We start from the raw sequence: 56,829 nt of genomic DNA, 5'->3' as shown, positions 1-56,829 counted from the left end.
TACACAAAGAAAATGGGCACTGATTGCAGTTGTTGGCGCCGTCGTACTCGGTGCTGCCGGATTCGGTGTCAGCACGCACTTAAAAATTGGTGACACCAATGCAGGTGCACCAGAACTTCGCGAGGACTCGCGCTACAACATCGACAATGCCTATATTGCCACCAACTACGCGGCCAGCAGCGATACCTATGTGGTAATGGTGAAGACGCCCCAATTTGAATGCGCGCTGTACAAGACACTTACCCAGGTGGATGCCTTGGAGTACCGCCTGCAGCAACTGCCTGGTGTCGAAGGCACCCAGTCACTGGCGGCCATCAGCAAGCGTGCGGCCGCGGGTTTGAGCGAGGGCAGCCTCAAGTGGTACGAAATTCCGCGCAGCCAGGATATGCTGAATGCAGTTATCACACGGGCACCGCGTGAGCTGTTCAACCAAAACTGCGATCTGCTGACGGTCTATGCCTATTTGAAGGACCACAAGGCTGATACCCTGGACCGGGTGGTTTCCACCGTTGAGGCCTTTGCCAAAGAGCAGGATTCAGAGGAGATCCACTTTCTGTCCGCAGCAGGAAATGCAGGCATTGAGGCGGCCACCAATATTGTGGTCAAGAAGGCCAACGTGCAGATGTTGATACTGGTTTATGTGGCCGTGGTGGCTCTGGCGTTTGTGACCTTCAGGTCGTGGCGCGCTGTGATCTGCGCGGTGCTGCCGCTCATGCTGACCTCCGTGTTGTGCGAGGCGTTGATGGTTTTTCTGAATATTGGAGTCAAGGTTGCCACGTTACCCGTGATCGCATTGGGTGTGGGTATTGGCGTGGACTATGCCCTGTACATCATGACGGTAACGCAGGCCGGTTTGCGCCAGGGCGATAGCCTGTCTGAGTCTTACTACAAGGCTTTATTGTTCACGGGGCGCGTTGTTGTGCTGACGGGCATCACGCTGGGAATTGCGGTGGCTACCTGGGCGTTTTCACCCATCAAGTTCCAGGCCGATATGGGTATATTGCTGGCCTTCATGTTCATCTGGAACATGCTAGGTGCACTGATTCTTCTGCCAGCTCTGGGGCACTTCCTGCTCAAGGAGAAACCTGTCTCAACAGAGGAATATGTGGATCCGATGGGACAAATGGTGTAAATCGTCACTGGTGCAAGCGGCCTTTTTCAGAAGGCCGCTTGCCAGTAACAGGGTGCTGTTCGCTGTGCTCAGGGTTTTGTTGCCCAGCACGCAGGTCTATGCCGATTCCGACCCGCAGGGGACTTCTCGGTATCTGAAAATTGCGCGTTGCATCTTCCCAATGACTTGGACACGTATATCGGATGTGGGTTGAATGCAGCAGGCCAGCACCTGACAATTTTTTTCATCATCCACCGAGACATGGTCGCGGCTCATGGGGCGCTTGGTGAATTCTCCGGAAAGAACCTTGACCTTGCACACACCACATCCACCGCCGCGGCAACCAATGGGGATGCCCATTTTTCCTGACCTGGCTAGCGCATTCAAAGCGGTCTCGGTTGCGGCGCAACGGAATGACTCACCGGTTTCACTGAGTATGACGAGGTGTGTGATCACAGGTTCCTCGTGTTTCAAATGGCTTTGAATAAGGGGCTGCGAATTCGCTCTGCGTCGGCTGCGGAGAGAAACTTCTCGGTGTAAATATCCCGCTCGAACAGCCGCCCTTGAATTAGGGTGGTGATGCAAGCATCGATCATCATGGGTGGGCCGCAAAGATAGGCTTTGTGGCCTCTGAAGTCATTGTTGAAGTGCAGCTTCAAGGCGTCATGAACAAAGCCGCGGTGGCCTTCCCAAGCACTGTCCACGGGCTCTCCTGAAAGAACCGGAACGTAGTGGAAATTTTTATGGGTGACAGCCAAGCTTTGCAGCTCTTCGTGGTAATACAGCTCGTCCCGGGTACGCTGGCCGTAGAGCAGTGTGATCGGCAAGTCGAAGTTCTCTTCCAACAGGTCCAGAATCATGCTGCGGGGGCTGGAAAGCCCCGATCCGCCAGCCATGAAGAGGAGTGGAACTTTCGCTGACTTGCGCACGAAGAATCGTCCGTAGGGGCCCGATAGATGGATGGCGTCGCCAACCTCTAGCTGCTCATGCAGATAAGCCGTCCCCACGCCACCCGGAACCATGCGCACGTTGAGTTCTACCTGTTGACCACTTGATGGTGGATTCGCCAAGGAAAATGCACGGCTGATGCCCAAGGTCGGGATGCGCAGGTTGATGTACTGCCCCGCCTGAAAAGGAAGCGCCTCATCCAGTTGTAAAAAATAGGCCTTGATAGTGGGTGACAGCGTCACGATCTTTGACACCACGCCGGAAAAGTCCCGAACCGGAATCGATTGGGCATCCGGATCATCATCAATGTCAGCTTCTATGACGACGTCGGACTGCAGGGTGGCGCAGCACGCAAGCGTCTTGCCCTCATCCTTCTCGAAGTCCATGAGGGCGAATGGAGACGCGTCTCCGTGCTCCACGTCTCCCTCCTTCACCTGGACCTTGCAAGTCGCGCACAGTCCGTGACAGCATGCGTGTGGCATCCACACGCCTGCTCGCAAGCAGGCGTCCAATATGTTCTGTCCCTCCTCTACCTCCAGGGTTCGACCGATGGGTTCAATCAGTAGTTGGTAAGCCATGGCAACTAGAACCCTACGCCAGACAGGCCATCCAGACCAGGACTTCGCAGGCGAATGGAGGCTTTATGCGTGACGCCGTTGTCTGCAAGGGATTTGTCCAGCGCGGGCCTCAGTGGTTGCCCCGAGAGCGTCCACGTGACAGTGGCCCAATCGATCTTTTCAAAATCAGGATGTTGGCCATAGATCGTAGGCAGAACTTTCTCAATCAACGCGCCAAATGGCATCTGGGGCGGAACCGGAATGCACACCGGGGTTGCAAACATCAGATGTTTGTCCCAACCAATATTGAGCAACTGGTTGCCGTGAAACTTGTCAACCGTATCTTTCATCTCGCCGTGGTAGTCGGGGCGAATTGCTGTAACACTCATGTCATTCTCCTTAGGCGCTCTTTAGTTCTGGTGATGTGTCGGGGGTGGACGGCGAATGCATATTGGCAGGCCGCTTGGTCCACAGCTCCCAATTCACGGCGTCGATATGACCGGCGAAGTCTCCGCCATCCACACCGGGATTGATACCCATGTATTTGAGCGCCTCGACCAGCGGATTGAAGTCAGGGGCGCCCGGATTGACGCCTGCGTTGAAGTAGTTGCCCTGGTAGATCTGGTGCACAGGAAGGTGTGCGTGCACATACTTTTCGGGTTCCTTGCAAAAGATATCTTTGCAGCCGTCCGAGCAAAAGTGGAACTTGTCGCCCAGGTAGGATTCTTCGCGGTAGCAAATCTCAGTCGGGTCATCCGCCTCGGTAAACAACAGCGGCCATTGGCAGGTCTGACAGAGTTGTGGCAGGGTAGCGTTCACAAAGGGTTTGCCTTGGCGTTCAAGTTCGGCCCAGTGTTCGTAACGTGGGCGGTAGTACTTGTCAAAGGTGTCCGGATATTTCAGGGACATCCAATCCATCTCTTCTGGCGATGGCAGCCAGACGGGGAAACCAGCAGCATGGCGGAATTGGTAAAAGGTGCTCCAGAGCTGATGGCTCACATGGCCCTTTTCCTTGACGGTCACTTCCCAGTGCTTGGGCATGCGAATGCCATAGCGCGCCAGATCAGCAAACAACGCACCACCGTTTTGTTCGAAGTAAATGTCCCATGCTTCACTCCACGACATGACGCGCTTGGGCAGCATGTAGTCCATCATGGCGGCGATCAGGGTGAGCAGACGGTAGCCACGCCAAAACCACTTGTCGATCCAGCCTTGCACGATAGGCACGTTGGCAGGGTCTTGCTCCAACAGGAACTTGATGACCTCGATCCCCAGGGTCATGTGCCGCGCCTCATCGGACTGCGCAGAGAATCCAAAAGATACGGTGGACATGTCGCCGTTGTAGGCCGCACCTGACATCCAAGGCATGAAGACCAGATTGGTCAACACGTACTCAAACGAGAAGCAAATGGCGATGATGTATTCGAAGGGGCCGCTGGTAATCGCATCCTCGAAAAAAGATTTTGGAATCGACAGGTACCAGGCTCGATCGAACTGATGAGGAAATTCGGCCATGCCGGCAAAGTACTTGTTGTAATGGCTTAGCGCATGGATCTGGGTTTGCGCATGACGCAGCTCATCAATGGCTTGCATTTGCGCGGCAATGCGGGTGCCCACGCCGGGAAACTCGCGCCCCACAATATTGAAGCCACGGTGCGCCGAATATTCCAGGCCGATCACCCCGTTGATGAACAGTTTGAGTGCCTGCAGGTAGCGGGCATCGCTGACATTGAATTGGCCGTTGTTTTGCTGGAACGCATCAATGATGGCGTAGAGCTTGCGTTCCTTCTCGCCTTGATACTTCCAGTATGCATCCATGGTCAGACGAAACGGGTCTTCCCACTTGTCCCAGTCGTGGATTTTGATGCCTTCAAACTTGACGGCAGGGAACAGGGTGTCTTCTGTCTGGTAGCTGGGCTTCCAGCCCAGATCACGGGTCAGCAGGACGTAGTTCTCTTTGAGGGAGAGTTTTTTGGTAGGTGTTTGGGGTGTGGTCATTGCAGACTTTCTAGAGGTTTATGCAGCGTTCCACTGCAAAATAAATTCGTCTTCAGTCTCATCCAGCGAGCCGGACAGAGAGATCAGGTTGATTTGCAGCTCACGCAAGTCAAAATCGCGCCCCAGGCGTTCCTCGACAGATTCACGCTTCACGACCAGTCGGCCGGGCGCGTCAATCTTCACCATGGCGGGGTATTCATGCGCCACTGCAAGTGGGTTGTCTGCAAGAATGGCCTCCACAATGGGCAGGGTGTCGTTGTTGGCCTGCAGGGCGATGAATACGGGTTGGGTGCTGGCGTTCACAATGCGGCTCCTTGGTCCAGAAGACCTAGCTTTACCAAGCGGGCGCCCAACCTGGCGTTGACTTCAGCCAGCGCGTCGCTGCCTGAAGGACCCATGATGTCTTGTGCTAGCGGTGAAAGGGCCAACACCAATGCAGCACGCCATTGGTTCACCCATCGCTGCACTATTTCGCGGTTGGCATCGCTCTCGGCAAGCACGGGTTTCAGCACAGCGTCCACCCACTTGTTGGACTCCTCATGCCAGCGCGTCAGATAGTCCAAAACCGTTGACAGGCCCGGGCCATGTTCGGCCGAAAACTTGCTGTCGAACTGGTTGAAGAACAGGGCATAGACCAAGCTGTCGGAAACCAGTGCCTGGGCTACGATGACTTCAAACCAATCACGGCGAGCCATCATGTTTTCCACTTCGCGGCGCAAGGGTTGCCAATTCGAGTGATCGGTCCAATAGCGTTTGGCCTCAACCAAAGACACCCCCGAATTTCCATCCACCAACAGCCCGATACGTGAGATGTGCTGCGCCATACCCAGGCGGTCCATGGTGGCCATGCTGGCGGCCTGTGTGATGGCGGTTCCCCAGCCATAGGCAGAGACCAGACAAAGGTTTGTGTTGGCACCCCATTCAAAGTGACGCAGAGGCACGAGCGCAAACACAATGGCCTTGCGTGCTGCGTCTGGCAAGGAGCGCAGCAATTCCCGCTTCTCGGCAAACTCTATTTGTCGGTCCACCGCATCTTGCTGCTTGGCCCTGGCAATGGTCCAGCTTCCGTAGTAGTACTGGCGTGGATCTTTCAGTGCGTACCAGTCTTGCATTTTAACTGCGGTGCGGCGCTTGTCGTACAGGTCCCGCTCCGGGTCCCACAGCGGCTTGTAGTGGTAGTTGACTTCGGACTGGATGTCGTAGGTCCCCTCCTGATAGCGAGATGCAGCCTTGTCGCCAAAGCGTCTGGCAATGTGGCCATAGGTGTTGCGCAAGGGCTTGACCGCCTGCACACGAATTTCAACTGTCATGGGTGTTTCCTCTTGTGGTTTATGGGGGATGCAGACCGGGCTCAGTCCTGCTGGCCAGGCAGGCCGTAGCGCCATTTCGCTTGTTCCGCGTCAATCTGCGCCCCTTGTTCGGCAGTCAAGAATTGCACGCGATTGGTGGCGCAAAATTCTTTGAAGGCCAGAACCGGAAGAATCAAATCGACTGAGAGTTCGGGGTCGCCGATGGCGAAATCAAACTCGACAAATCCGTCATCCCGCGTTTGCCTCTCGCGCACAAATCGCGGTAACTCACTGCGCAAACGTGAAAAATTTAGAACCGTCAATTCTTGTCTCCTGATGTGTCGCGGTGCGGACGTCAACGTGTATGAAGGCGCTCATCTGAAGCGCGCAGAATTTGCTTTGCGCATCGTCATTTGCGAGGACCGTGCCACGCTTGAATAACCTAGGGAAAACACCGAGAAATAGCGATGAAAATTACCAGATATGAGCGCTTATGTGAACGGCTGAAGTGGTTCTTCATATGTTGTTGGTTCATCTGTATCTTTTGATGCATTGTTCAGATAGCATTCCATGCGACAAGTGTCTTATTTGAAACAGAACGCAATGACGGAACCGCATAAAAAGTCGAACAAAAATGATGACTACGCGTCTCTCTCAGACCTGGCATCTCGTATCCATTTCAGCGCGAAGGAAGGGCGCATCTGGCTGGATGACCAGCGCATGGTCTTGCTTCATGCTTCCGCTTTGGGGGTGCTGCGGCGTGAGCTGATTGATTCGCTGGGAATAGACAAGGCGCGTGGATTGATTTCTCGGATTGGCTACAACTCGGGCTCACATGATGCAGACTTGGCACGCAAGTTGAAGGGCTCTGCAAAGCCCAGTGATGCGATCCTTGTTGGTCCACGGCTGCACATGTTGGAAGGCGTCGCGCGGGTCGAACCGGTACGCCTTGAAGCGGATGTAGAGCGTGGACTCTTTTCCGGTGAGTTTAATTGGCATGGTTCGGTCGAAGCGGAGGAACACATTCACACCTATGGAATAGGTGCCGGCACTGCGTGCTGGCAGCAAGTGGCCTACGCGTCAGGCTTTGTCAGTCGCTTCATGGGTCGCCCGGTGATGTTTCGTGAAATGCAGTGCATGGCTCATGGCGCGCCGCATTGTGTGATTGTTGGCAAGCCGGTGGAAGAGTGGGGTGAGGCGGAGGTAGACCTTCGCGCTTTGCGGGCCGATAGTTTGACCAGTGGGCTAAGCGTTGCGAATCGCCCGGCTAGCGCGCAATCTCCTCAATCTCTGCTTGACGACGTGGATGTCGTTGGTGTCTCCGCTGGCTTCAACGCGGTTTGTCATATGGTGCGAAGAGCGGCGAAAACCCAGGCGACCGTGCTCTTTTTGGGAGAAAGCGGTGTGGGCAAGGAAGTCTTGGCACGCAGCCTGCACAGAATCGGGCCGCGGGGCCAGGGGCCGTTTATTGCGCTTAATTGTGCAGCCCTCCCCGAAGAGTTGATTGAGTCGGAGCTTTTTGGCGTGGAGAAAGGAGCCTATACCGGTGCGCTGTCGAGCCGACCGGGGCGCTTTGAGCGCGCGGATGGCGGCACTTTGTTCCTGGATGAAATAGGAATTTTGAGTTGGCCAGCCCAGGGTAAGTTGCTGCGGGCCTTGCAAGAACGGGAAGTAGAGCGCGTCGGTGGAACCAAGCCGTGTAAAGTGAACGTGCGTGTGGTTGCTGCCACCAACCTGGACTTGCGCGAGGCGGTCAAGGCTGGGACGTTCAGAGAAGATCTGTTCTACCGGCTGAACGTCTTGCCGGTGCACGTACCTCCCTTGAGGGAGCGCCGTGAAGACATACCCGTTTTTATGAATTACTTTTTGCGCAAGTTCAACCAACGCGATGGGCGTAGCGTGTCGGGCTTCACAGGGCGGGCGATTGACGCGCTGTTGGCCTACCACTGGCCTGGCAATATTCGAGAGCTTGAAAACCTGGTGGAGCGCGGAGTGGTTCTGGCGTCGGATGACGGGGCAATTGACATTACTCACTTGTTTGTAGGGGGGGAGGCGTTGGAGGGTGATTGGCTGACACTGAACCGGGACGGGTCTCTGCGCGCCAGCAGTCTGTCGCAGCAGGAAGCAGGCACACCGCACACGACGGAGGATTTGGGGCAGCGTGTCGTGATGATGCTGGGTGAGTCAAAAGATGCTGGCATTACACCGCTCGATGAAGTCGAGTCGGCGCTGATCACCAGTGCCATGAAGAGAACAGACGGCAATCAGTCTGCAGCCGCACGTCTTCTGGGTCTCAGCCGAGCGCAGTTGATCTATCGACTCAAAGTGCTTAGCCGCAGAGATGAAGATGCGCACAGAGACACTGGAACAGAACTTGCATGAAGTGTGCTTGGCTGTAAATATAAAAATATTCAACCTATCGATTAACTAAAGCCGTGGGTTGGCTCACTCACCTGTCTTGGATACAAATACATGGATCTTCGCCACCTCAAATATTTTTTGGCTGTTGCCGAAGAATTAAATATTGGAAAGGCAGCAGCCCGGCTGCATATTTCCCAACCACCACTCACCCGAAATATACGGGCACTGGAGAACGAGTTTGGCGTTGATCTTTTTGTGCGAACCGCCAAGGGCGTGGAGCTTACTCAGGCCGGTGCGATGTTCAAGGAAGAGGCTGCTAATATTCGCATGCTGTTGGAGGCTGCCATTGACCGCGTACAACGCGCGGGCGAAGGCAAGCTCGGCAGAATTGATATCGCCATATTTGGCTCGGCGATTTACGACATTATTCCCAAGCTGCTTCAAGCCTTCAAGAGCAAGCTTCCCGGTGTCAATATCGTTTTGCACACCATGAACAAGAGTGAGCAGATAGAGGCGCTGCGGCAGCGGAGGATCACGGTGGGCTTCAATCGCATGACCTCGCCGGAGCCGGATATTGGCCGAGAGCTGGTGGCTACAGAGAGGCTATTCATCGTTCTGCCAGAAGGTCACCCGCTGAGCAAATTAGCGGCTATTCCCTTTCGGGCCCTGGGAGAGCACCCGCTGGTTTTATTTCCCAATGTAGGACGCCCTAACTTCATAGACCGCGTGTTGGAACTTTGCAAGCAGCAGGGGTTTGAGCCTAGCATCTCGCAAGAGGTGGGCGATGCCGTCACGGGTATTGCGCTGGTTGCCCGAGGTTTTGGCATCACACTGATTCCTGAGTCAGCCGCTAACGTCGTACGGGTTGAGGGAACTGTCTACAGGCCCTTGGCCGACGCGCCCCAGGCGGTGGTTGACCTGAGTTGTCTGTACCGGGCCAGCGATCAGTCGCCGTTGTTGCAATCCTTTTTAACGGTGGTGCGGGACTACCGGGCTACTACCTCTGTTGCTTAAGGGCGCAAAGGCTGCAGTTGCGCGTCAAAGTCATTGAGCTTGGGAAAGGACATGGGTTGCAATGTGTCCAGTTCATCCAGTGTTTTGGTGAACTGGTGCAAATAAGTTTCACGCGCAGCTTGGCTAACGTAAGGCACATGCCATGCGACAAAAGGCGGGAAAACGGTCATGCCGGTATACGCCAATGTGCCCTGCAACAAGGGTCGTAGCATGTCGTTGAGCGGCCCATGGATGCCGCCTTTCGATAGCATGTGTTCCTGGCCGCCAATGGTGGTTGATAGCAGTACACGTTTACCCAAGAGGCCGCCACGGTCATAGAAGCGCTTGCCTCCATACACCAGGCCAGATACCAGCACGCGGTCTATCCAACCTTTCAATATGGCAGGTGTAGAAAACCAGAATATGGGGAAATTCAAGATCAGCAGGTCACACCACAACAGCTTGGCTAATTCATTGCGCACATCGACGGGCAGGCTGTCGGTTTCATTCGCATGGCGCTGTTCCAGTGCGTACACCAGGTAGTCCGGTTGTTTGCGGTTCTCAAAGTCAGCGGCAGCGGCAACCGGGTTGAAGCCTGTGGCATAGAGGTCAGAGACGCGGACCTCATGGCCTAACGATCGGAGGTGATAGGACGCGGTGGAACACAGGGCCGAAGAAAATGACTTGGGTTCCGGATGGGCGTGGACAATAAATACATTCATGGGATATGGTGTCTAGGCAGGGGCTGTGGTGAGCGAAGGCGCGGCGCTGGCCTGCCTGCTCTGAATTTCGGCCAAGCGCATCTGGCTGGCGGGCACGCCGCCAATCGACCAGTATTGCGGTGGTATGGGCCAGCAGCCACCGCGAACATTGACGCGCTCCGAGCCCAGGATATTCGCCACCAGATGGGTAAAGCCTTCCAACAACTGGTGGCATTCATCGACAGGGCGTCCCTCCAGCACCAGGAAGTGAAAGTAGGGCGCATCCACCGGGCTTGTTGCCACCAGTTTGCCGCCCACGGCAGCATGGCTGGGGCTGTGGAGGTGTGCGAACACACGCACACGGTCTATGGGGCTCTTCAACACATCAGCATACATCTGACTGGCAGAGGTCAGCAGTTCGGCTATCTGCGCATCGGTGTGAATTTTCTCGACCAGATGAAATTCTAGTATCGGCATTGCTTCAACCTTATGGTGTTGTCGTTCAGGAAATACCCTTGCGCCTGCCTGCATCCATGAAGAGGGTGCTGCCTGCAAGTGCATCCGCTTCAGGGGCCAGAATCGTGGAAATGGCCCAGGCCACTTGCTCTGGTGTGGTAAATGCGCCAATGGCAGACTCTGTTCGCATGATGTCCAGCACCTGGTCCGGCGTCAGGCCATCTCTGAGCGCACGGTCATTGGCAACGCGTCGCAGGCGCTCGGTATCTGCCGGGCCGGGGGCAATGAGGTGGGAGGTCACACCCCGCGCCCCATAGGCCCACGAAAGCTGGCGCACCAGATTGGTCAATGCTGCATTGGCCACCCCTGCCGTACAGGCATAGGCACTCGGCTCGAAACCGTAATGTCCTCCAATGGCCACCAACCGGGAGCCGCGAATCAGATGAGCGTCCACGGCACGGACCAGTCGGAGCATGCCGCCCACCTTGATGTTGACCGCATCCACCACGGCGTCGGTCGGTGCAGTCAAGACACCCCCAGCCGTGGCAACACCGGCACCTTGGACCACCATGCGCACGGGGGCATCCAGGCAGGCGCGGATGGCATCGATGGCGGAGTCATTTCCAATATTTGCCACACAGGGCCGTACGTCATTGGAAAAGGCCGCCAATTCCTTCAGCGTCTGGTCCGTACGCGCAACGGCGACCACCTTTAAACCGGCCGCGAGCAACTTCTTTGTGATAACCGTGCCCATGGCACCGGTGCTACCAATGACCACCGCAATTTCTTTTGTACTCATGAAGTCAATGTCCCAATCCAGCGGCGTGGGCCTTCAATAGTCCGCGCTCTTTGGCCATGGTCATCGCCGTGTCTTCGATCATGTCCTCCTGGCCGCCAATCATCTTCTTGCGACCCAGTTCCACCAGGATGTCGCGCGCAGGCACACCGAAGCGTTTTTCGGCACGCTTGGCATGCAGAAGGAAGGTGGAGTAAACCCCGGCAAAGCCCAGCGTGAGCGACTCGCGGTCAACCCGCACCAAGTGATCCATCATCGGAACAATGATGTCCTCAGCCACATCCATCAGCGAAAAGAGGTCCACACCGGTTTCAATGCCCATGCGGTCACACACTGCGAGAAAAACCTCCAGGGGTGTATTGCCTGCACCGGCACCAAGCCCTGCCACCGAGCCGTCAATGCGGCTCGCGCCGGCTTCAATGGCCGCAATGGAGTTGGCAATACCCATGCCCAGGTTGTGATGGCCGTGAAAGCCGATTTCCGTTTCTGGCTTCAGCACTTCACGCAGCGCGCTGACCCTGGCTTTGACGTCGTCAGGCAGCATGTAGCCCGCAGAGTCGGTGACGTATATGGTCTGAGCCCCGTAGGACTCCATCAGCTTGCCCTGCTGGGCCAAGTTGACCGGATTGTTCAGGTGGGCCATCATCAGAAAGCCCGTGGTGTCCATGCCCAGTTTGCGCGCATAGGCAATATGCTGTGGCGAGGTGTCCGCCTCGGTGCAATGGGTGGCGACATGCACGCTGCGTGCACCGCAATCGTATGCAGACTGCAATTCCCGCATGGTGCCCAGGCCTGGTATCAGCAAGACAGAAATTTTTGCCTGCTTCATCTTGGGGACAACAGCCAGTAAATATTCTTCATTGCTCGCCAACGCAAAGCCATGCTGCAGGGAGTTGCCGCCCAAGCCACCTCCATGGGTCACCTGAATCAGAGGCACTCCGGCTGCATCCATTGCGCTGGCAACTTTCACCATCTGTTCAATCGAAATTTGCTCACGTTTGGCATGCATGCCGTCGCGCAGGCACATGTCATGCAGCAAGACCTTGCGGCCTTTAAGGTTGGAATCACTCATTACACGGTCTCCATGGCTTTAAGCTGAATTTTTCCTGAAATTATTTCTTCTGCAAACATCTCGGCGGTCCGGCATGCCGCCGCCGTCATGATGTCCAGATTGCCTGCATATTTAGGCAGATAGTCACCAAGCCCCATGACCTCCATGAATACGGTGACGCGTTTGCCCTCAAAGACGGGGCCATTCACCAGGCGGTAGCCGGGGACGTACTTTTGCACTTCCTTGATCATCTGCAACACCGACTCGATGATGGCTTTTTGCTGCGGCTCGTCTTCGGTCAGGCAGTTGATGGTGTTGCGCATAATCACCGGTGGATCGGCCGGGTTGATGATGGCCAGTGCCTTGCCTTTCTTGGCACCACCAACTTGCACTATCGCATTGGACGTAGTGAAGGTGAACTCGTCCAGATTGGCGCGGGTTCCCGGGCCTACCGATTTGGAGGAAAGGCTGGCCACAATTTCGGCATAGCCCACGGATTGGATGCGTGATACAGCGTTCACAATCGGTATGGTGGCCTGGCCGGCGCAGGAAATCATGTTGACATTCATCTCGCACTTGTCGGCGTGTTGGCGCAAGTTCACTGGCGGCACGCACAGCGGTCCAATGGCGGCCGGTGTCAGGTCGATCATCATCACGCCTAGCGCATTGAGCTTGCGCGAGTTTTCGGCGTGCACATAGGCGGAGGTGGCGTCAAAAGCGATTTGAATGCCGTCTTCCAGGACGTGGGGCAAGAGGCCATCCACACCCAGGGCGGTGGTCTTCAGGCCCATGCTGCGGGCGCGTTCCAAGCCTTCGGAATTCTCGTCAATGCCGACCATCCAGACCGGCTCCAGAACCTTGCTACGCTGGATTTTGTAAATCAGATCTGTACCGATATTGCCGGAGCCAATCAGGGCACATTTTATTTTTTTCATGTTGTCTTTCTCGTAATTTAGGATATTGGTTTCTTTTCGGCACGTTCGCCAGCGGTCACTCCCGCTACAGCAAAGTCTTCCAGACCATGTTCGGTGATCAGGATGCGAACGGTGTCCTTGCTGACGCCCAGCGCAGTGGCTGCGGCTTCTGCCACGGCGGAAACGACACGGCGTTTTTGCTCGACCGTACGGCCGGTCATGAGATGCATCTCAATGATGGGCATATCTTTCTCCTCCTATTTCTTTGCACTGTCTTTGCTTGCGCGTTGCCTGGCAGGCAGGTTGTTAGCCAAAACGCACGGACACACTTCCGAGTTCCTGGTAGCGCGCTGATATGTGGTCGCCGGGCTTGACGGCCACGGCTTCGGTGATGCCGCCGCTCATCACAAAGCTGCCGGCGGGCAGGTCTTCGCCGAGCTCGTGCAGTACCTTGACCAGCAGCGCAATGGCATCGGCCGGGTTCCCCATCACCGCAGCGGAGGCCCCCATGGTGACAACTTCGCCATTTTTCTCCATGACAACACCCAGTGTGCTCAGATCGATTTCGTGGGCGTAGCGCGCTCGACCTCCGGCCACATAGCGTGCCGAAGATCCGTTGTCGGCCACCACGCTGGGCAGGTCAAACTTGAAGCCCGAGAAACGCGAGTCAATCACTTCAATGGCGGGCAGTACGAAGTCGGTGGCAGCCAGCACCTCGTCGCGTGTGACCTTGGCTCCGGCCAGACGTTCCTTGGTTACAAACGCCACTTCGCACTCCACGCGCGGATGCACCAGGTCACTGGTTTGCACCACCGAGTTTTCGGGCCTGGCCATGTCCGCCAATAAGAAGCCGATGGAGGGCACATGCACGCCCATTTGAATCATCTTTGCCTTGGAGGTCAGGCCGGCCTTCCAGCCCACTTGGCGCCGCCCCTGTGCAACCCATCGGTTGCGCAGTTCAATTTGCACCGCATAGCCATCGGCCAGGTTCATGCCGGGAAAATCGTCGGTGAGCTTGGGGATGGCGCAGGCATTCAGTTGGGCCGTTTCGATCCGGTCGGTCAGCAGCAAGATGTTGTCGCGGGTCAAGGTGGGGTTCATACAGCGCTCTTTCCATGGAAATGGGCGCGGCACATGCCGAGTCCGCCCACATGGCAAACCAGTTCGTCACCGTCGGTGACAGGAACCAGTGAAGATTGGGACCCAGAGAGAATGATCTCGCCTGCGCGGAAAGGAAGACCCAGGCGGCCGAGTGTGTTGGCCAGCCAAACCACGGCGTTCACCGGAGAGCCTTGAACCGCCACGCCCACGCTGGTGGAGTGGAGTTCACCGTTTTTTTGCAAAACCATACCAGCCATGGTGATGTCCAGTTTGCGTGGATCGCCTTTGGCATCGCCCAGGATGAAGACACCGCAAGAGGCGTTGTCGGCCACCGTGTCCTGAATCTTGATCTGCCAATCCTGTATGCGTGAATCTACAATTTCAAAACAGGGCGTGACATAGTCCGTCGCACGGATCACGTCGCTGGCCGTGATGCCAGGACCGACCAGATCGTGTTTCAACACAAACGCCAGTTCAGCTTCTGCCTTGGGTTGTATCAGGCGGCCCAGATCAACGCCTTGGGCCTCGGTGCACAGCATGCCGGAGGTCAGTTGTCCAAAGTCAGGTTCGTACACACCCAGGAAGTCCTGGATGGGCTTGCTGGTCACGCCAATTTTCTTGCCGATGATGGACTCGCCCGCGTCGATTCGGCGGTTGACCATGCGGGACTGAATGGCGTAGGCGTTTTCAATGGTGATGCCAGGTACGCTTTCCAGCAAAGGGCGCACCACACGCCGCGCCAGCCAGGCCTCATAGAGCAGATCTCCATAGGCTTCGATTTTTTGTTGATCCATGTTGCCTCTTAAAACTTGATACAAATGTTGCGCGTATCGGTATAGAACTCCAGGGAGTGGACGCCACCTTCCCTTCCAATGCCGGACTGCTTGGAGCCGCCAAAGGGGGTGCGCAGGTCGCGCAGGAACCAGCTGTTCACCCAGGTAATGCCCACGTCGACGGCATGGGCCACGCGGTGGGCGCGTCCGAGGTCATTGGTCCAGATGGTGGTGGACAAGCCGTATCGGTTGGCGTTTGCCAGGCTGACGACTTCCGTTTCGGTATCGAAGGGGCGGATGTGGCAGCAGGGGCCGAAAATCTCTTCCTGCACCACCGATGCGCTCTCTGGCAGGTCGGTCCAAATGGTGGGTTGCACCCAGAAGCCGCTTTGCAGCGCGGTAGGCATATCGGGTACACCACCGCCAGTTACCAGGGTGGCCCCTTCGGCGATGGCCTTGGCGTAGTAAGACAGCACCTTTTGCCTGTGCTCTTGGCTGATGAGTGGGCCGTAGTTGGCACCTGGGTCGTTGGGACGTCCGTATTGGACCGTTTCGCATTTCTTTTTGAGGGCCGCGACAAACGGCTCAAAAATGGAGCGCTCCACATAGACGCGTTCGGTGCCCAGACAAACCTGGCCGGTGTTCATGAAGGAGGAGCGGAAGATTCCTTCGACTGCATCATCAAAGTTGCAGTCCGAGAAGACGATTCCGGCATTTTTTCCGCCTAATTCAAAAGACACATCACGGATGCCATTGGCCGCCGCTTTCATGATGGCCGTGCCGGTGCGCGTCTCACCTGTGAAGGTGATGGCGTCGACGCCTTCATGTTGGGTGATGAATTCACCGGCTGCATTCGGTCCGAATCCGTGCACGACGTTGTACACACCGGGCGGGATGCCAACTGAATTCATGACTTCACCGAGCAAGGTCGCGGTTCGGGGGGTCTCTTCCGAGGGCTTCACGATGACGGTGTTGCCGCAGGCCAGCGCCGGGCCCACTTTCCAGGTCATGAGCAGAAAAGGTGCATTCCAGGGACTGATGACACCGATCACGCCTTTGGGTTTGCGCACGGCGTAGTTCAATGCGCCCCGTCCGTCCGGCGTATCCATCTGGAAGGACTCGGTGGGCACGTTCTTGACAATGTCGGCAAATACCTTGAAATTGGCCGCACCGCGTGGCACAAAAGCGTGGGCAATGACATGGTGGGGTTGGCCGGTATCGGCTTCCTCGGCCGCCACAAACTCATCAAAGCGCTGGGTGATGCCGTCGGCCACGGCATGCAGCATGGCCACACGCTTCTCAACGCTCATGCGGCCCCATTCACCCTGGAGTGCACCCCGCGCAGCGATGACGGCGGCATCGACCTCAGACAGTCCGCCCTCGGCAACCGTGCCCAGCAAGCTGTTGTCCAGTGGAGAGCGTTTTTCGAACGTTTTACCGCTGGTGGATGGGACAAACTGACCGTTGATGAAATGAAGTATCTCCTGCATAGCTTGCTCTCTTGGTTTGAATAGGTAGTTTTTTCAATGCGCCACGGTAGTTTAGGAATCGCTGCTTGTGCGGTCCAATACCTTCGGTTGGTATCACTCATACCACGATGGTATGAATCACTCGGCGTACAAGCGCGGGAATGTCCGCTGCGCAAATAGACAAGACGCCAACCCGCCTGAATCGCTATACTGTGTATTTGTACAGTAAAAATCAGTGATTTCTCATGGCTGCCCGCCCCTTGCTCCATCCCGCTGCCGACTTTGGTGACGCCGTCTGGCGCGCCGATGAGCTGGGCAGCGCCATGGGGACGACGGTGGCCACGGGCCACCCCGCGCTGGACGCGCAGTTGCCGGGTGGTGGCTGGCCGGTGGGCGGCATCAGTGAAATTTTGCAACTGCACAGTGGCCTGCAGGAGTGGCGCCTGCTCTTGCCCGCCTTGCGCCAGGTACAACGCGGGCCGGTGCTGCTGGTGGGCGCGCCCCATGTGCCGTTTGGCCCGGGCTTGGGCGGGCAGGGTTTTGATGCCCAACGCCTGCTGTGGGTCAAGGCGTCTTTGGCCAACGAGCGCCTGTGGGCGGCCGAGCAGGCCCTGCGCTGTGCCGATGTGGCCGCCGTGCTGGCCTGGCTGCCGCAGGCGCGGCTCGACCAACTGCGCCGCCTCCAAATTGCCGCGGCGGCGCACAACAAATTGTTGTTCGTGATGCGGCCCGCGCAGGCGCAAGGGGAGTCGTCGCCCGCCGTGCTGCGCCTCCTGATCTCGGGTTCGGCAGGGGCTGACAGCACGCTCGATGCCTTGCAGGTGCAGGTGCTCAAGCGGCGCGGCCCGCCGCTGGCGCACGTCCTGCAGTTGCCAGCCCGCCCGGCACGGCTGGCCACCTTGCTGGCCTTGAGTGCGGAGCAGGGCGCGTCTGCGCAAGGCGTTCAACCAGGAGGGCGTGATGCACTGGATTGCCTTGCAGCCGCAGCCTGAAGAGGCCGACGCCGCCTTGACCGCCCCCCAGCTCGCCGACCCCCTGGGGGCGCTGGGCTGGTGGGCCTTGCAGTTCACCCCCAAGGTGGCGCGGCTCGAAGACGCCTTGCTCATGGAAGTGTCGGCCAGCGAGCGCCTGCTGGGCGGGCGCCAAGCGATGCTGCGCCATATATTTACATCAAACAAGCCGGTAGCCTCCGTCCACTGTGCGCAGGCAGCTACATCTTTGATAGCGCTTGCCCGCCTGCAACTGACCAAGTCTGTGCCGCGCAAGCCGAATGAATTGCCGCTGTCCACGTTGGCCGCCGCCCGCGCGCACCTGCCCACGCTGGCGCGCATGGGCTGCACTTGCTGGGGCCAGTTGCGCGCGCTGCCGCGTGGCGGCGTGGCACGGCGTTTTGGTGCGCCCCTGCTGGATGCGTTGGACCGCGCCTACGGCGACAAGCCCGAGTTGTACCCCTGGCTGGAACTGCCCGACGTCTTTTTTGCCAAGCTCGAACTGGCCGCGCGTGTCGACAACGCCCCGGCCCTGATGTTTGGGGCGCGCCGCCTGCTGGCGCAACTGCACGTGTGGCTGCAGGCCCGCCAGCGCGGCATTCTGGCGCTGGAGCTGGGCTGGAAGATGGATGTGCGCCGCCAAGACGCCGCCCAGGGCCACCTGGTGCTGCGCACCGCCGAGCCCACGTTGGACATGAGCCATTTGCAGCGCCTGCTGGCCGAGCATCTGGCGCGTGTCACGCTGCACGCACCGGCCTTGTACCTGCACCTGCGCTCGCTGGAAACCGCCGCCCTGTCCGGCGCCACGGCCAGCCTGCTGCCTGACGACGTGCGCCAGGGCGACAGCCTGCACCATTTGCTGGAGCGACTGAGTGCCCGGCTGGGCGCCGACCACGTGCTGCACGCCGTGCCCTGCGCCGACCACCGCCCCGAGCGCATGCAGGTGTGGCAGCCCGCATCAAGAACGGCATCTTCCACTTCATTTGAACGTGCTATTAATTCAATAGCTACTCCCGCACGTCCTGCCTTGGCTAGAGGCCTAAAAGGCATAAAAAAACAAGAAAAGACCGATGTCCTGTACCCCACCTGGCTGCTGCCGCAAGCCCTGAAGCTGCCGGTGCGCCAGCACGTGCCGCAGTGTGAGGGACCCCTCACCCTGCTGGCCGGCCCGCAGCGGCTGGAGGCCGGGTGGTGGGGTGTGGCCCAGGACGATGGCGAGTGCGCCCTGCGCGACTACTTTCTGGCGCGCAGCGAGCAGATGGGGCTGCTGTGGATTTATCGCGAACGGCTAGGCGGGCAGGGTGGAGCGCAACGCCTGGCGGGCGCGCGGTCGGACTGGTATTTGCATGGGGTGTTTGCGTAGGGCGTTTGTCTGTCATACCAAGGCCAGCACCACTGACCCTATCGCGGTGACTGCGCCCAACGCCAGCACCCAGGATCGAATTCGCGTGGGCAGAACGATGGACAGCATGATCATCGCGAACCCGAAAAAAAAGACGCCGTTCCAGATGGCGGGCCAACCCTCCGAGATCACGATACTGCCTTGGCGTGTCTTGCCGACAGACCGCTCCTGCAGGATGATGAAGACGCCGAATGCAGCTACTGCAAAGGAGAGGCAGCCAATCAAAATCACTTCGCTCAGACGCGGTTTCCTGGGTTCTTGTTTGGTCGGTTTCATGGTGCGTCAGCGTTTGGCTGAGGTGAGGATCAATTTAACCAATTCTGACTGTACTTCGTCGTCGTGTCCGACCAAAACGTGGCCGCCGGTGTTGTACCCGATGAACCGGGCGCCTTGGATCTGGCTGGCGGTGTACTGCGCACCGTCGAACGTGCCATAACCGTCATCACGTGCGCTGATGATGAGAGTGGGGGCGCGAATCAGCTCCAGGGAGTAGCGAGTGCTGACGTTGGCCAGTTGTGAGTCAGCCTCCAGACCCAAGGCCCGAACTGACACAGGCAGGATGTTGTCGGCCATCGCATAAACCCGCGCGCGTTCTTGTGGGCTGGCGACCTTCACCTGATCGGGGGGCGTAGCCTGAACGATGCGGAGGATCTGGTCGCGCGCCACCTCAAGGCCCGCCCAAAACAGGAAGTCAGAGCTGATCAGCCGCATCAATACTTTCCCGACCCAGGGCGACAGCGGTGAGGCCACCTCGGCCTGTGTGCTGGGCTTATAGGCAATGGGCACGATTAACGCGAGTGCGCTGACACGGTCCGCATGGCGGATGGCCATTTGCATCGCCGACAAGGCGCCCGCCGAGCCGCCAATGACTCCCGCCTTCTGAATGCCCAGCGCGTCAAGCAGGCACGCGTGCGCATCTGCCTGGGCCGCAGCTGATGTCTCCGTTGGCATCGGCGTGCCCAGATAACCGAAGCGGGACATGGCGATGACCCGTATGCCGTGGCGCACCAGAGGAGCCGCGAAGGCCATGCCCTGGTCGTGCCCGCCGCCGCTGCCGTGAACCATGAGCACGGGTGTGCCGGCGCCCGCCTCTTGATACTCAATGGGGCCGCAGCGGGTTTGGGCCACCACCGCGCCCTGGGCGGCACGGACCTTCGCTTGCGCGATGTCACGGGTGAATTGCCACCAGACCAACCCGGCCGCGATCAAGGCGGCGACGGCGATGCTGATGGTGAGGGGGGTGGTTTTTTTCATCAGAGTTGAGGATTTGTCTGTGGGTGGTTCTGGTGTCAAGTCATCTTATGAAGCCGACCCCGTGCGCTGTTGACCCAACGCAACACAAGTCGCCAGATGGCAAATGCTGGAACCTCACCCCATGGTTGGGATGATTTCTTTATACTGTACGAATAAACAGTTATTTGTCAAAACCAGTGATCCGAAGCTTCATTGCCGAGGTCAGTGGTGACCGAACCTCATGGAGCCCTTAGCCCTTTTCGCCCCTTTGCCCGACTACGCCGAACTGCATTGCCTCAGCAACTTCAGCTTCCAGCGCGGCGCCTCGCACCCGGAAGAGCTGGTGGCGCGTGCCGCGGCGCTGGGCTACACGGCGCTGGCCATCACGGACGAGTGCTCGGTCGCCGGGTTGGTGCGCGCGCATGTTGAGGCCAAAAAGCGGGGGCTGAAATTGCTGCCGGGGGCCGAGTTTGCGGTGGAGGGCGCCACCCTCATCGCCTTGCCGCATGACCTGGCGGGCTGGGGTGACCTGTGTGAGTTCATCACCTGTGCACGCATGGCCGCGCCCAAAGGCCAGTACCGGTTGACGTGGGCTGACGCGCCCTGGCATCTGCTGGCAGGGTGTGAGGTGTTGCTGGTCTTGCCATCTGCTATCAATATGGAAGCTGCTTGCGCACTGTCCATCAGGGCTAGAGGCTTATTTAGTATAAATTTGTGGTTGTGCGTGAGCTTGCTGCTGGGGCCGGACGATGCGCTGCAGTTGCACCAACGCACGCAGGTGGCCGCCCTCACTGGTGTGCCGCTGGTGGCCACCGGCCAGGTGCACCTGCATGTGCGCTCGCGCAAGCCGCTGCAAGACGTGCTCACCGCCGTGCGCCTGGGGACGACGGTGAATGCGTGCGGTTTTGCGTTGCAAATCAATGCCGAAGCCCACCTGCGTTCGCGCGAGCGCCTGGGCCGGATTTACCCGCCTGCGCTGCTGGCCAACACCCTCACCATCGCCGCGCGCTGCAACTTCAGCCTGGACGAGTTGCGTTACCAGTACCCGATGGAAACCGTCTTGCCCGGCCTGAATCCCGCGCAAACACTGCGCCAGTTCACGCTTGAAGGCGCACACACACGCTACCCGCAGGGTATGCCGCCCACCGTCGAGAAACAGGTGGACCACGAGCTGGCGCTGATTGCCGAGCTGCAGTTCGAGATGTATTTCCTGACCGTGCACGACATCGTGCGTTTTGCGCGCAGCCGGCACATCCTGTGCCAGGGGCGCGGCTCGGCCGCCAACTCGGCGGTGTGCTACTGCCTGGGCGTGACCGAGGTGGACCCGGCGCATTCCAACCTGTTGTTCGAGCGCTTCATCAGCCGCGCCCGCAACGAGCCGCCCGACATTGACGTGGACTTTGAGCACGACCGGCGCGAAGAAGTCATCCAGTACATCTACCAAAAATACGGCCGCGAGCGCGCGGCCATTGCAGCCACTGTCATCAGCTACCGCCCGCGCAGCGCCTTGCGCGACGTCGGTCGGGCGCTGGGCATTGGCGAGGCCCTCATCACCGCCATGGCCAAGGAGCACCCCGGCATGTACAGCCGCGAGTTGCTGGCCGAGCGGCTGCAATCCGCGCTGGACCATCTGGGTCCTGCGGATGACAAACCGGGCACCGCGGTGCTGGACCTCTGGCTCGATTTGAGCCGCCAGCTGCTGGGTTTTCCACGCCACCTGAGCCAGCACGTGGGTGGCTTTGTGCTTACCCAAGGCAAGCTCACGCGCCTGGTGCCGGTTGAAAATGCCGCCATGCCGAACCGCTCCATCATCCAGTGGGACAAGGACGACCTGGACGCCATGGGCCTGCTCAAGGTCGATGTGTTGGCCCTGGGCATGCTCAGTGCCCTTCGCCGCTGCCTCGATCTGGTCGGCCAGCAGCGCGGCACTGTTCTGCGCATGCAGGACATTCCACCCGACGATGAGGCCACGTTTGACATGATCTGCCAGGCCGACACCGTGGGCGTGTTCCAGATCGAGAGCCGGGCGCAAATGTCGATGCTGCCGCGCCTCAAGCCACGCTGTTTTTACGACCTGGTGGTGGAGGTGGCCATCGTGCGCCCCGGCCCCATCCAGGGCGGCATGGTCCACCCCTACCTGCAAAACCGGCTGCACCCGGCACAGGTGGTGTACCCGTATCCGGCGCTGCGCCAGGCGCTGGAGCGCACGCTGGGGGTGCCGATTTTTCAGGAACAGGTGATGCAGATCGCCATGATTGCCGCTGACTTTACCGGCGATGAGGCCGACGACCTGCGCCGCTCCATGGCTGCCTGGAAGCGCAAAGGCGGCGTGCACAAGTTTCACGACCGGCTGGTGGACCGCATGGTGCTGAATGGTTATGACGCCACCTTTGCCGAAAACATCTTCAAGCAGATCGAAGGCTTTGGCGAGTACGGATTTCCGGAGAGCCACGCCGCCAGCTTTGCCCAATTGACTTACGTGAGCTGCTGGCTCAAACGTCACGAACCCGCCTGCTTTCTGGCCGCCTTGCTCAACTCGCAGCCCATGGGCTTTTACCCACCGTCCCAACTGGTGCAAGACGCCCAGCGGCACGGCGTTGAAGTGCGGGCCGTGGATGTGATGCACAGCACATGGGACTGCACGCTGGAGGGGGCTGCGGTGCGTTTGGGTCTTTGCCTGGTGGACGGCCTGAGCCCAGCCGCTGCAGAACGCCTCACCATCGCCCGCGCCGCCGCCCGCTTCACCAGCACCGAAGACCTCGCGCTGCGTGCCGTGCTGGATCAGGCGGACCTCAACGCCCTGGCCGCAGCCGACGCCCTGGCCGCCCTGTCGGGCCACCGCCGCCAGCAGGTGTGGGATGCCGCTGCCCTGCAAGCGGCGCCCCCGTTGTTGAAAAGCGTGCCGGTGATGGAAGCGTTGTTGTTGCTACCCGCCGCCAGCGAGGGCGAAGAAGTGGTATTTGATTACGCCGCTACGGGACTCACTTTGCGCCGCCACCCCTTGTCGTTGCTGCGGGAGCAGCTATCAAAAATGAAGCTGCTCACGGCCACCCAACTGCGCGACTTGCCCAGCGGACGGCTGGTCCGCGCCTGCGGGCTGGTCACCATGCGCCAGCAACCCCAAACCGCCAAGGGCGTGGTGTTCGTCACCCTCGAAGACGAGACCGGTTCGGTGAATGTGATCGTCTGGAAAAGCCTGCGCGAGCGCCAGCGCAACGAACTGCTCAAGTCACGCCTGCTGGCGGTCTACGGCATGTGGCAACGCGACGAGGAGAGCGGGGGCGAGGTGCGCCACCTGATTGCCGGCCACCTGCGCGATCTGACGCCCTTGCTGGGGGGACTGGCCACGCAGAGCCGGGAGTTTCATTGAGGGCCCGCCCGCGTTTTCAACGCACCGGCAGGACAAGGGCTGCTATGTTTTTGACGGCCTGCGCCAGGGGCACGTTGGCCCCGCTGAGTTCAATATCGGGATGCTCGGGGGCTTCATACGGGCTGCCCACGCCCGTCATGTTCGGCAACAGCCCGCTGCGGGCTTTTTTATAAAGCCCTTTGACGTCGCGCTGCTCACACACCGCCAGCGAGGTGCTGACATACACCTCGATGAAATTTTCTGTCCCAATGAGTTCTCTCGCCATGTCGCGTTCTTTGCGAAAGGGCGAGATAAAGGCCGTCATCACGATCAACCCGGCATCCATCATCAGTTTGGCGACCTCGGCAATGCGGCGGATGTTTTCCACGCGGTCCGCGTCGTTAAAGCCCAAGTCCCGATTCAGGCCCTGGCGGACGTTGTCGCCGTCCAGAAGGTAGGTGCGCAGGCCTTTTTGATGAAGTTCGACCTCCAGCGCGTTAGCCATCGTTGATTTACCCGCACCCGAGAGCCCCGTGAACCAGACAACACTGCCTTTGTGACCATTGAGCTTCTCGCGCGCAGGGCGGCTCACCGACAGGGCTTGTGTGTGCAAATCGGTTGAAGGATTAAAACTGTACTGGTTCATTCCTGCCACGCCAATGATTTGTCTTTGGCAGCGGCGCAAGCAATGGTGTCATTCATAGCTGATATTTTTTGCCTGTCACAACAACCAAACGACTGCAAAACGCACTGTAAATAGTTCATCAAAAATTACGGCAGGGCGAAGTTGCGTTACTCGTGCGCCCTTTCATCTTAAGTGGATTTCCGAACGCTACACGCCAAATTCGCTCGTCGATTTTTTTTACACTTTAAATCAAAACTTCACATGAATCCAACCTAAAAGCTATTTTTCGGGACCTAAGTCATTGATTTTTATATCAGGTTAAAAATTCTCTAACAAACGGCTCGTTTTTTGCTTGGATTTATTTTATCGGCTCCCGGTAAGTAAGTTCTTAATAGTGTCAATTTTTTAATGAAGGAGAAGAAATGAGTGCTCAAAAATTCAAAATTGCCGCCATTGCGGCCGGGGTTGCAGTAGCCCTGCTTGGGACTTCAGCGCAAGCATCGCATTTCCGCGGTGGCGCTTTGGTCGGTTCGGTTACAGCTAGCGGATTGATTACTGTAAATGCGACTACATTTTGGCGTCCTACAGCTGTTGATGCTGTGAACAGCATAAGTACGTTTTCAAAGGTCGGCTCCAGCGTCCTCGATACGTCCGACACGCGCTTCACCAAGGTGAGCGAGGTGTTCTCCCGCCAACTGACAGGTGCTGGCCTCTACACCTTCAGTGCGAGCAACTGCTGCCGTGTTTCAGGTCCAATCAACAGTTCTTCCAATACCTGGACTTTGAATTCAGGCATCTTCTGGAATGGCACTACTGCCAATACCCCGATTCTGTTCAACTTCTCCAATGTTCAGCCTGAAGTTGTGCGTGGAACTGCCTACAACGATAATTTGGATGCAATTGCTGGTGCGGGTCTGACGTTATCGTACGATCAAGTTCTCAACGCCGGCATTTCTTCTCAACCTCCCGGATTCACAATCGACCCTCTGACGGGCGCATTGAGCATTCCAATTGGATCCACAACACTGGCCAACTATCCTGACAACACCTCGAATGCGGGTGCTGACGCGGCATTTAGCGGAAACATCAAAGCTTCTGATGGAAGCTCTGTAGAGTTTGAGTGGCTATTTGATGCGGTAGCAACTGCTGGCAATTTGGCTCCCAGTGTGAACGATGTCATCATCAACGCCTTGGTCGGTTCTACTGTTTCCATAGTTGCAACAGCTGTTGACGACGGACTTCCAACCAACACCTTGACTTGGACTGATATTGGTCTACTGAACCCGTTGGGGACTTGCAGCAATGCACCGACTTTCAATGCCGCGTCACAGGCCTTTGCATGGAACACAGCCGGATGCGCGGTAGGTTCCTATCTCTACCAAGTTGCAGCGTCAGACGGTCAAAAGTCTGATAACGGAACAATCACCGTCAACCTGTCGAACCCGAACGGCAATGCTGTTCCTGAACCTGATAGCTTGTATCTGCTCGGCTTGGCTATTTTGGGACTTGGTGTGGTTTCGCGTCGCCGTAAATCATAATATTTTCCGCCTTGACCTGATAATAAGCTCCCCTGTCAGGGGAGCTTTTTTTTGCTTCAAAATTATTCACTTACTCTCATCATTTCCAAAACGTATGACTGACGTTTCACCAAAAAGAAATGACCAATGTCCCTGCGGCAGTGGAAAAAAATACAAGCATTGTTGCCATGTGTTGGCTGTGTCTGTCAAATCAGTTGACTCTCCTGCGTCGACAGCGGCCAACGCAAGTCATGCGCTCATTCTTCTACAGCAAGGGAAACTTTCGCAAGCCAAAAAACTGCTCACTGATTTGATTCGAATTGAACCCAATAACGCGATGCACCCCTATTTGCTGGGGTGGGTTGCAATGCAAAATGGGAGGCATGCAGATGCAGCTGCCGCTATGCGCAGGGCAATAGACTTGGGCCTTGTTGATCCAGCCACTTTTTATCATTTTGGGTGCGCCCTTGCAGCATTGGCTCAGTACACAGAGGCTGCCACCGCATTTGAACAATCGTTGGCTTTGAAACCGGATTTCTTGCCCGCCCGGAGCAATTTGGCGAACTGCCTTTTTGAGCAAAGAGCATTCAATCAAGCGGAGCGGCACTACCGCCTTACGCTGGAGAGCGATCCCTACAATCTCGTTGCGTGCCATAACCTTGCGCAAATTTTTTATCTTACGCAGCGCATTGATGAGGCGATTGAGTATTTTCAGTTGGCGACCATCGCTGCGCCTGCTGTCGCTGAGCTGTGGGCCAGTTTGGCCACCATGCAGGAATCGGACAATCGGTTGGATGCGGCTGAATCCTCGGCCCGGAAGGCTCTGAGATGCGACCCTCATAATTTGACCGCTTCTGTTGCCCTTGCGCGAGTGTTGCGTCGGCGGGATCAGCCCGCGAATGCGTTAGACGTGCTCACGGCACACAATATTCAAGCCAATGCGAATAAATCAGCCGTTGCCTATTGGGCGGAACAAGGTCAAGTGTTGGAGATGCTTGGTCGATATCGCGAATCATTCGACGCCTATGCGAAAAGTAAGACGCTTCTTGCGGGCTTAAGCCTGCACCAGTATGACCACAGTGCTGCGCAGCAAGTGCTCCGCTCGGAGCGTTCGCTGATAACGCCCGACAGATTGACTGCGTGGTCATTCCGACCGCAGTTGGTTACTCCGACGCCCTTGTTTATTGTCGGCTTTCCTCGCTCGGGGACAACCCTCTTGGAGCAGATGCTTGGGTGCCATTCCCTTGTTGTTCCCTGTGGTGAATTGGACACATCAATTGAGCGAGAGGCCAGTCGTCCAGGCTATCCGCAGGACCTGGTTGAGTTGGATGACTTGAGTCGCAATGAACGTTTGCTGAAATTGCGAGAAAGCTATCTTGATGTATCCCGCAGTCACGTCGGGCAGGCACAGGGAATCAAATACGCCACTGACAAAATGCCACTCAATTTGATGCGAATAGGACTGATACGGGTATTGTTTCCTGAGGCGCAAATTGTCCATGTCATTCGTCATCCGCTAGACGCTGTGGTTTCGGCGTATTTCACGCCATTTCAATTTGGCAACGAGTGGTCCCACAGGATAATTGATACGGCTCAAATGTTCGTGGACTCCTGGAGACACGCGCAAACAATGAGCAAACTGCCTGGAGTGAATTTTTTGCAAATCCGGTATGAAGACTTGATCTCCAACCCGGAATCGGTTCTGAGGCATCTTCTTGGCGCCTTGCAGCTTGATTGGGAGCCTGAGTGCCTCAACTTCAATCAAAGTAAACGCATTGCGCGGACTGCAAGTTATGCTCAAGTGAATCGAGCGGTTTACCAGACCTCAAAAAGACGTTATCGAAATTTTCTGGATTTCATCGATAGAGAAGCATTGGATGTGTTGATGCCTGTTATCACGGATGCTGGTTATGAGTTTTAGATGTCGGATGCCTGTTGAGTTCAGTGGCGTTTTGATGACTAGCGATTTGCCGAACTGAGCTTTCAGTCTGCTTAAAAAATTAAAGGATTAATTCATGTCACGCATGTCACTCACTTGTTTGATCACTCTTGCATTTTTTGCTGCAACGCCTGCTGAAGTGGCCGCTTTTCCAATTACCCAGAGTGACGCGCCCCAGGTTCTTGGAAATCCGTTAGATCCTTGGAGTGATTCTTCGATTTTGTCTGAAGCGGTGAAGCTGTTAAACCAGGGCAAACGAACCGAAGCAAAGGCCAAGTTGGCGCAATTCCTCAAGGAGTACCCGAATGATGCTCGTGGTCCCGAGCTAGCTGGCATTCTTTTGTTGGAGGATAAAAACTACACAATTGCAGCACTTTCTTTTGAGCGTTCTCTTAAATTGAATCCCCGTAACCCGGGTGTAATGGCAAAACTAGGTGTGTCGCTTCTGCTTCAGGAAAAGCTTCAGCAGGGGGAGGCTAAGCTGAACGTTGCAATAGCCATGCTTGACGGGGAGCCTTTGGCCAGGCGGTATCTTGGATGGTTGGAGGAAAAGCGAGGGAATTTGAAAGCGGCTAGCGTTCATTACTTGGCTGCTATCAAGGGCAACGGACTGCCTGTCAACTCACTGACTGAAACACATCTTGCTCTGAGCCGCATTTACAGCGCTACCGATCGAAATCAAGACGTCGTGCGCCTCATGGCGCCACTTGTGTCTAAAGCGGGTGCTGGCCCGCTGGGCCCAGCGGCAAAAATGCAACTCGCACTTGCTTATATCAAGCTTGGCCGTGACGAAGCAGATCCCTTGATCCATAGCCTCGAGCACAGTCTAAAGTCGGACAATCCAGATTTTAGGTATCTGATGGCAAATGCAAAATTCGATACCGATCCTGAGGGTGCTCGAAATATTTTGCAAGCCCTTGTTAAGTCAGATCCCGTCTATTCCGGTCGTGCGGGGTTAATGATTGCGCGCAGTTATGCCGTACAAGGTAAAACTGCGCTTGCTTTGAAAGAATTGGAAAGCCTTGCCGCAATAGCTCCAAAAAGCGAATTGCCTGGCGTTTTGACTGCATTGATTGCCGTCAATGTTTCGGCGGGTAAGGCTGCGGATGCGGGGAAGGTCATGGACGGTTATTTCAAAAAGTACCCTGATAACCCAGACGTAGCGTATTTGTTGGCGGAGACCCGACTTCATATGGGAGATCCAGCCGGAGCACAAACTTTGTTGCAACAGCTGGTAGTCAAAACACCTAAGAATGCACAGGTTTTTTCACTGCTAGGTCAAATTGAGCGATCTCAAAAAGCTTTTCCGCTTGCTGAGCAGCACTTGAAAAAAGCTACTTTGCTGGATTCTGGTTCTGTCAACTCGTGGATAAATCTAGCGGGCGTTTATATGAGCCTAAATGATCGGACGAGAGCAGAGAATACCCTTAAGACGGGGCTTGGGGTGAATCCTGGAAATGCTCAACTTCAATATGAATTGGCCGGTTTTTATGATTCCTTAGGAAATCGAAAAGAGGCGTTGACCTTGTACAAGACTATTCTTGACGCCAATCCAGCCTATATTCCAGCATTGAGTGGCATGACTCTTGGTTTGGCTGAGAGCGGTGATTTGGTACGTGCCAAACAATATGCTGAGAAGGCTTACAAAGTCGGACAGCGAGATCCCGTCTTTCAGGACGCCTATGGATGGACGTTAGTGCTAAATAAGGAGCTTGAAAAAGGACTGCCAATGTTGGAGCAGGCTTCTCGTGGAATGCCGGATGACGCTGTAACTTTGTATCACTTAGGTGCTGCCCTACTGCTTGCTGGCAAGACGGATGATGGAAAACATGCACTCCAGCGCTCACTTGCCGCGAACCCCCCCGAAAATGTGCGCGGGAAAGTCCAAGCCCTTTTAAAATAGAGGTGTTGTAAATCAATTTCGCGAATGCGCAAAGTGAGCGTCTTGCGTGTGACTTGTCTGCTATTGGTTGCTGAAAATTAAAATCAAGTATTTTTAGTGCAGAGGCTTTCTGATTGGCGACTTTGACTTTGGTGCAGACATGAAGAAAATCATCCCAATTTGAGTCCTACAATTTTTTCTCAATTGATCGTATATAGGCTTGTTGCGGGCTTGATTTTCTGCTTCGTTGTGGTCGTTGTGGACGCACTTGGTCGACCCTACATGCCGCGAATAGCCTTTGCCATCAGGCAAATTGACCATGGCTTATCAGCAAAGCCGATATTGAGCGTTATCCGCCAAGGTCACATTCCCATGCCGCCCAATACCCCGGCTGCTCACGCCAGCAGCCTGTTGGCCATGCTGCCGGGGCATCCAGCCGCACTGATGGCTTTTTGGTTTGCCGGCACGGTCGAAAGTGCCCCCGACGTCCAAATTGCCGCTTCGCAATTTGACCGTGCCACGCAGCAGTGGAGCGAGGCGCGCTTTGTGGTGAACCGGCACGCGATAGGCCAGCAACTGGGTTTTGGTGTCCGGCGACTAGGCAACCCGGTGGCCTGGCTGGATGGCGGGGGCAAGGTTCATTTGTTTGTGGTGGCGACGGGTCTGGGTGGCTGGGCAGCGGCGCGCATTGTGCATTTGCGCCAAAGCAATGAGGGCACCGACTTCTCGGCACTGTCGTTTGATGTGGTGCGCGTGCTGCCCTTGTCGTGGTTGTGGAACACCAGCTTTCTGGTGCGAACTGCGCCGCTTGCCCTGGCGGACGGCGGCATGGTGCTGCCAGTACATTTCGAACTGGGGATCAAGTACCCGGTGGCCTTGCGGTTTGACGCCGAGGGTGAATTCAAGGGCATGGCCCGGATCTCCAGCCGCAAGCACCTGCTACAGCCCACTTTGTTGATGTCCAGCGAGTCGCGCTGGCTGGCCCTGATGCGTGACCAGCGTCCTGAGGGTCGGGTGGCGGTGGCGCAAACAGTGGACGGCGGGCAGACCTGGGCGGACCTGCCCGATTTGGCCCTGCATAACCCGGATTCTTCGATTGCAGGCCTGGCGCTGGCCTCCGGGCGTATGTTCCTGGCCCACAATTCCTCGCCTTATTCACGTTTGGCACTCGATCTGAGCAGTTCAGCAGACGGCCAAACCTGGTCCTTGGACCAGGCGCTGGCTCACGGCTCAGGCCAGGATGAATTCTCGTACCCGGCCATGGTCTGGGCAGAGAGCAGCTTGTGGGTGAGTTACACCGACAAACGCCAACGCATTGCATGGCAGCGGTTTTCTGTGGCCGCGAGCCCCAACTGAGATCTTCAAACCCGATGGATATGAATTCGTTGTTGAGCAACTTTCTCGCAACCAACAACCCCTTGTGGCCCAACCCTCTGGCTACGCGTGTCGCTTTGCAGGTGATCTGGGCCCTTGTGCTGGGTAGCGGGGCAGGGCTGTTGGCATACAAACTTGTGCGGTCTTACCGGCTGGCTGTGGTTTTATGCGTGATGGTTTGGACATTGGTGCCTGGCAGTCTTTCTCCCGCCTACTGGCTGGGCCTGGCATTTCAAACCCCCAGCCTGGTGAGTGGTGTCATGGGCCTGGTTTATCTGTTCACCCTCTTGCGCCGCGAGCCTGTGCGAGGCCTTGCCATAAGCGCAGGGGAGAGGGGCATCTTGCAGGTCTTGACGATCTGCGCCGTGGTGCTGGGCTGGGTGCTGTTGCTGGACACGCTGGCCTGGCTGCCCGTTTCGGTTTACGCGTGGGGTTTTGGCACGGCGTCATTTGCCCTCGTGACCGTGTTCATCGTGTTGTTGTGGACGCTGTCCGGGGGACAGGCAGCGCACCGTTCCGCGCGCCTGAGTGCCCCCGCCATGGTATTGGCTGTCTTAGCCTTGTTTGTACTGACACGTTTACCCACCGGCAATGTATGGGACGCCTTGCTGGACCCGTGGTTATGGGTTGCTCTGCAGGTGTCGTGGCTTTTCAGGGCTGTGCGTTGGGTGAAGGCGGCTTGGCGCCGGTCACCACCCATTCGCGCCTGAATAACCACGTTTGTGGATACCACAGGTTGGCGAGTGTGATTTCGCCGCTCCGGTGGCGTCCTTTGACTTCCCAGCGCGAGCCGATCACGGTGCACGCGGGGGCACAAGGCGGTGCCTGTTCGGACGGCTCAGCCTGCCACCACACCACCGCATCGTAAGTTGACAACAAACGCGTCAGTTCAGCGGCCATCAAACCCGGTTGGGCGTGTGTCTTGTCGTCAAGGTCGTAGGCTTCAAAGCGGTTGCCCGGCAGCAAAAACTGGAAGCGCTCAAATTGCCCGTTGAACCCGTTGGGTACCGCAACACGTGCACCGCGCAGGGCGGCAACCGTTGACAACTCATAGTGGCCGGATGCGCCGTTCAGGGGCATGGTGGTGAAACTGAAGCAGGCGTAAACCGCCAGCGTCGCCGCCAGAGTGCAGGCCTGGGTCCAGCCTGGTTTGCATAAACCGGCCGAGACGATGCCAAGACTGATGGCAACAGCAAGCATTGTCACGCCCAACGCAAGGCTGCTCCCCATGCCCACCTCATGGGCGGCCCAGGCGATGCGCCCCAGTACACCGATAAAAATACCGCACAACAGCAAGGACAGCACAAACCATCCCCGTGCAATACGCTCCCACAAAAGCGCCATCATCATGGCCAGCGCAGGCATGGCGGGAATGACGTAACGGGCCGACCGCTGGCTGGGCAGCGTGAAGACGATGAGCCATACCGCCAGCCAGACCAGCAAAACCACCATGTAGGGTGACAGTTTGCGGACGGCGCCAGCTTGCCCCAGGCGTTGGCGAAGCGTCTTCAGCCCGACCCAGATCAGACCCAGGGCGACAAACGCCAGCAGACCCGCGTTCTGCACATAGGCGAGCAACTGCGCCCACATGCTGAAGCCACCGCCCCGCAATGCGGTCTGCCAGTAGCCCGCACTGTTGTTCATCTTTCCGGCGTTCTCACCGATGACAAACTCTTGCCACACGGCCGCCGGATCCGGGTCCAGCACAAACCACAGGGCAAAAATGCCCAGTGCCATCACGGCACTCAACGTCACTTTGCCTGTGGTTTGAATCACCACCCGCCAGTTCAACACGGGCGAACTCAGCAACTGCGCGCACCACAGCGTGGCGGCTGCGGGCGCAATCAGCGCGAAGGATTTGTAGGCGAGCCCCAGGCCCAGCGCCACACCAAACCCGGCGTGGGTTAGCCAGCTCAGGCTGGCCACGGGCGATGCCGCAGGGGCCCGCAGCCGCTGCCACAGCAGCACGAACAGGGGCAGGTTGAGCCAGAAGGTTTCTGGCGCGCTGGTCAGGTAGGTGCGGCCAAACCGGAAGGTGCAAAAGAACGCCAGGTACACGCAGGCGGCCAAACAGGCAGTGCGCAGGTTGCCCGTTATTTGTCGCACCGTCCAGCCTACCGCGCCAGCAATCAGCAGCGTATAGATCAGGCTGGGCAGCCGCAAGGCGCCCAGGCTCCAGTGGTTTCCCCAGTCGCCCGCCACCATCGCCTGCCAGAACAGCAGGGGCGGTTTGGTGTTGCGCATGTGGTCCAGTTCGGACACCAGCGGCAACCAGTGGCCGGAAGCGGCCGTCAGACGGGCAATGTGGGTGTAAACCAACTCGTCGCCGTTGGTGGGCGCGTACTGGCCACCCAATTCGAACACGTAGACAAACACGGCCTGGAGCAGCATGGCCAGCCAGGCCCATGTGGAGGTGTTCAACCGGTTGTGTTGCAGCGGGTCCAGCGAGCGAGAGGTCATGCCTTATTTTTCCGGGCGATGGCGAAAGGTCCAGCGGTCATTGGCCAGAAAGTTGCTCACGCTGGCCAGCAGAATGGCCAGCACTGTGGCCAGCAGGTAGGGCACAAAATGCGCCAGCCACAGGGCCAGCCCGTATTGCAGGGCAATCCCCAGCCAGGAGGCCATTGCGTACTGGCCCAGTTGGGCCAGCAAATTGCGCAGGGTGATGGCTTGCTCCTGCTCGGTGGAGGTGGCGTGCAGCCGGTCTGACCAGGTCCACAGCCGGTTCCAGGTGAAGTTGTTGACGGTGGAGACGGCAATGCCCACGGCCATGGACGCATAGAGTCGGGTGCGATCCGGTTCGATGAAGCGAAACAGGTGCTCCTGAAAACTGTACAGCACCACCAGGTTGATCACCGTGCCACTGGCGCCCACCAAGCCAAAGCGCACATAGCGAAAGCTGTGCAACCAGTCGATCAGCGCCCAGAGGCGCTCGCGTGATGTGGGTCGGGACAGGGGCATGAATGGGGCCTGTCAGGGCTTCAAAACCTGCAAGGCATCGGCCAGCACCGGGTCGGCGGCAAGGCGTTTGAGGCATTGGTTGTCGCCATCGCAAAAAGTCTCGCGGTGGTTGTAGGCGCTGAGGCAGGGGGAGCAGGCCATGCCCGATTCGAGCACGGTGGCGCGGGGCCCGAGTGGGCCGTACAGCCGACCGGTTTCCGGGCCAAAAAACACCATGGTCCGAATGGGCGTGAGGCTGGCAAAGTGGCCGGGGCCGCCGTCGTTGGTGATCAGCAAATCGGCACCATGAAACAGCATCAGCAGTTCACGGATGCTGCGGGTGTAGCCCGTCAGGTCCACACAGAATTCACTCTGGATCTGGGTCAACAAGTCCTTGGCCAACTGGGCGTCGTCACGCAAGCCAATCAGGCCCACGGCATGTCCGGCCCGGCACAGGCCACGCGCCACCTGGGCATAGTGTGCAGCGGGCCAGGCGCGCTCGGGCAGCAGGCCACCACCGGCATACAGCAGCACAATTTTGCGCCCCTGCAGTGTTGGATGGTCCGTGAACATTTTGCTGCGGTAGGCTTGCAGCTCGGCGGCTTCAAACGGCACCGACAGTTGCGTGTCCACCGGCATTTCGCGAATGGGCGCAGCCTTGTTGCGCGGCATGCCATTCGCTTCCAGCGCATCGACCAGCGATAAAAATTGCTTGCTGATGTGCTGGTACGGGTTGTAGGGAATGGCCTTGTTGATGAAGCTGCCGCGGTACAAGCCTTCTTGCGTGTGCGGCGTGAAGCCGACACGCACCGGCGCACCGCTCATGTACGACATCAGGCTGCTGATGCGGGAAAACAGTTCGCAGTCGATCACGGCATCCAGCGGCAGCCGGCGCAGTGCCATGCTGACGCGCCAGATATCCCCCAACAAACCGAGCCCTGCGCTGTCGTCCAGCGAATGCAGGTGTTCGGCTTGGGCCAGCCCCAGCAGTTTGGCCACTTCCTGGTTTTTCTTGAGTTGCAGCACATGCAGCGTGGCGCCGGGGTAACGCTGGCGCAGCGCCGCAAACATGGGGCCAGCCAGCACCACACTGCCCATTTCGGACAACAGGATTACCAGGATGTGGCGGGGCTCACGGCTCAAGGTGGCAGCGGGCCGTCCGGCCATCATGAGTTTGGCCCACACAGACACGACAGCGCACAGGGCCTGGCCCATCCAGCGGTCTATCCAGCGTTGTGTCTGTAGTTTCATGCGTTGAGGTCTGCCTGTGGAGTCAGCTTACAGGCCGGCGGCTGAACGCAGTGCTTGCGCCTTGTCGGTCCGCTCCCACGAGAACTCAGGCTCTTCACGGCCAAAGTGGCCGTAAGCTGCGGTCTTCTCATAAATCGGGCGCAGCAAGTCCAGCATCTGGATGATGCCTTTGGGGCGCAGGTCAAAGTGCTCATGCACCAGTGCCGCGATCTTGTCGTCGGAGATCACGCCGGTGCCTTCGGTGTACACCGTCACGTTCATGGGTTTGGCCACACCAATGGCATAGGCCACCTGAATCTGGCACTGACGCGCGAGGCCAGCCGCCACGATGTTCTTGGCCACATAACGGGCTGCGTACGCGGCGGAGCGGTCCACTTTTGTGGGATCTTTGCCGCTGAAGGCGCCGCCGCCGTGCGGGCAGGCGCCGCCGTAGGTGTCCACAATGATCTTGCGCCCGGTCAGGCCACAGTCACCTTGCGGTCCCCCAATGACGAAACGCCCGGTGGGGTTGATCAGGTACTTGGTGTCAGCCGTCAGCCATTCCCTGGGCAACACGGGTTTGATGATGTCTTCAATCACCGCCTCAATGAAGGCGGGTTTCATCTTGGTACCGTCGCTCATTTCGGGGCTGTGCTGACTGGAGAGCACCACGGTGTCAATGCTGTGGGGTTTACCGTCCACATAGCGCATGGTGATCTGGCTCTTGGCGTCAGGCCGCAGGAAGGGCAGGCGGCCATCTTTGCGCAACTGGGCCTGGCGCTCGACCAGGCGGTGGGCATAGTAGATGGGCGCGGGCATCAGCTCGGGTGTTTCGTTGCAGGCGTAGCCAAACATCAGGCCCTGGTCACCAGCACCGGTGTTGAGATGGTCATCGCTGGCATGGTCCACGCCCTGGGCGATGTCATTGCTTTGTTTGTCGTAGGCCACCAGCACGGCGCAACCCTTGTAGTCGATGCCGTACTCGGTGTTGTCGTAGCCAATGCGCTTGATGGTGTCACGCGCTACCTGGATGTAGTCCACATGCGCGTTGGTCGTGATTTCACCGGCCAGCACCACCAGACCGGTGTTGCACAAGGTTTCAGCGGCCACGCGGGACTTGGGGTCTTGCTTGAAGATCGCGTCCAGGATGGCATCGGAAATCTGGTCGGCCACCTTGTCGGGGTGACCTTCAGAGACGGACTCGGAGGTAAAGAGAAAATCGTTCGCCATATTAAAAAGCTCCAATCAGCAGCAGTTGCAACAAGTTCAAGACCGCGTTGCTTGGGCTGGGAGGCTTCGGCGAACGCTTTAGCAGATTCGTCAAATTTGACAAGGCACAATGGCGGCTCTTGCGAACCGCCCTGTGTGTCGCCCTGCAAGTAGTTCCATAACTCAGCGACTCTTTGATTTTATCCCAGTGATGATCACACTTTTCAAAATGATGTCTGCACTGCCGCTGTGGTTGGCGCATGGCGTGGGTGCGGGCTTGGGATGGCTGGTGTTCCTGGCCTCCGGGGTATACCGCCGGCGCTTCCTGGCGAATGCCCGGCAAGCCGGGCTGGGCTGGCGCCAGTGGTTCGGGGCTGTTGCCCAAAGCGGCAAGCTGGTGGCCGAATTGCCACGCCTGTGGCTGGGGCGGCCCGTGCCGGTGGCGTGGGATGGCGCCCGGTTTGTGGACGACGCACTGGCGCAGGGGCGCGGTGTCGTGTTTTTGACGCCGCATCTGGGATGTTTTGAGATCACCGCCCAAGCCTATGCCCAGCGCTACGGGCAGGGGCGTCATCCCATCACCGTGTTGTTTCGTCCGTCGCGTCAGCCGTGGCTGCGCGACTTGGTCAGCCAGGCACGCACACGCCCCGGCCTCAACACGGCGCCGACCACACTGGCCGGTGTCAAACAGATGATCAAGGCCCTGAAGCAGGGGCAATGTCTGGGCCTGTTGCCAGACCAGGTGCCTCCGCTGGGCATGGGCCTGTGGGTGCCATTTTTTGGTCGCGACGCCTACACCATGACGCTCTCAGTGCGACTGGCCCAGCAAACCGGTGCGACCGTGCTGATGGCTTGGGGCGAGCGTTTGTCCTGGGGCCGAGGCTACCGGGTGCATGTGCGGCCCTTGTTGACCGCACTGCCCTCTGAGGGCGAGCAGGCGCTGGCAGTCATCAACCGGGCCCTGCAAGAGTTGATCCAGGTCTGCCCCCAGCAATACTTGTGGGGCTACGCGCGCTACAAGCAGCCGCGGCAGGAACTGTGATGTTCAGCCGTCTTGGGATTTATGTCATGCATGTCATGGGGCGTTTGCCGCTGGCATGGGTGCGTGCATTGGGCTGGGCGTTGGGCTGGACACTGTATGCGCTGGCGGTGCCGCGACGACGCGTGGCCCAGACCAATTTGCGCCTGTGTTTTCCGGATCGGACCGAACCTCAGATCAGGGCACTGACGATTTGCACCTTTGTGCATTTCGCGCAGGCCTGGATGGACCGGGGCTGGCTCTGGCACGGGTCTGAGGCCATCAACCGCAAGCGATTGACCCTGACTGGTGCCCTCCATGAACTGCAGGGCAGTGACCCGGTGGTGATCTTTGCACCCCATTTTGTCGGGCTGGATGCCGGTTGGACAGCTTTGACGCAACAACTCCCACGCCACTTCACCACTATTTACACCGACCAGGCCAACAAGGTGCTGGACGGGTGGATTTTGGCGGGGCGCCAGCGGTTTGGTCATCCCCGTTTGTTCGGGCGGGTCGATGGGGTCAAGACCATCGTGGCGGCACTGAGGGCTGGCGACCCGCTGTATTTGTTGCCTGACATGAATTTTGGCCCGGAAGAGTCGGTGTTTGTTCGGTTTTACGGCGTGCCCGCGGCCACCGTGCCCTCGCTGTCGCGTTTTGCCAAGCTGGGCCGTGCCAAGGTGGTGCCGGTGATCACCCGCATGACCGCCCGGGGTTATGAAGTTGAAGTCATGCCCGCCTGGGCTGGATTTCCCACCGACGATGTGGGGACCGATACCGCCTTGATGAACCTTCGCCTGCAGTCGTTCATTGACACCATGCCGGACCAGTATTTTTGGGTCCATAAGCGCTTTAAAGATCGACCGTCGGGTGTCCCGGGTGTTTATTGAAAATATTGACGATATTGGCCTCTAGCCCAGGAAGGGTGTGCGGTAGTAGCTATCTAATTGGTAGCATATTCGCTCGACAGAAATGTAGCGATCCATTGGGCCAGTAACGCCGGGTGTTCATGCACCACCCAGTGGCTGGCATCGGGCACGGTCCGGACAGTCAGGTGCGTCACATACTGGCCCAAGCCTTCAATCAGGACCGGTGGCAGCGCGATGTCGTCCAGGGCCCAAATGACCAGCGTGGGCAAACTCACGGTCAGCATGTTGAGCGGCAGGTCGATGTTGGCCGCAGCCGGGTCTTCGGGTCGCGGCGGGCGCAAAGGGGAGGCGCGGTAGAGGTTGCACCCGCCAGTCAGGCCTGCTGTCCAGACCTCCCGGTACTGTGCCTTGACCTTGTCGGTCAGCCAATCGGGATCCTGCGTGCCTTTGGGGGTCCGGGTCAGGAATTCCCAGAGTCGTCGGAAGTCGTCTTCTGCCAGGCGTTGCTCGGCATCCGGACGAATGAGAAAGTTCATGTACGCGCTGGCTGCCTGTTGGGCCGGGTTGCCTTTGAGTTCCCGCAAAAAAGTCCCGGGATGCGGCGAGTTGATGATGACCAGCTTTTGGGTCAGTTCGGGCAACTGGTTGGCCAGGTTCCAGGCCACCGCGCCGCCCCAGTCATGGGCGACCAGTGCGGCCAGTGGACCGCCTTGCGTCTCCATGGCAATCAGCGCGGCGATGTCCTGAATCAGGTGTTTGGGTCGGTAGGCGCTCACCTCGGTCGGTGCGCTGGATTTCTCGAACCCGCGCAGATTGGGCGCCACGCAGCGGTAGCCCCCGTTTTCCGGGCGTGCAAAGTGTTCGAGGAGCACGTCCCACACAAAAGCCGCCTCCGGGAAGCCGTGCAGAAACAGGAGTACTGGGCGCCCGCGCTCGCCGCTGGCCCGGCAACTCAGGGTGATGCCGTGGGGCAGTGGCTGTGCAAAAGTTTCGATCATCGCGGTCCGCCCTTGTGAATTCAAACGGGCCGAGATTACGATGATGCCCCGGTTGCCACAGTCGCCTCTGGGACCGCGGCGTTGTGGCCAGAGGGTTAGCTCTGGGCGGGCTCCGCGTCCGGGTGCGCCCATTGCCACAGCAGGGTGGCGACTTCATCAATACCCTGGCGCTTGGGTGCCGAGAAAAGCCGGACTTCGCCACCGCCGGCTTGCAGCTTCATGATGGACAGCGCCTTGGTTTGCTCGGCGCGGTTCAGTTTGTCAGCTTTCGTCAAGACCACCAGAAATTTCAGGCCTTCTTCAACGCGGGGGCGCACCACGTCGAGCAAGATTTCGTCCAGCTCGGTCAGACCATGGCGTGGGTCGCACATGAGCACGATGCCTTTGAGATTTTCACGCGTGACCAGGTAATTGGCCATCACCTGTTGCCAGCGAATCTTGTCGGCCTTGGGCACAGCGGCATAGCCGTAACCGGGCAAGTCGGTCAGCACCGCATCGGTCACGCCCTGCTTGCCCAGGGCAAACAGGTTGATGTGCTGGGTGCGTCCCGGTCTTTTCGATGCAAAAGCGAGCTGCTTTTGCTGTGTCAAGGTATTGATGCAGGTGGATTTTCCCGCATTGGATCGGCCCACAAAAGCAATTTCGGGCACGTCCATGGCGGGCAAAAAATGCAGTTGAGGTGCGGTGGTCAGGAATTTGGCCGTGTGAAGCCAGCCCAGCGCGATGTTGGCCGCGGTCTTGGGTGCGGTGTCCGGCGACGGCGTTTTGGGGGCCGAAGCCAGGGGTTTTGAGTTGGTAGTCATGTATTAAAGCGGGAAGACCCGTACCAGCATTGTAGAATCATGCAGTTTTGCTCACCTGACTCGACACCTCCATATATGAAGTTGCTTGCCTCTTTTCTGATTGCTGCCTCACTGGCTGCCCCCACTTTTTCGACCTTGGCTGAAGAAGCCAAGCCTGCTGCGGCTCACGCCGAGGCCAAGGCGGAGCCCGTGAAAGCGGTGAAGCCGGATCTGGTCAAGGGCGAGGCCAGTTTCGGTGTCGCCTGCGCCGCCTGCCACGCGGCCGACGGCAACTCCAGCATTCCGGTGAACCCCAAACTGGCTCAGCAGCACCCGGAGTATCTGGTCAAGCAGTTGCAGGAATTCAAGTCTGGCAAACGCGCCAACGCGGTCATGTCGGGCATGGTTGCCGGACTGAGCGACGCCGACATGAAAAACATCTCATATTGGTTGACTTCCAAGACCGCCAAGACCGGTTTTGCAAAAGACAAAGACCTGGTGGCTTTGGGTGAGCGCATTTACCGCGGTGGCATTGCCGATCGCCAGGTGCCCGCCTGTGCTGGTTGCCACAGCCCCAATGGTGCGGGTATCCCGGCTCAATATCCCCGCTTGAGTGGTCAGCATGCTGACTATGCCGTTGTACAGTTAACCGCTTTCCGTGATGGTGCGCGCAAGAACAGCGTGCAAATGTCCGAAGTTGCGGCCAAGCTCAATGACCGCGAAATCAGGGCCGTCGCTGACTATGTGGCGGGGCTGCGCTAAGCCGTCATGTTGCTGGTGAATGCGTTTGGTTTTACATTGAACTAATTGCAGACTCCCAACCCTAACGGGGCAGGTCCATGTTGAAGTGGCCTGCCTTTTTTTTTGAGTTAACGACAATTTCGAAATGACAGTCTCCACCCAAGGTCTAGAACTCAAATCCGGTTCCCGCGTCACTCGCGCAGCGGTGGAGTTGCTGTCATCAATGCGGTTTTCCATCTCTTTGTTGACCGTCATCTGCATTGCTTCCGTGATTGGCACCGTGCTCAAACAAAATGAGCCAGCCAACAATTACGTCAACCAGTTTGGACCGTTCTGGTCACAGGTTTTCGGTGCCGTCAGTCTGTATTCGGTCTACAGCGCCTGGTGGTTCTTGTTGATCCTCGCGTTCCTGGTCATCAGTACCTCGCTGTGCATTGCACGCAACACCCCCAAAATTTTCACAGATCTCAGAACTTACAAAGAGAATATTCGTGAACAAAGCCTGAAGGCTTTTGGGCATCGGGCTCAAGCTGATTTGAATGAAACTCCCGAACAGGCGGCCCAACGCATTGGCCACATGCTGGTGGGCGGTGGCTGGAAAGTGAAGCTGCAACAACGCGACAAAGAGGGCGCAATCGGGTGGATGGTGGCGGCCAAGGCGGGCGCCGTGAATAAAATTGGCTACATCGCCGCGCACAGCGCGATTGTCCTGGTCTGCCTGGGCGGCTTGCTGGACGGTGACCTGATCGTCCGGGCCCAGATGTGGTTCAACGGAAAGACGGTTTACAACGGCGGCGGCATGATGGCTGACGTCAAGCCCGAGCACCGTTTGAGCGAGCGCAACCCGACGTTTCGGGCGAATCTTGTGGTGGCCGAGGGCACGCAGTCCAGTACAGCGGTGCTCAACCAGTCCAACGGCATCCTCTTGCAGGAGTTGCCATTTGCGGTTGAGCTGAAGAAGTTTGTTGTGGAGTACTACTCTACCGGTATGCCCAAGCTGTTTGCTAGCGATATTGTCATTCACGATATCCATACAGGTGAAAAAATACCGGCCCGTGTCGAGGTGAACCATCCCGCCAACTACAAAGGGGTGGAGATTTACCAGTCGAGCTTTGATGACGGGGGTTCCAAGGTCAAGCTCAAGGCCTTGCCCATGAATGCAGCGACCAAGCCGTTTGAGATTGAAGGGGTGATTGGCAGTTCATCCCAGTTGAGCAATGGCAATGACAAGCTCACGCTGGAGTACACCGGCTTGCGGGTCATCAACGTTGAAAACTTTGCGGGCAATGGGGTCACGGCAGTGGATGTGCGCAAGGTGGATTTGCGGGAGTCGATTGATTCCCGCCTGGGTGCCGCGAACAAGGCAGACGCCAAGAAGGAGTTGCGCAATGTCGGCCCCAGCATCACCTACAAATTGCGTGATGCGTCAGGGCAGGCGCGAGAGTTTCACAATTACATGTTGCCCGTGGACATGGGGGATGGTGCCCCGGTTTTCCTGATGGGCCTACGCGACTCGCCAGCGGAGGTCTTTCGCTATCTTCGAGTCCCGGCCGATGAGCAGGGTTCGACCGACGAGTTCTTCCGGCTGCGCGCTGCCTTGATGGACGCTGGCGTGCGTGATTTGGCGGTGAAACGCTATGTGTCACATGCCGTGGATGCCAGCCGTCCGGATTTGATCAAACCCCTGACCGTGTCTGCCGCGCGCGCCCTGGCCCTCTTTTCAGGTGCGGAGCCAGGCAAAGACGGTAAGACCACGGGCGGTTTGCAGGCCGTGGCCGATTTCCTGGAAACCAATGTGCCGGAAGGCGAGCGGGCCAAAGCGGGCGATGTGCTGATTCGGATTTTGAACGGCGTCCTGTATGAAATGGCCCAGATTACGCGCGAGCGCGCCGGGATGAAACCTTTCGAGCCCAATGACAAGACGCAGGCGTTCATGACGCAGTCGGTGCTGGCACTGAGCGATGCGCAGGTTTATCCTTCGCCCATGGTGATGCAGCTGGCGGACTTCACGCAAGTGCAGGCCAGCGTCTTCCAGGTGGCCCGGGCGCCCGGCAAAAACATCGTGTACCTGGGCTGTGCCTTGTTGATTTTTGGCGTTTTTGCAATGCTCTATATCCGCGAGCGGCGGCTCTGGGTCTGGCTTGCGCCACGTGACGGTGGCGACAAGTCCGCCGCCACGATGGCGCTGTCAAGCAACCGCAAAACGATGGATGGCGATCGCGAATTTGAGCAGCTGAAATTCAAGCTGATTGGAATCAAGGAAGAATGACATGAACACCGCTTCAACAACTTACAGCACCACCTTGACCCTGAATGAGGGTTATTTTGCCAAGCGCAACTGGTTTGACTGGCTGTTTGCCGTCATCGTGGTGGTGGCCGGGCTCTACACCTTCTCGCGTTACAACGCGGCGATGGATGTGTATGAAAAAGGCATTTTGTTGGGCGCCATACCCAGCGCGATCATGCTGGCCTGGTTTTGGCGTCCACTGCGCGTGCTGATGCTGGCGGTGGCGGGATTCTCCCTGCTGGGCATCGTGTCTTACCAGGGCAGCCTGGCGAGCGCCGACAGCGTGTTCTGGCTCAAATACTTTTTGTCGAGCCAGTCGGCCATCCTGTGGATGAGCATGCTGTTCTTCATGAGCACCATTTTTTACTGGATTGGCATGTTCGCACCGGGGCAGGGTGACGCGATGTCGCTGGTGGCTTCGCGCCTCTTGTGGGTGGCGGTTGGCATGGCCTTGATCGGCACCATGGTTCGCTGGTACGAAGGCTATTTGCTGGGCGCCGATGTGGGTCACATTCCCGTGAGCAATTTGTATGAAGTGTTCGTGCTTTTCTGCTGGATGACGGCGGCGTTCTACCTGTACTTTGAGGCGCAGTACAAAACCCGGGCATTGGGGGCTTTTGTCATGCTGGTGGTTAGCGCGGCGGTGGGTTTTCTGCTCTGGTACACCTTGGTGCGCGGCGCGCATGAGATCCAGCCGCTGGTTCCCGCGCTCAAAAGCTGGTGGATGAAGCTGCATGTACCTGCCAATTTCATCGGTTACGGTACGTTTGCCCTGGCCGCCATGGTGGCATTCGCTTATCTGATCAAGCAACAGGCTGGCGAGACGCGCTGGTACAAGCTGGCGCCCTTGTGGCTGCTGGGCATCGTGCTGTGTTTTGAGCCCATTGTGTTTCGCAAATCTGCGGTCGGTGGCATGAGTGACTACTGGGCGGTGTACTTTGGTATCTCGGCCCTGATCGTGGGTGGCATTCTGTTCGGGCGGCGCCAAATCGCTTCAAAACTGCCTTCGTTTGAAATTCTCGACGACGTGATGTACAAGTCCATTGCGGTGGGCTTTGCCTTTTTCACGATTGCCACGGTGCTGGGCGCCCTGTGGGCGGCCGAAGCCTGGGGTGGCTACTGGAGTTGGGACCCGAAAGAAACCTGGGCTCTGATTGTGTGGCTCAACTATGCCGCCTGGCTGCACATGCGCTTGATGAAGGGCCTGCGCGGCACGGTCGCCGCCTGGTGGGCGTTGTCGGGGCTGGCCGTCACAACCTTCGCTTTTATCGGCGTCAACATGTTCCTGAGTGGCTTGCACAGCTACGGAACGCTCTGATTCAATCCGGTCGTGGGGAATTGCATTGTGGTTTTGTAAGAAGAGGTCTCCATCCCCGACCAAGCTTTAAACGAGGACTGCACCATGCTGATCAAGAACCATCGCGATGGCTTTTCCCATCCGGTTTCCAGTGAAATCACCGCCCAAGGTGTCTACGAAGGGCGTCGTAATCTCATCAAGCTGATGGCCAGCGGCGTGGCAGGCACCGCCATGGCGTCTTGGGCCATGCGCGAGGCACATGCACAAAATGCCGCGGTGACGCCCCGTCCCGGAAAACTGGCAGCCTTGGGCAGTGTCAAATCCAGCCTGCCCGGCGCCATCACCATGGAAAAGCTGACGGACTACAAGGACGCCAGTACCTACAACAATTACTACGAGTTCGGCACCGACAAGTCGGACCCGGCGCAAAACGCCCACACCCTGAAGACCAGTCCGTGGACGGTTGAGATCGAAGGGCTGGTGAAGAAACCCGCCAAGTACAACCTGGAAGACCTGCTCAAGCTCAGTGCGCAGGAGGAGCGTATCTACCGGCTGCGCTGCGTCGAGGGTTGGTCCATGGTGATTCCGTGGGTGGGCTACTCGTTGAGCGAGTTGATCAAACGGGTCGAACCACTAGGCAGCGCGAAATACGTTGAATTCGTCACGCTGGCCGATCCCAAAACCATGCCTTTTGTCGGTTCCCGCGTGCTGGAATGGCCCTATGTGGAGGGACTGCGCATGGACGAGGCGATGAATCCGCTCACCTTGCTCAGCTTCGGCATGTATGGCGAGGTGTTGCCCAACCAGAGCGGTGCGCCGGTGCGACTCGTGGTGCCCTGGAAGTATGGGTTCAAGAGCGGCAAGAGCCTGGTCAAAATCCGTTTCACCGACAAACAACCTGCCACGGCGTGGAACAAGGCGGCGGCCAGCGAATACGGCTTCTACTCCAACGTCAATCCCGCGGTGGATCATCCGCGCTGGAGTCAGTCCACCGAGCGTCGTATTGGGGAAGACGGCTTGTTTGCCAAAAAGCGCAAGACGCTCATGTTCAATGGCTACGAAGCGCAGGTTGGCCAGCTGTACGCGGGCATGGACCTGAAAAAGCTTTTCTGATGGTTGCCCTCGCCCGGCCGCGTGCGCAGTGGGGGGTGAAGACTCTGCTGATGCACCGTGCGGCCAAACCCGTGGTTTTTGGCTTGGCGCTGCTGCCATTTGTCTGGCTGGTGTACGCGGCCATTGGCAACCATTTGGGGGCCAACCCGGCTGAAGCGCTGGTGCGTGCCACGGGCGACTGGACGCTGCGGTTTTTGTGCATGGTGCTGGCCGTCACGCCGCTGCGCGTGATCACCGGCACACCGGCCCTGGCGCGGTTTCGACGCATGCTGGGCTTGTTCATGTATTTTTATGTGGTGTTGCACTTGCTGAGCTACAGCTGGTTCGACATGGGTTTTGAGGTGGCGGACATTGCCAAAGACATTGCCAAGCGGCCCTTCATCCTGGTGGGTTTTTCCGCCTTTGTGCTGCTGACGCCGCTGGCCCTGACGTCATTCAACCGAGCCATCAAGGCCCTGGGCGCCAAACGCTGGCAGCTTCTGCACAAGCTGGTGTATGGGGTGGCCGGGTTGGCGCTGTTGCATTTCTTCTGGATGCGCGCAGGCAAAAACAATTTTGCCGAGGTCTTTGTCTACGCCGCCATTCTGGGCACCCTGCTGGGCTGGCGTTTGGTGCAGTATTTAAAGAAAAAGAGGCTGTAGCCCAGGCGGGTTGTGCTGTAGTAGCTATAAAAAATATAGCAAAATATGTCCGAAATTCATCAGAAAAAAACCGGATGGGTCATGCCTGAGGGCGCCGTCAGGCATGACCCATCCCTGTGCTTAAGCGTTGGGCATTTGTCCGACCAAGCTCTCCTGGCGCATCTGGTCCGTCATCGTTTCCCGCTGCCGAATGACATGGCTTTGTGCGCCATCGACCAAAATCTCGGGCGCACGCCCCCGTGAGTTGTAGTTGCTGGCCATGCTCATGCAGTAAGCGCCTGCGGACATCACCGCCAGCAAGTCACCTTGCCGTACCGCCAAGGCGCGGTCGTGGCCAATCCAGTCACCGCTTTCGCACACGGGACCGACCACGTCGTAAGTCGTTGTGGCACCAGCGCGTGACGCCAGTGGCACGATTTGATGAAAGGCCTGGTACATGGCAGGGCGGGGCAGGTCGTTCATCGCCGCGTCGATGATGCAGAAGTTTTTTTGCTCGCCGGGCTTCAGGTAGAGCACCTCGGTCAGACACACCCCTGCGTTGCCGACCAGGGAGCGGCCAGGTTCGATCATCAGTTGTCGATCGCCATAACCACGGGTGTCCAGTCGGGCCAGCATCTTTTTCCAGAGATCGTCAGCAGAAGGCGGCGTGTCGTCGTTGTAATTGATGCCCAGCCCGCCTCCGAAATCAATGTGATGCAGTGGCACGCCTGCCGCTTCAATGGCCTGCACCAAGTCCAGCATGCGGTCCACGGCGTCCAGGTAGGGCTCGACTTCGGTGATCTGCGACCCGATATGGCAGTCGATACCGACAACGCGTACGCCCGCCAGTTCGGCGGCGCGCAGGTAGGTCTGAACGACACGGTCATGGGCCACACCAAACTTGCTGCCTTTGAGCCCGGTGGAAATGTAGGGGTGGGTTTTGGGGTCGACGTTGGGGTTGACGCGAATGCTGACAGGCGCTTTCACGCCCAGGGACAAGGCGACTTCACTCAGGACTTCAAGTTCAGCCTCGCTCTCGACATTGAAGCAGCCAATGCCTGCCTCCAATGCACGACGCATTTCCAGGCGTGTTTTCCCCACTCCCGAGAAGATGATCTTGCTGGCCTGGCCGCCCGCCGCCATGACGCGGTCCATGTCACCGGCAGAAACGATGTCAAAACCGCAGCCCGCTTCGGCAAACACCTGAATCACGCCCAAGGCGGGATTGGCCTTCATGGCATAACAGATTTGAACCTGGCGTCCGGCAAACCCCCGCTGGTAGGCGGCAAGTGCCGACAACATCGCGCCCTTGGAATACACAAACAGCGGCGTGCCATGCGTTTGGGCCAGGTCACTCAAGCGCACCTCCTCTGTGAACAGTTCATTGCCCCGGTAAGCAATATGAGGTTGGCCGGGAAGATTTTGGGGTGTCATTGGGGCGCGGGTGAAGTTGCCGAAGCAGGGGGGCTGGATAAAGGGGGCGCTACAGGCTTTGTGGCTATGCCAGACCTTGATGGCAGTAGCGTTTCTGGCAAGGTGGCGCGATGGGCGGCGGCCGCTTCCGTGGGCAAATACAGGGAACCTTGTTGGCCGCAGCCTGACAAGCTCACCGCACTGACGCCAAGGACAAGCGGACTGACTAAAATTCTGGTGAAAAGCAACATGGTGAAATTGTAATGACCGACTCAGAATTCATGGATCACGCAGAAACCCTCCTCAAAGCCGTGGAGGCTGGCTGTGACCGAATCAACGACGAGGACCTCGCTGACATCGACAACCAGCGCACGGGCGGTATGGTGACACTGGTTTTTTCAAACCACAGCCAGATCGTTATCAACCTGCAAAAGCCCTTGCATGAAATATGGCTGGCGGCCAAGTCCGGCGGCTACCACTATACATTTGATAGCAAACAGTGGATGGATACCAAAGGCCAGGGCGAGTTTTTTGCCAATCTTTCAAAATTCGCAAGCGAACAAGCCGGTTGCCAACTCGCGTTTTCGGCCTGACTGGGAGTTAGGCCCCTGCCACCGTGCTGTGGGCGCCTGCCGTGGCAGCGCTCTGATCAGTTCTTGAACAAATCAATGATTTGTTTCTTCTCGTCCGCCTCGGGCAGGGGTTCGGCACCCGGCGACGCATCGCCGGCCGGTCTGCTTTCAAGCCCCAAGCTTCTAATGCCTGCGCCCCGAACGTATTCATCGTAGAACCACTCGCCGCCTGAGTTCACAACCCCTTCGGGCGCAGTGGGTTCCATCACCGGGACGCCCTTCAAGGCCTGTTCCATGAAACGAATCCAGATGGGCAGGCTCAAGCCACCGCCGGTTTCCCTGTCGCCCAGTTTGCGGGGGGTGTCATAACCAATCCAGGTGACCGCCGCCAGAGTCGGCTGGAAGCCGGCAAACCAGGCATCCATGGAGTCGTTGGTGGTGCCGGTCTTTCCGTACAAGTCAGGCCGTTTCAGGATCGCCTGAGCGGATGCCGCCGTACCTGTACGGGTGACCTCCTGCAGGAGACTGTCCATGATGAAGGCGTTCCGGGCATCAATCGCACGAAATGACTCATCCAGCGCAGGCGGAATGGTTTCAACCAGAATTTTGCCCTTTTGCTCAGTCACTTTGCTGATCAGCCAGGGGTTGATCCGATAACCGCCATTGGCAAACACCGAGTAGGCAGACGCCATCTGCATCGGCGTGACCGAACCGGCACCCAAGGCCATCGTCAGGTAGGCCGGATGTTTGTCAGCCTCAAAGCCGAAGTGAGTGATCCATTCCTGTGCTTTTTGTGCGCCGACGGACTGCAAAATGCGAATGGAGATCATGTTTTTCGACTTGGCCAGCCCCCGGCGCATCGTCATCGGTCCCTCGAATTTGCCATCGTAGTTCTTGGGTTCCCAGGGCTGTCCACCCGTCACGCCAGCCTCAAAAAACAGCGGCGCATCATTGATGACTGTGGCCGGCGTAAATCCTTTTTCCAGCGCTGCGGAGTAGATGAACGGCTTGAAGCTGGAGCCCGGCTGACGCCAGGCCTGCGTCACGTGATTGAATTTATTCTTCTCAAAATCAAAGCCGCCCACGAGTGCCTTGATGGCACCATCCCGCGGATCGAGCGCCACGAACGCACCTTCCACCTCCGGCAACTGGGTGATTTCCCATGTGTTTTTAGGTGTTTTGGCGACGCGAATGACGGCGCCGCGCCGGATCTTGATGTTGGGAGCCGCCTTGTCAGACAGACCCGACTGGGCTGGTTTGAGGCCATCACCAGTGATCTCGATGGTCTCCCCGTTCTGGCGTATGGCCGTGACCTTTTTGCTGTCAGCGTCCAACACGACGGCGGCCATGATGTCGCCGTTGTCCGGATGCTCGCCCAACGCGTCGTCAATGGCATCTTCCATCTCCTGGACTGTGGACGGCAAGGTCACAAAACTCTCGGGTCCCCGGTAAATCTGGCGCCGTTCAAAATCCATGATGCCGCGTCGCAATGATTTGTACGCCGCTTCCTGGTCCGCGGCCCTGAGCGTGGTGTACACATTGAGGCCACGAATATAGGTTTCATCACCGTACTGGGCAAACATGAGTTGACGCACCGTCTCGGCTACATACTCGGCGTGAACCTTGGTGTTGTCAGAGTTCGATTTGACCTGCAGTTCTACTTTTTTCGCTATTTCCGCCTCGCTTGCTGTGATGAACCCGTTTTCCTGCATGCGTTCAATGATGTACAGCTGACGGGACCTGGCCCGCTTTGGATTGCTAATGGGGTTGTACGCTGAAGGGGCCTTGGGCAGGCCGGCGAGCATTGCCGCTTCTGCAATGGAGATGTTCTTGAGCGGTTTCCCGAAATAGGCCTCCGACGCGGCCGCAAAACCATAGGCGCGATTTCCCAGAAAAATCTGGTTCATGTAGATCTCGAGAATCTGGTCCTTGGTCAGCGTGTGTTCCAGCTTGAACGTCAGCAGAATTTCGTAAATCTTGCGGGTGTACGTTTTTTCGGACGACAGGTACACGTTGCGCGCCACCTGCATGGTGATGGTGGAGGCCCCCTGACTTTTGATTCGTCCCAGGTTGGCCAGTGCAGCCCGTAGAACACCCTTGTAGTCGACACCACCATGCTCGTAGAAGCGCGAGTCCTCGATGGCCAGCACGGCGTCGGTCATCACCTTCGGAATCTCCTTGATGGGCGTCATTTGTCGACGCTCCTCACCAAACTCACCAATCAGATTGCCCTCGGCTGTGAACACCCGCAAAGGCAGTTTGGGCCGGTAATCCTGCAATGCCGATACGTCCGGCAAATTTGGAAATGCGACCGCCAGTGCGATCCCGATGATGATCAGTACTGACACGATTCCTGCCACCAATAGTCCCGCCGCCCACAGCGCGATGCGCAGTAGCCAATGGAGTGATGAGCTGGGGGTAGTAGGCTGATTGCTAGCAGAATTCGGAGATTTTGATGGCATAAAAACTTCGTTGGATCACCGCGTTATTATAATTTTGATGATTCGGCGCACTAGTATCCTCTATCGACATGTTTCACTTCATCTGTGTCTTTTTGTGTCGAAATGCTTGAGACAATGCAACGCAGAACGTCTGCTTTAGACAACGGTCGTATTTTTAGCGGGTTGAAAAAACCTTTCGATACAACGAGCTTGCTGATAGCATTGAAGTGAATTCTTAAGTTTCGCTGATCCTCGATTGGCCTGTTTCAGGGGATAGTTTTGATCTCTTTGGGGTCGTTGTTTAGCCGTCAACCCGCGCCTATGCTGGGTTTGGACATCAGTTCTTCCAGTGTCAAATTGGTCGAGTTAGGTCACGACAAGGCTGGTAATTTGGTGCTTGAGCGCTGTGCGATCGAGCTGCTTGAGCGCGGGTGGATCACGGACGGCAATATCGAAAAATTTGATGAAGTGGCTGACGCCGTCCGTCGATTGGTCAAGAAGAGTGGAGCCAAGACCAGGAATGTGGCCATGGCGTTGCCGCCTTCGGCCGTCATTACAAAGAAAATCATCCTGCCCGGCGGCATGTCTGACCAGGAGTTGGAGCTTCAGGTCGAGACCGAGGCCAATCAATACATCCCCTTTCCTTTGGACGAGGTGAGCCTCGACTTCTGTGTTGTTGGGCCCAGTGCATCTTCTGCCGGTGATATTGAGGTGCTTATTGCCGCATCCCGCCGTGAAAAGGTTCAGGACATTCAGGGCTTGGCAGAGGCAGCCGGTCTGAATCCCGTGATTGTTGATGTGGAGTCTTATGCCTCTCGCCTGGCCACGGCGCGCCTCATTGAAAATCTGCCCAACAAAGGCGTAGGCAGCATTGTTGCCCTGTTTGAAGTTGGGGCCTTGACCACCAGCATGCAAGTCATACGCAACGACGAAGTCCTGTATGACCGCGATCAGGCCTTTGGTGGGGCTCAACTGACGCAGTTGATCGTTCGTCAATACGGGTTCTCGCTGGAAGAGGCGGAGAGCAAGAAACGAAGTGGTGAGTTGCCGGATGATTACGAAGCCAGCGTTTTGAAGCCTTTTGTGGAAAGCATGGTGCAGGAAATTGGGCGTGCCTTGCAGTTTTTCTTTACCAGTACGCCTCACAACAAGGTAGATTTTGTGATGTTGGCAGGTGGTTCTGCCGCATTGCCAGGTTTGACGGCCGCTGTTACCCAACACACTACCTTTTCCTGCACTTTGGTCAATCCTTTTGAGGGGATGACAATGGGCGATGGTGTTCGGCTGAAGAAAATGACGCGCGAGGCACCGTCCTACCTCACCTCCTGTGGACTGGCGTTGCGGAGGTTCATGCAGTGATTTTGATCAACCTGCTTCCTCACCGTGAGGTTGCGCGTAAGCGGCGCCGGGATATTTTTAACGTGAGTTTGGGGGCATCGGCCCTTGTAGGTGGTTTGATTGCCGGCATGGTCTTTCTTTGGTATCAGGGGCAGATTGCTGATCAGCAGGGAAAAAACCAACTCCTTCAGAGTGAAATCAAGCGGTTTGATGACCAAATCAAAGACATTGCAGGGCTAGAGGCTGAGATCGCCGCTCTGCGCGCACGCCAGCAGGCGGTAGAAGACCTTCAGGCCGACCGAAACATGCCTGTGCATTTGTTGACAGAGATCGTCAAACAACTTCCCGATGGCGTATACATCGCCAGCATGAAGCAAGAGAACCAGAGTGTGGCGTTGCAGGGCGTTGCCCAGTCGAACGAACGGGTGTCCGAGCTGCTTCGCAATTTGGGTAACAATTCCCCGTGGTTCTCCAAGCCGGAGCTCGTGGAGATCATTGCGGGTTCCGTCGCTTTGACGCCTCGGGAGCAGCGGCGCGTTTCCAACTTCACCATTCGTGTGCACTTGGTTCGTGCCAGCGAAGCCGAAAAAGCGCAAGCCGCAGCCAGTACGCCAGCTCCCGGTTCAGCGCCAAGCTCAATGGCAGTGACCCCCATGGTTGCTGCCTCAACTCCTGTATCAAAGTAGGAGTACGGCACCATGGCACGCAAACTATCAATGGATTTTGATTTTCCCGCATTGCAGGAAAAGCTGCTTGGGCAGTTCCGCAACCTCGATCCGAAAGATCCGTCACTGTGGCCTGCGATTCCGCGCAACTTGCTTTTTATTGCGGTGTCCACCGTTGTCGTTGTGGCACTTTGGTTCTTGTGGCTCAGTACTTCACAAGAAGAGCTTGAGATCGAACAGGCGAAAGAAGTGACGTTGCGCGCAGAGTACACGGTCAAATTGGGCAAGGCAGTCAACCTTGAAGCGCTGAAGAAGCAACGTGAACAGGTTCAGCAATACGTGACGCAATTGGAGAAACAATTGCCAAGCAAAGCCGAGATGGATGCGTTGCTGTCTGACATCAACCAGGCGGGCTTGGGGCGCAGTCTTCAGTTTGACCTGTTTCGCCCAGGGCAAGTCAGTGTTAAAGACTACTACGCTGAACTTCCGATCGCCGTGAAAGTGACAGGCCGTTACCACGACATTGGCGCTTTTGCCTCTGATATCGCCAATCTCTCCCGCATCGTGACGCTGAATAATCTGGCAATCCTGCCATCGAAGGATGGTGTTTTGGCGATGGAAGCCACGGCCAAGACATTTCGCTATCTTGACTTGGATGAAGTTGCGGCGCAGCAAAAAGCGGCCGTGTCGAAGGGAGTCAAGAAATGATTTTTTCTTGCAGATTGTTCATGATCGTTGTTGCGCTGGCGCTTGCCGGATGTGGGGCGTCGACAGAAGATGAGTTGCGTCAATGGATGACGGAGCAAAAGAGCCAGACCAAGCCGCGGATTACACCGATTTCTGAACCCAAACAGTTCAAGCCGGAAAGTTACAGTCAAGTCACCGCGATCGAGCCCTTTAGCATTCAAAAGTTGACCCAGGCGCTAAAACGGGAATCCACTCAGGCTGCATCCAATGGTGCATTGATTGCCCCTGAGTTGGCTCGCCGGAAAGAGGCTCTTGAGTCGTTCCCGCTGGACAGCATGTCGCTGGTCGGTAGTTTGTCCAAAGCGGGGCAGCCTGTGGCCTTGGTGAAAGTCGAAAACTTGCTGTACCAAGTCCGACCTGGCAACTATCTCGGTCAGAACTACGGTCGGGTGACCAAAATTAACGAGACAGAAGTCATGCTGCGTGAAATTGTGCAGGACGCTGTGGGCGAGTGGATTGAACGCACAGCTACTTTGCAGCTGCAAGAGAGGTCGAAATGAATAATCAGAACTATAGGTTGGTGACGCGAATGTGGCAACGTGTCTGTATGGTTGCGGTACTCGCGCTTGGGTCTGTTTCGTCCCATGCGCAGGAGCCTGTCGCCATTGAGTCCGTGTCCGGGTCAATTCAGGGGGGTGTTGAGATTGTCAAAATCGACCTGACACAGCCGCTGAACGCGATCCCAACCGGGTTTTCGATCCAGTCACCAGCCCGAATCGCGCTTGATTTTCCGGGTATTTCAAATGCGATGGGGCGTTCCACGGTCGAAATCAATCAAGGTAATTTAAGGTCGGTCAGCGTGGTGCAGGCGGGGGATCGCACGCGGGTTGTGTTGAATCTCAAGCAGTCTACGCCCTACAAAGCCCAATTGCAGGGTAAATCATTGCTGGTTATTTTGGACGCGGTTGTTGCGACAGCCCCTCTTGCCGCCGCGCCACAGGTTTTTTCTGAAAATCGTGCTAGAGACACCCTGCCACTCAAAGACCTTGATTTCCGTCGTGGAGTCGAAAACTCCGGGCGTGTAGTCGTGTCCTTGCCCAACAACCAAGTCGGTGTGGACATTCGCCAGCAGGGGCAAACTCTGGTTGTTGAGTTCATGAAATCTTCGCTGCCTGAGGGATTGCGTCGCCGTCTGGACGTGTCTGATTTTGGAACCCCGGTGCAGACGATTACATCGTTCCAAACTGGCGATCGCGTCCGTATGGTCATTGAGCCCAAGGGTCAATGGGTCCATAGCGCTTACCAGAGTGACGACCAATTTGTGGTGGAGGTCAAACCGCTCAAAGTAGATCCAGCCAAGCTGACACAAGGGCCCGGTTACACAGGGCAAAAACTGTCACTCAATTTCCAGAACATTGAAGTTCGGTCATTGCTGCAGGTCATCGCTGACTTTACGAATTTCAACATCATCACTTCTGACTCTGTCACCGGCTCGGTGACCCTGCGTCTGCAGGATGTGCCCTGGGATCAGGCGCTTGACATTATTTTGCAGTCCAAGGGTTTGGGCATGCGCAAAACCGGTAACGTGCTCTGGATCGCGCCAAAAGACGAAATCAACGCCAAGGAAAAACTGGAGCTGGAGTCGATCGCAGCCCTTCAAAACCTGGAGCCTTTGCGTACCCAGTCCTTTCAGATGAACTACACCAAGGCATCTGAAGTCGCGGCGCAGTTGACGGCAACGGGTGGCGGTACAGGTGGTAACAGCTCCCGTTTGCTGAGCCCTCGTGGCAGCACGATTTCTGAGGCCCGCACCAACCAGTTGTTTGTGACTGATATTGCAAGCAAACTGGAGCAGGTTCAGCAACTGATTGCCAAGCTGGATATCCCCGTGCGCCAGGTGTTGATTGAAGCGCGTATTGTTGAGGCTTCGGACACCTTTGGAAAATCATTGGGCGTCAAGCTGGGTGGCAATGACCTGCGTGCTCAAAACGGCGGCACGGGTGGTTATACATTGGGGGGCGGCAACAGCATTGCTTTTGGTTCAAGCTATTCCAATGCAGTCGCAAGCAGTGGCGCAGGCGGCACGAATGACCTCACGAGCAACTTCGTGAACTTGCCCGCAGTGGGGCAAAACGGCTATAACCCCGCGACTTTTGCGTTGTCTATCTTCAGTTCAGCCGCCAATCGATTCCTGAACCTCGAGTTGTCAGCGCTTGAGGCCGACGGCAAAGGCAAGGTGGTGTCCAGCCCCCGAGTGGTGACCGCAGACCAAATCAAGGCGCTGATTGAGCAGGGTACCGAGTTGCCCTATCAGGTGGCCTCTGCCAGCGGAGCGACATCGATCGCGTTCCGTAAAGCGAATTTGAAACTTGAAGTGACACCTCAAATCACGCCGGAGGGCAACATCATTCTGGCGCTGGATGTCAACAAAGACACGGTGGGCCAGTCAACGGCGGCTGGCTTTGCAATCAATACAAAACACATTCAGACCCAGGTGCTGGTTGAAAACGGCGGAACCGTGGTCATTGGTGGTATTTTTGAATTGACCGAGAGCGATAGTGAAACCAAAGTACCTTTGCTCGGTGATTTGCCCGGCGTCGGTAATCTGTTCAAGAGCCGCTCCAAGATTTCAAACAAGCAGGAAATGCTGGTTTTTATTACACCTAAAGTGGTTGCAGACAAGGCGTCGCGCTGACACTTGACGATAAAGAAAAAAGAACTTGAGGAATAGGGATATGAATTTTCTGAAATATGTATTGAGTTTGGCGGTGGTGGCCGGTTTGACGGCTTGTGGTGGTGGTGGTGGAAGCGGGGGGACCTCATCGGGAAGCTCTTCGACGGGATCCGGCTCGTCCGGATCGACAACAACAGCAAAGCCTACGATGGCGCTGACGGTAGTCGATGCTGCTGGAGTTGAAGTGACCAGCCATAGTCTGTCTCAGACACAAGCGCAATATTTGAAAATTGTCGTCAAAAACGCGGCTGGTGCAGTCGTCCCTTACACACGGGTCACCGTCACGCTTGACTCGACGAAAGCAGTTTTGGTGCCCAGCAGCGGCGCTCAGTTGACAGACAGTTCTGGTGTTGTGTTGATGCGAATTACACCCGCCGACGTCAGTTCATCCGGACCGGTTCTGGCCACTGCGGCTGCATTGGTAGACACGATTGCGTTGACCCAGACCTACGAAGTTCAAATCACGCCAGGAACCGTCGGGCTTTCCGTGCTGACGGTTTCACCGACCAGTGTTCAAAAAGGGCAATCGATCAATGTCAGTGTTGATGTCACAGTCAACGGATTGGCTGCGACATCCAATTCGGTGGCAGTGAATTTCACCAGTTTGTGCGGGACAGCTTCGCCAGCTTCAGCGCTAGTGGACTCCAACGGTCGCGCATCTGCAGTTGTTCAGACCACTAGTACTGGCAGTTGCAGTGTTTCCGCATCGGCAAGTGGACTCACGCAGAGTGCTGCGTTTACCGTGACGGCTCCCCCGGTAACGGGTCTTCAGTTCGTTAGTGCAACTCCCAATTTGCTTTATCAAGCGGGGTCTGCTGGGGTGAACACTTCCATCGTCAAATTCAAAGTGATCGATTCTGTGGGCGCTGGCGTTCCGGGCATCAATGTAAACGCTACGTTGACGAATACAGATGGGGGCATCAACTTTTGTGGATCGCCGTCCACAGGTGCCTCATCTACAGATGGAAGTATTAGCTTCTCGGTCTGCGCTGGCACCTTGCCTGCTTCGGTCCAAGTCAGGGCAGAGCTCGCGAGCAATACGACGAT

At 57.3% G+C, this 56,829-nt stretch carries 53 protein-coding genes (2 of these 53 cut by a window edge); 25 read left to right on the top strand and 28 right to left on the bottom strand.

The window, feature by feature from the left end:
* Positions 1–1,132, top strand: partial view of an efflux RND transporter permease subunit gene (locus tag AC097N_RS12745; RefSeq protein WP_479581398.1) — the final stretch only. 1,301 nt of this gene lie to the left of the window's left edge; 1,132 of the gene's 2,433 nt are visible here — the last part of the coding sequence; its start codon lies beyond the left edge, outside the window; its stop codon occupies positions 1,130–1,132.
* Positions 1,133–1,228: 96 nt separating this feature from the next.
* Here the strand turns inward: AC097N_RS12745 and AC097N_RS12740 are convergent, their stop codons facing one another.
* From AC097N_RS12740 to AC097N_RS12710, 7 genes are read right to left on the bottom strand one after another with little or no spacing between them, the layout of a single operon-like run.
* Positions 1,229–1,567: a 2Fe-2S iron-sulfur cluster-binding protein gene (locus AC097N_RS12740; protein ID WP_479581397.1), complete on the bottom strand. Its 339-nt coding sequence runs from the start codon at positions 1,565–1,567 to the stop codon at positions 1,229–1,231.
* Between the two features lie 14 nt (positions 1,568–1,581).
* Positions 1,582–2,637, bottom strand: a complete 1,056-nt coding sequence (locus AC097N_RS12735) for a 2Fe-2S iron-sulfur cluster-binding protein (RefSeq protein ID WP_479581396.1) — start codon at positions 2,635–2,637, stop codon at positions 1,582–1,584.
* A 5-nt stretch (positions 2,638–2,642) separates the two neighbouring features.
* Entirely contained in the window at positions 2,643–3,005 is a 363-nt protein-coding gene (locus AC097N_RS12730; protein WP_479581395.1) for a phenol hydroxylase subunit P4, read from the bottom strand.
* A gap of 10 nt (positions 3,006–3,015) precedes the next feature.
* Entirely contained in the window at positions 3,016–4,614 is a 1,599-nt protein-coding gene (locus AC097N_RS12725) for an aromatic/alkene/methane monooxygenase hydroxylase/oxygenase subunit alpha (protein ID WP_479581394.1), read from the bottom strand.
* Between the two features lie 18 nt (positions 4,615–4,632).
* Positions 4,633–4,917 (bottom strand): MmoB/DmpM family protein, encoded by a 285-nt coding sequence (locus tag AC097N_RS12720; RefSeq protein WP_479581393.1) that lies wholly within the window; start codon positions 4,915–4,917, stop codon positions 4,633–4,635.
* Entirely contained in the window at positions 4,914–5,924 is a 1,011-nt protein-coding gene (locus AC097N_RS12715; RefSeq protein WP_479581392.1) for an aromatic/alkene monooxygenase hydroxylase subunit beta, read from the bottom strand. Before AC097N_RS12715 ends, AC097N_RS12720 begins: the two co-directional genes overlap by 4 nt.
* Positions 5,925–5,965: 41 nt before the next feature.
* The gene (locus tag AC097N_RS12710; RefSeq protein ID WP_479581391.1) at positions 5,966–6,226 is read right to left on the bottom strand and encodes a phenol hydroxylase subunit; all 261 of its coding nucleotides are present in this window, start codon (positions 6,224–6,226) and stop codon (positions 5,966–5,968) included.
* Positions 6,227–6,473: 247 nt separating this feature from the next.
* On the opposite strand from AC097N_RS12710, the gene AC097N_RS12705 reads away from it, so the two are divergent.
* Positions 6,474–8,285 (top strand): sigma 54-interacting transcriptional regulator, encoded by a 1,812-nt coding sequence (locus AC097N_RS12705; RefSeq protein ID WP_479581390.1) that lies wholly within the window; start codon positions 6,474–6,476, stop codon positions 8,283–8,285.
* A gap of 90 nt (positions 8,286–8,375) precedes the next feature.
* Positions 8,376–9,278 (top strand): LysR family transcriptional regulator, encoded by a 903-nt coding sequence (locus AC097N_RS12700; protein WP_479581389.1) that lies wholly within the window; start codon positions 8,376–8,378, stop codon positions 9,276–9,278.
* On the opposite strand, the gene AC097N_RS12695 is transcribed toward AC097N_RS12700, so the two are convergent.
* From AC097N_RS12695 to AC097N_RS12655, 9 genes are all read right to left on the bottom strand, one after another.
* Entirely contained in the window at positions 9,275–9,979 is a 705-nt protein-coding gene (locus tag AC097N_RS12695; RefSeq protein ID WP_479581388.1) for an NAD(P)H-dependent oxidoreductase, read from the bottom strand. The genes AC097N_RS12700 and AC097N_RS12695 overlap by 4 nt on opposite strands.
* Before the next feature lie 12 nt (positions 9,980–9,991).
* Positions 9,992–10,435 (bottom strand): tautomerase family protein, encoded by a 444-nt coding sequence (locus AC097N_RS12690; RefSeq protein WP_479581387.1) that lies wholly within the window; start codon positions 10,433–10,435, stop codon positions 9,992–9,994.
* 25 nt (positions 10,436–10,460) lie between these two features.
* Positions 10,461–11,213, bottom strand: coding sequence for an SDR family oxidoreductase (locus AC097N_RS12685; RefSeq protein WP_479581386.1), 753 nt, complete (start codon positions 11,211–11,213; stop codon positions 10,461–10,463).
* Between the two features lie 4 nt (positions 11,214–11,217).
* Complete coding sequence (gene dmpG, locus AC097N_RS12680; protein WP_479581385.1) at positions 11,218–12,282, bottom strand: 4-hydroxy-2-oxovalerate aldolase; 1,065 nt, start codon at positions 12,280–12,282, stop codon at positions 11,218–11,220.
* On the bottom strand, positions 12,282–13,196 hold the full coding sequence (locus AC097N_RS12675) for an acetaldehyde dehydrogenase (acetylating) (RefSeq protein ID WP_479581384.1): 915 nt from the start codon (positions 13,194–13,196) through the stop codon (positions 12,282–12,284). The genes dmpG and AC097N_RS12675 overlap by 1 nt, the downstream gene beginning before the upstream one ends.
* 17 nt (positions 13,197–13,213) lie before the next feature.
* Entirely contained in the window at positions 13,214–13,420 is a 207-nt protein-coding gene (locus AC097N_RS12670; RefSeq protein ID WP_479581383.1) for a tautomerase family protein, read from the bottom strand.
* Positions 13,421–13,481: 61 nt separating this feature from the next.
* Positions 13,482–14,276 carry a 2-oxo-3-hexenedioate decarboxylase gene (gene dmpH, locus AC097N_RS12665; protein WP_479581382.1) on the bottom strand — a complete coding sequence of 265 codons (795 nt, stop codon included), beginning with the start codon at positions 14,274–14,276 and terminating at the stop codon, positions 13,482–13,484.
* The gene (gene dmpE / locus AC097N_RS12660; protein WP_479581381.1) at positions 14,273–15,070 is read right to left on the bottom strand and encodes a 2-oxopent-4-enoate hydratase; all 798 of its coding nucleotides are present in this window, start codon (positions 15,068–15,070) and stop codon (positions 14,273–14,275) included. Before dmpE ends, dmpH begins: the two co-directional genes overlap by 4 nt.
* 8 nt (positions 15,071–15,078) lie before the next feature.
* The gene (locus AC097N_RS12655; RefSeq protein WP_479581380.1) at positions 15,079–16,539 is read right to left on the bottom strand and encodes a 2-hydroxymuconic semialdehyde dehydrogenase; all 1,461 of its coding nucleotides are present in this window, start codon (positions 16,537–16,539) and stop codon (positions 15,079–15,081) included.
* A gap of 224 nt (positions 16,540–16,763) precedes the next feature.
* On the opposite strand from AC097N_RS12655, the gene imuA reads away from it, so the two are divergent.
* Both imuA and AC097N_RS12645 read left to right on the top strand, forming a co-directional pair.
* Entirely contained in the window at positions 16,764–17,510 is a 747-nt protein-coding gene (gene imuA / locus AC097N_RS12650; protein ID WP_479581379.1) for a translesion DNA synthesis-associated protein ImuA, read from the top strand.
* A complete protein-coding gene (locus tag AC097N_RS12645; protein WP_479581378.1) occupies positions 17,479–18,870 on the top strand; it encodes a Y-family DNA polymerase in 1,392 nt (463 codons plus the stop codon). Before imuA ends, AC097N_RS12645 begins: the two co-directional genes overlap by 32 nt.
* Before the next feature lie 12 nt (positions 18,871–18,882).
* On the opposite strand, the gene AC097N_RS12640 is transcribed toward AC097N_RS12645, so the two are convergent.
* Entirely contained in the window at positions 18,883–19,185 is a 303-nt protein-coding gene (locus AC097N_RS12640) for a hypothetical protein (protein ID WP_479581377.1), read from the bottom strand.
* Positions 19,186–19,191: 6 nt separating this feature from the next.
* Positions 19,192–20,163, bottom strand: a complete 972-nt coding sequence (locus AC097N_RS12635) for an alpha/beta fold hydrolase (RefSeq protein ID WP_479581376.1) — start codon at positions 20,161–20,163, stop codon at positions 19,192–19,194.
* Positions 20,164–20,383: 220 nt separating this feature from the next.
* Between AC097N_RS12635 and AC097N_RS12630 the strand changes: the two genes are divergently transcribed.
* Positions 20,384–23,512: an error-prone DNA polymerase gene (locus tag AC097N_RS12630; protein WP_479581375.1), complete on the top strand. Its 3,129-nt coding sequence runs from the start codon at positions 20,384–20,386 to the stop codon at positions 23,510–23,512.
* A gap of 16 nt (positions 23,513–23,528) precedes the next feature.
* Here the strand turns inward: AC097N_RS12630 and cysC are convergent, their stop codons facing one another.
* Complete coding sequence (gene cysC, locus AC097N_RS12625; protein WP_479581374.1) at positions 23,529–24,137, bottom strand: adenylyl-sulfate kinase; 609 nt, start codon at positions 24,135–24,137, stop codon at positions 23,529–23,531.
* Positions 24,138–24,538: 401 nt separating this feature from the next.
* Between cysC and AC097N_RS12620 the strand changes: the two genes are divergently transcribed.
* The 5 genes from AC097N_RS12620 to AC097N_RS12600 all read left to right on the top strand — a co-directional run bounded on the left by AC097N_RS12620 (position 24,539) and on the right by AC097N_RS12600 (position 31,538).
* A complete protein-coding gene (locus AC097N_RS12620) occupies positions 24,539–25,654 on the top strand; it encodes a PEP-CTERM sorting domain-containing protein (protein WP_479581373.1) in 1,116 nt (371 codons plus the stop codon).
* 94 nt (positions 25,655–25,748) lie between these two features.
* Positions 25,749–27,554, top strand: coding sequence for a sulfotransferase (locus AC097N_RS12615; RefSeq protein ID WP_479581372.1), 1,806 nt, complete (start codon positions 25,749–25,751; stop codon positions 27,552–27,554).
* A gap of 94 nt (positions 27,555–27,648) precedes the next feature.
* Entirely contained in the window at positions 27,649–29,475 is a 1,827-nt protein-coding gene (locus AC097N_RS12610; RefSeq protein ID WP_479581371.1) for a tetratricopeptide repeat protein, read from the top strand.
* Between the two features lie 351 nt (positions 29,476–29,826).
* Entirely contained in the window at positions 29,827–30,810 is a 984-nt protein-coding gene (locus tag AC097N_RS12605) for an exo-alpha-sialidase (protein WP_479581370.1), read from the top strand.
* A gap of 32 nt (positions 30,811–30,842) precedes the next feature.
* A complete protein-coding gene (locus AC097N_RS12600) occupies positions 30,843–31,538 on the top strand; it encodes a hypothetical protein (RefSeq protein WP_479581369.1) in 696 nt (231 codons plus the stop codon).
* Here AC097N_RS12600 and AC097N_RS12595 read toward each other — a convergent pair.
* From AC097N_RS12595 to metK, 4 genes are read right to left on the bottom strand one after another with little or no spacing between them, the layout of a single operon-like run.
* Complete coding sequence (locus AC097N_RS12595) at positions 31,480–33,288, bottom strand: ArnT family glycosyltransferase (RefSeq protein WP_479581368.1); 1,809 nt, start codon at positions 33,286–33,288, stop codon at positions 31,480–31,482. The two genes, AC097N_RS12600 and AC097N_RS12595, sit on opposite strands and share 59 nt — an antisense overlap.
* Positions 33,289–33,291: 3 nt before the next feature.
* Positions 33,292–33,789: a GtrA family protein gene (locus AC097N_RS12590; RefSeq protein WP_479581367.1), complete on the bottom strand. Its 498-nt coding sequence runs from the start codon at positions 33,787–33,789 to the stop codon at positions 33,292–33,294.
* A gap of 12 nt (positions 33,790–33,801) precedes the next feature.
* Entirely contained in the window at positions 33,802–35,019 is a 1,218-nt protein-coding gene (locus AC097N_RS12585) for a glycosyltransferase family 9 protein (RefSeq protein WP_479581366.1), read from the bottom strand.
* Between the two features lie 27 nt (positions 35,020–35,046).
* The gene (metK, locus tag AC097N_RS12580; protein ID WP_479581365.1) at positions 35,047–36,228 is read right to left on the bottom strand and encodes a methionine adenosyltransferase; all 1,182 of its coding nucleotides are present in this window, start codon (positions 36,226–36,228) and stop codon (positions 35,047–35,049) included.
* A 190-nt stretch (positions 36,229–36,418) separates the two neighbouring features.
* On the opposite strand from metK, the gene AC097N_RS12575 reads away from it, so the two are divergent.
* Together AC097N_RS12575 and AC097N_RS12570 are read left to right on the top strand one after the other, a co-directional pair.
* Complete coding sequence (locus AC097N_RS12575; protein WP_479581364.1) at positions 36,419–37,249, top strand: lysophospholipid acyltransferase family protein; 831 nt, start codon at positions 36,419–36,421, stop codon at positions 37,247–37,249.
* Entirely contained in the window at positions 37,249–38,115 is an 867-nt protein-coding gene (locus AC097N_RS12570; RefSeq protein WP_479581363.1) for an LpxL/LpxP family acyltransferase, read from the top strand. The genes AC097N_RS12575 and AC097N_RS12570 overlap by 1 nt, the downstream gene beginning before the upstream one ends.
* A gap of 53 nt (positions 38,116–38,168) precedes the next feature.
* Here AC097N_RS12570 and AC097N_RS12565 read toward each other — a convergent pair whose 3' ends face one another.
* Together AC097N_RS12565 and yihA are read right to left on the bottom strand one after the other, a co-directional pair.
* Positions 38,169–39,092 carry an alpha/beta fold hydrolase gene (locus AC097N_RS12565; RefSeq protein WP_479581362.1) on the bottom strand — a complete coding sequence of 308 codons (924 nt, stop codon included), beginning with the start codon at positions 39,090–39,092 and terminating at the stop codon, positions 38,169–38,171.
* Positions 39,093–39,187: 95 nt separating this feature from the next.
* The gene (gene yihA, locus AC097N_RS12560) at positions 39,188–39,895 is read right to left on the bottom strand and encodes a ribosome biogenesis GTP-binding protein YihA/YsxC (RefSeq protein ID WP_479581361.1); all 708 of its coding nucleotides are present in this window, start codon (positions 39,893–39,895) and stop codon (positions 39,188–39,190) included.
* A 75-nt stretch (positions 39,896–39,970) separates the two neighbouring features.
* On the opposite strand from yihA, the gene AC097N_RS12555 reads away from it, so the two are divergent.
* The 5 genes from AC097N_RS12555 (at position 39,971) to AC097N_RS12535 (ending at position 45,953) form a co-directional block, all read left to right on the top strand.
* Positions 39,971–40,636, top strand: coding sequence for a c-type cytochrome (locus AC097N_RS12555; RefSeq protein ID WP_479581360.1), 666 nt, complete (start codon positions 39,971–39,973; stop codon positions 40,634–40,636).
* A gap of 124 nt (positions 40,637–40,760) precedes the next feature.
* Positions 40,761–42,884 (top strand): cytochrome c biogenesis protein ResB, encoded by a 2,124-nt coding sequence (locus AC097N_RS12550; protein WP_479581359.1) that lies wholly within the window; start codon positions 40,761–40,763, stop codon positions 42,882–42,884.
* Between the two features lies 1 nt (position 42,885).
* On the top strand, positions 42,886–44,220 hold the full coding sequence (gene ccsB / locus AC097N_RS12545; protein ID WP_479581358.1) for a c-type cytochrome biogenesis protein CcsB: 1,335 nt from the start codon (positions 42,886–42,888) through the stop codon (positions 44,218–44,220).
* Between the two features lie 84 nt (positions 44,221–44,304).
* Positions 44,305–45,312 (top strand): protein-methionine-sulfoxide reductase catalytic subunit MsrP, encoded by a 1,008-nt coding sequence (gene msrP / locus AC097N_RS12540; RefSeq protein ID WP_479581357.1) that lies wholly within the window; start codon positions 44,305–44,307, stop codon positions 45,310–45,312.
* Complete coding sequence (locus AC097N_RS12535) at positions 45,312–45,953, top strand: protein-methionine-sulfoxide reductase heme-binding subunit MsrQ (RefSeq protein ID WP_479581356.1); 642 nt, start codon at positions 45,312–45,314, stop codon at positions 45,951–45,953. Before msrP ends, AC097N_RS12535 begins: the two co-directional genes overlap by 1 nt.
* Before the next feature lie 120 nt (positions 45,954–46,073).
* On the opposite strand, the gene lysA is transcribed toward AC097N_RS12535, so the two are convergent.
* Entirely contained in the window at positions 46,074–47,366 is a 1,293-nt protein-coding gene (gene lysA / locus AC097N_RS12530; protein ID WP_479581355.1) for a diaminopimelate decarboxylase, read from the bottom strand.
* Positions 47,363–47,596, bottom strand: a complete 234-nt coding sequence (lptM, locus tag AC097N_RS12525; RefSeq protein ID WP_479581354.1) for an LPS translocon maturation chaperone LptM — start codon at positions 47,594–47,596, stop codon at positions 47,363–47,365. Before lptM ends, lysA begins: the two co-directional genes overlap by 4 nt.
* 12 nt (positions 47,597–47,608) lie before the next feature.
* Here lptM and cyaY point away from each other — a divergent pair, with 12 nt between their 5' ends.
* Entirely contained in the window at positions 47,609–47,938 is a 330-nt protein-coding gene (gene cyaY, locus AC097N_RS12520) for an iron donor protein CyaY (protein ID WP_479581353.1), read from the top strand.
* Between the two features lie 56 nt (positions 47,939–47,994).
* Here the strand turns inward: cyaY and AC097N_RS12515 are convergent, their stop codons facing one another.
* Entirely contained in the window at positions 47,995–50,379 is a 2,385-nt protein-coding gene (locus AC097N_RS12515; protein WP_479581352.1) for a penicillin-binding protein 1A, read from the bottom strand.
* Positions 50,380–50,637: 258 nt separating this feature from the next.
* Here AC097N_RS12515 and AC097N_RS12510 point away from each other — a divergent pair, with 258 nt between their 5' ends.
* The 6 genes in view from AC097N_RS12510 to AC097N_RS12485 are tightly spaced (at most 40 nt apart) and all read left to right on the top strand, a layout consistent with a single transcriptional unit that may run on beyond the window.
* On the top strand, positions 50,638–51,717 hold the full coding sequence (locus AC097N_RS12510; RefSeq protein ID WP_479581351.1) for a pilus assembly protein PilM: 1,080 nt from the start codon (positions 50,638–50,640) through the stop codon (positions 51,715–51,717).
* Entirely contained in the window at positions 51,714–52,382 is a 669-nt protein-coding gene (locus AC097N_RS12505; RefSeq protein WP_479581350.1) for a PilN domain-containing protein, read from the top strand. The genes AC097N_RS12510 and AC097N_RS12505 overlap by 4 nt, the downstream gene beginning before the upstream one ends.
* Before the next feature lie 12 nt (positions 52,383–52,394).
* On the top strand, positions 52,395–53,069 hold the full coding sequence (locus AC097N_RS12500) for a type IV pilus inner membrane component PilO (protein ID WP_479581349.1): 675 nt from the start codon (positions 52,395–52,397) through the stop codon (positions 53,067–53,069).
* Positions 53,070–53,089: 20 nt separating this feature from the next.
* Positions 53,090–53,608, top strand: coding sequence for a pilus assembly protein PilP (locus AC097N_RS12495; RefSeq protein ID WP_479581348.1), 519 nt, complete (start codon positions 53,090–53,092; stop codon positions 53,606–53,608).
* Entirely contained in the window at positions 53,605–55,743 is a 2,139-nt protein-coding gene (locus AC097N_RS12490) for a type IV pilus secretin PilQ (RefSeq protein ID WP_479581347.1), read from the top strand. The genes AC097N_RS12495 and AC097N_RS12490 overlap by 4 nt, the downstream gene beginning before the upstream one ends.
* Positions 55,744–55,783: 40 nt before the next feature.
* Positions 55,784–56,829: the 5' portion of a hypothetical protein gene (locus tag AC097N_RS12485; protein ID WP_479581346.1), read on the top strand. Its footprint extends 1,003 nt past the window's final position; 1,046 of the gene's 2,049 nt are visible here — the first part of the coding sequence; its start codon is at positions 55,784–55,786; its stop codon lies off the right edge, out of view.

The sequence above is a fragment of the Rhodoferax sp. LS1R11 genome (genome assembly GCF_056521395.1).
Note: the sequence above shows the minus strand (reverse complement) of the source record. Positions and strands in the feature narration are given on the sequence as shown.

What these genes read in the sequence shown, in the direction of transcription:
- AC097N_RS12595 (WP_479581368.1), bottom strand. Translation starts at nt 33,288, where the DNA reads ATGACCTCTCGCTCGCTGGACCCGCTGCAACACAACCGGTTGAACACC.
- AC097N_RS12500 (WP_479581349.1), top strand. Translation starts at nt 52,395, where the DNA reads ATGGCACGCAAACTATCAATGGATTTTGATTTTCCCGCATTGCAGGAA.
- AC097N_RS12670 (WP_479581383.1), bottom strand. Translation starts at nt 13,420, where the DNA reads ATGCCCATCATTGAGATGCATCTCATGACCGGCCGTACGGTCGAGCAA.
- dmpG (WP_479581385.1), bottom strand. Translation starts at nt 12,282, where the DNA reads ATGAGTGATTCCAACCTTAAAGGCCGCAAGGTCTTGCTGCATGACATG.
- imuA (WP_479581379.1), top strand. Translation starts at nt 16,764, where the DNA reads ATGGCTGCCCGCCCCTTGCTCCATCCCGCTGCCGACTTTGGTGACGCC.
- AC097N_RS12605 (WP_479581370.1), top strand. Translation starts at nt 29,827, where the DNA reads ATGCCGCCCAATACCCCGGCTGCTCACGCCAGCAGCCTGTTGGCCATG.
- yihA (WP_479581361.1), bottom strand. Translation starts at nt 39,895, where the DNA reads ATGACTACCAACTCAAAACCCCTGGCTTCGGCCCCCAAAACGCCGTCG.
- AC097N_RS12590 (WP_479581367.1), bottom strand. Translation starts at nt 33,789, where the DNA reads ATGCCCCTGTCCCGACCCACATCACGCGAGCGCCTCTGGGCGCTGATC.
- AC097N_RS12535 (WP_479581356.1), top strand. Translation starts at nt 45,312, where the DNA reads ATGGTTGCCCTCGCCCGGCCGCGTGCGCAGTGGGGGGTGAAGACTCTG.
- dmpE (WP_479581381.1), bottom strand. Translation starts at nt 15,070, where the DNA reads ATGGATCAACAAAAAATCGAAGCCTATGGAGATCTGCTCTATGAGGCC.
- AC097N_RS12585 (WP_479581366.1), bottom strand. Translation starts at nt 35,019, where the DNA reads ATGAAACTACAGACACAACGCTGGATAGACCGCTGGATGGGCCAGGCC.
- AC097N_RS12685 (WP_479581386.1), bottom strand. Translation starts at nt 11,213, where the DNA reads ATGAGTACAAAAGAAATTGCGGTGGTCATTGGTAGCACCGGTGCCATG.
- AC097N_RS12565 (WP_479581362.1), bottom strand. Translation starts at nt 39,092, where the DNA reads ATGATCGAAACTTTTGCACAGCCACTGCCCCACGGCATCACCCTGAGT.
- AC097N_RS12515 (WP_479581352.1), bottom strand. Translation starts at nt 50,379, where the DNA reads ATGCCATCAAAATCTCCGAATTCTGCTAGCAATCAGCCTACTACCCCC.
- AC097N_RS12490 (WP_479581347.1), top strand. Translation starts at nt 53,605, where the DNA reads ATGAATAATCAGAACTATAGGTTGGTGACGCGAATGTGGCAACGTGTC.
- lptM (WP_479581354.1), bottom strand. Translation starts at nt 47,596, where the DNA reads ATGTTGCTTTTCACCAGAATTTTAGTCAGTCCGCTTGTCCTTGGCGTC.
- AC097N_RS12610 (WP_479581371.1), top strand. Translation starts at nt 27,649, where the DNA reads ATGTCACGCATGTCACTCACTTGTTTGATCACTCTTGCATTTTTTGCT.
- AC097N_RS12630 (WP_479581375.1), top strand. Translation starts at nt 20,384, where the DNA reads ATGGAGCCCTTAGCCCTTTTCGCCCCTTTGCCCGACTACGCCGAACTG.
- AC097N_RS12645 (WP_479581378.1), top strand. Translation starts at nt 17,479, where the DNA reads ATGCACTGGATTGCCTTGCAGCCGCAGCCTGAAGAGGCCGACGCCGCC.
- AC097N_RS12570 (WP_479581363.1), top strand. Translation starts at nt 37,249, where the DNA reads ATGTTCAGCCGTCTTGGGATTTATGTCATGCATGTCATGGGGCGTTTG.
- AC097N_RS12555 (WP_479581360.1), top strand. Translation starts at nt 39,971, where the DNA reads ATGAAGTTGCTTGCCTCTTTTCTGATTGCTGCCTCACTGGCTGCCCCC.
- AC097N_RS12695 (WP_479581388.1), bottom strand. Translation starts at nt 9,979, where the DNA reads ATGAATGTATTTATTGTCCACGCCCATCCGGAACCCAAGTCATTTTCT.
- AC097N_RS12620 (WP_479581373.1), top strand. Translation starts at nt 24,539, where the DNA reads ATGAGTGCTCAAAAATTCAAAATTGCCGCCATTGCGGCCGGGGTTGCA.
- AC097N_RS12700 (WP_479581389.1), top strand. Translation starts at nt 8,376, where the DNA reads ATGGATCTTCGCCACCTCAAATATTTTTTGGCTGTTGCCGAAGAATTA.
- dmpH (WP_479581382.1), bottom strand. Translation starts at nt 14,276, where the DNA reads ATGAACCCCACCTTGACCCGCGACAACATCTTGCTGCTGACCGACCGG.
- ccsB (WP_479581358.1), top strand. Translation starts at nt 42,886, where the DNA reads ATGAACACCGCTTCAACAACTTACAGCACCACCTTGACCCTGAATGAG.
- cyaY (WP_479581353.1), top strand. Translation starts at nt 47,609, where the DNA reads ATGACCGACTCAGAATTCATGGATCACGCAGAAACCCTCCTCAAAGCC.
- msrP (WP_479581357.1), top strand. Translation starts at nt 44,305, where the DNA reads ATGCTGATCAAGAACCATCGCGATGGCTTTTCCCATCCGGTTTCCAGT.
- AC097N_RS12655 (WP_479581380.1), bottom strand. Translation starts at nt 16,539, where the DNA reads ATGCAGGAGATACTTCATTTCATCAACGGTCAGTTTGTCCCATCCACC.
- AC097N_RS12615 (WP_479581372.1), top strand. Translation starts at nt 25,749, where the DNA reads ATGACTGACGTTTCACCAAAAAGAAATGACCAATGTCCCTGCGGCAGT.
- AC097N_RS12550 (WP_479581359.1), top strand. Translation starts at nt 40,761, where the DNA reads ATGACAGTCTCCACCCAAGGTCTAGAACTCAAATCCGGTTCCCGCGTC.
- metK (WP_479581365.1), bottom strand. Translation starts at nt 36,228, where the DNA reads ATGGCGAACGATTTTCTCTTTACCTCCGAGTCCGTCTCTGAAGGTCAC.
- AC097N_RS12725 (WP_479581394.1), bottom strand. Translation starts at nt 4,614, where the DNA reads ATGACCACACCCCAAACACCTACCAAAAAACTCTCCCTCAAAGAGAAC.
- lysA (WP_479581355.1), bottom strand. Translation starts at nt 47,366, where the DNA reads ATGACACCCCAAAATCTTCCCGGCCAACCTCATATTGCTTACCGGGGC.
- AC097N_RS12690 (WP_479581387.1), bottom strand. Translation starts at nt 10,435, where the DNA reads ATGCCGATACTAGAATTTCATCTGGTCGAGAAAATTCACACCGATGCG.
- cysC (WP_479581374.1), bottom strand. Translation starts at nt 24,137, where the DNA reads ATGAACCAGTACAGTTTTAATCCTTCAACCGATTTGCACACACAAGCC.
- AC097N_RS12730 (WP_479581395.1), bottom strand. Translation starts at nt 3,005, where the DNA reads ATGAGTGTTACAGCAATTCGCCCCGACTACCACGGCGAGATGAAAGAT.
- AC097N_RS12735 (WP_479581396.1), bottom strand. Translation starts at nt 2,637, where the DNA reads ATGGCTTACCAACTACTGATTGAACCCATCGGTCGAACCCTGGAGGTA.
- AC097N_RS12635 (WP_479581376.1), bottom strand. Translation starts at nt 20,163, where the DNA reads ATGAAAAAAACCACCCCCCTCACCATCAGCATCGCCGTCGCCGCCTTG.
- AC097N_RS12575 (WP_479581364.1), top strand. Translation starts at nt 36,419, where the DNA reads ATGATCACACTTTTCAAAATGATGTCTGCACTGCCGCTGTGGTTGGCG.
- AC097N_RS12495 (WP_479581348.1), top strand. Translation starts at nt 53,090, where the DNA reads ATGATCGTTGTTGCGCTGGCGCTTGCCGGATGTGGGGCGTCGACAGAA.
- AC097N_RS12675 (WP_479581384.1), bottom strand. Translation starts at nt 13,196, where the DNA reads ATGAAAAAAATAAAATGTGCCCTGATTGGCTCCGGCAATATCGGTACA.
- AC097N_RS12715 (WP_479581392.1), bottom strand. Translation starts at nt 5,924, where the DNA reads ATGACAGTTGAAATTCGTGTGCAGGCGGTCAAGCCCTTGCGCAACACC.
- AC097N_RS12705 (WP_479581390.1), top strand. Translation starts at nt 6,474, where the DNA reads ATGCGACAAGTGTCTTATTTGAAACAGAACGCAATGACGGAACCGCAT.
- AC097N_RS12640 (WP_479581377.1), bottom strand. Translation starts at nt 19,185, where the DNA reads ATGAAACCGACCAAACAAGAACCCAGGAAACCGCGTCTGAGCGAAGTG.